This window comes from Pseudomonas sp. 910_23, from assembly GCF_052850795.1.
This window is the reverse complement of the sequence record NZ_VXCZ01000023.1, coordinates 57,672-115,342: the sequence shown is the minus strand read 5'-3', so window position 1 is coordinate 115,342 and position 57,671 is coordinate 57,672. Positions and strand designations below refer to the sequence as shown.

47 protein-coding genes, 1 other RNA gene and 1 pseudogene (2 of these 49 cut by a window edge) are annotated in these 57,671 nt (G+C 57.5%); 21 read left to right on the top strand and 28 right to left on the bottom strand.

Annotated elements, in window-relative coordinates; translation table 11 throughout:
- Nucleotides 1–115 carry the start of a DUF3015 domain-containing protein gene (locus FW800_RS24065; RefSeq protein ID WP_003194274.1) on the bottom strand. It extends 374 nt beyond the left edge of the window, so the window shows 115 of its 489 coding nt (coding positions 1–115); its start codon is at nt 113–115; its stop codon lies off the left edge, out of view.
- Between the two features lie 265 nt (nt 116–380).
- Between FW800_RS24065 and FW800_RS24060 the strand changes: the two genes are divergently transcribed.
- A complete protein-coding gene (locus tag FW800_RS24060) occupies nt 381–2,819 on the top strand; it encodes a Lon protease family protein (protein WP_446438604.1) in 2,439 nt (812 codons plus the stop codon).
- Nucleotides 2,820–3,118: 299 nt separating this feature from the next.
- Nucleotides 3,119–3,436: a PA4575 family protein gene (locus tag FW800_RS24055; protein WP_005791586.1), complete on the top strand. Its 318-nt coding sequence runs from the start codon at nt 3,119–3,121 to the stop codon at nt 3,434–3,436.
- A 6-nt stretch (nt 3,437–3,442) separates the two neighbouring features.
- On the opposite strand, the gene FW800_RS24050 is transcribed toward FW800_RS24055, so the two are convergent.
- The gene (locus FW800_RS24050) at nt 3,443–5,266 is read right to left on the bottom strand and encodes a hypothetical protein (RefSeq protein WP_446438603.1); all 1,824 of its coding nucleotides are present in this window, start codon (nt 5,264–5,266) and stop codon (nt 3,443–3,445) included.
- 162 nt (nt 5,267–5,428) lie between these two features.
- Between FW800_RS24050 and FW800_RS24045 the strand changes: the two genes are divergently transcribed.
- Complete coding sequence (locus FW800_RS24045) at nt 5,429–5,917, top strand: TIGR00645 family protein (protein WP_005791582.1); 489 nt, start codon at nt 5,429–5,431, stop codon at nt 5,915–5,917.
- A 15-nt stretch (nt 5,918–5,932) separates the two neighbouring features.
- Here the strand turns inward: FW800_RS24045 and FW800_RS24040 are convergent, their stop codons facing one another.
- The 4 genes from FW800_RS24040 to FW800_RS24025 all read right to left on the bottom strand — a co-directional run bounded on the left by FW800_RS24040 (nt 5,933) and on the right by FW800_RS24025 (nt 9,737).
- Complete coding sequence (locus tag FW800_RS24040; RefSeq protein WP_446438602.1) at nt 5,933–7,366, bottom strand: ArnT family glycosyltransferase; 1,434 nt, start codon at nt 7,364–7,366, stop codon at nt 5,933–5,935.
- Between the two features lie 116 nt (nt 7,367–7,482).
- A complete protein-coding gene (locus FW800_RS24035; RefSeq protein WP_446438601.1) occupies nt 7,483–8,508 on the bottom strand; it encodes a hypothetical protein in 1,026 nt (341 codons plus the stop codon).
- 106 nt (nt 8,509–8,614) lie between these two features.
- Entirely contained in the window at nt 8,615–8,869 is a 255-nt protein-coding gene (locus FW800_RS24030) for a DUF6124 family protein (protein ID WP_446438600.1), read from the bottom strand.
- 346 nt (nt 8,870–9,215) lie between these two features.
- Nucleotides 9,216–9,737 (bottom strand): isochorismatase family protein, encoded by a 522-nt coding sequence (locus tag FW800_RS24025; RefSeq protein WP_446438599.1) that lies wholly within the window; start codon nt 9,735–9,737, stop codon nt 9,216–9,218.
- Nucleotides 9,738–10,114: 377 nt separating this feature from the next.
- Between FW800_RS24025 and FW800_RS24020 the strand changes: the two genes are divergently transcribed.
- The gene (locus tag FW800_RS24020) at nt 10,115–10,918 is read left to right on the top strand and encodes an HNH endonuclease (protein ID WP_446438598.1); all 804 of its coding nucleotides are present in this window, start codon (nt 10,115–10,117) and stop codon (nt 10,916–10,918) included.
- A gap of 469 nt (nt 10,919–11,387) precedes the next feature.
- Here the strand turns inward: FW800_RS24020 and FW800_RS24015 are convergent, their stop codons facing one another.
- The 10 genes and pseudogenes from FW800_RS24015 to FW800_RS23970 form a co-directional block, all read right to left on the bottom strand.
- The gene (locus tag FW800_RS24015; RefSeq protein WP_446438597.1) at nt 11,388–14,405 is read right to left on the bottom strand and encodes a type I restriction endonuclease subunit R; all 3,018 of its coding nucleotides are present in this window, start codon (nt 14,403–14,405) and stop codon (nt 11,388–11,390) included.
- Between the two features lie 327 nt (nt 14,406–14,732).
- On the bottom strand, nt 14,733–16,067 hold the full coding sequence (locus FW800_RS24010; protein ID WP_446438596.1) for a restriction endonuclease subunit S: 1,335 nt from the start codon (nt 16,065–16,067) through the stop codon (nt 14,733–14,735).
- Nucleotides 16,068–16,071: 4 nt separating this feature from the next.
- Nucleotides 16,072–18,462 carry a type I restriction-modification system subunit M gene (locus FW800_RS24005; RefSeq protein WP_446438595.1) on the bottom strand — a complete coding sequence of 797 codons (2,391 nt, stop codon included), beginning with the start codon at nt 18,460–18,462 and terminating at the stop codon, nt 16,072–16,074.
- 265 nt (nt 18,463–18,727) lie between these two features.
- Nucleotides 18,728–18,859: pseudogene (locus tag FW800_RS24000) on the bottom strand (transposase domain-containing protein); the annotation flags it as partial.
- Nucleotides 18,860–18,878: 19 nt separating this feature from the next.
- On the bottom strand, nt 18,879–19,154 hold the full coding sequence (locus tag FW800_RS23995) for a hypothetical protein (RefSeq protein WP_440973976.1): 276 nt from the start codon (nt 19,152–19,154) through the stop codon (nt 18,879–18,881).
- A complete protein-coding gene (locus FW800_RS23990; RefSeq protein ID WP_446438594.1) occupies nt 19,151–20,131 on the bottom strand; it encodes an integrase domain-containing protein in 981 nt (326 codons plus the stop codon). The genes FW800_RS23995 and FW800_RS23990 overlap by 4 nt, the downstream gene beginning before the upstream one ends.
- 954 nt (nt 20,132–21,085) lie before the next feature.
- Nucleotides 21,086–22,342 (bottom strand): integrase domain-containing protein, encoded by a 1,257-nt coding sequence (locus FW800_RS23985; RefSeq protein WP_446438593.1) that lies wholly within the window; start codon nt 22,340–22,342, stop codon nt 21,086–21,088.
- Nucleotides 22,343–22,608: 266 nt separating this feature from the next.
- Nucleotides 22,609–23,667, bottom strand: a complete 1,059-nt coding sequence (locus tag FW800_RS23980; RefSeq protein ID WP_446438592.1) for a ParA family protein — start codon at nt 23,665–23,667, stop codon at nt 22,609–22,611.
- Between the two features lie 77 nt (nt 23,668–23,744).
- The gene (locus FW800_RS23975; protein ID WP_446438591.1) at nt 23,745–24,944 is read right to left on the bottom strand and encodes an Arm DNA-binding domain-containing protein; all 1,200 of its coding nucleotides are present in this window, start codon (nt 24,942–24,944) and stop codon (nt 23,745–23,747) included.
- Nucleotides 24,945–25,426: 482 nt separating this feature from the next.
- Nucleotides 25,427–25,792, bottom strand: a complete 366-nt coding sequence (locus tag FW800_RS23970) for a hypothetical protein (protein ID WP_446438590.1) — start codon at nt 25,790–25,792, stop codon at nt 25,427–25,429.
- A gap of 142 nt (nt 25,793–25,934) precedes the next feature.
- On the opposite strand from FW800_RS23970, the gene FW800_RS23965 reads away from it, so the two are divergent.
- Nucleotides 25,935–26,771 (top strand): hypothetical protein, encoded by an 837-nt coding sequence (locus FW800_RS23965; RefSeq protein ID WP_446438589.1) that lies wholly within the window; start codon nt 25,935–25,937, stop codon nt 26,769–26,771.
- Nucleotides 26,772–26,939: 168 nt separating this feature from the next.
- The gene (locus tag FW800_RS23960; protein WP_446438588.1) at nt 26,940–27,557 is read left to right on the top strand and encodes a recombinase family protein; all 618 of its coding nucleotides are present in this window, start codon (nt 26,940–26,942) and stop codon (nt 27,555–27,557) included.
- A gap of 9 nt (nt 27,558–27,566) precedes the next feature.
- Here the strand turns inward: FW800_RS23960 and FW800_RS23955 are convergent, their stop codons facing one another.
- The 3 genes from FW800_RS23955 to FW800_RS23945 form a co-directional block, all read right to left on the bottom strand.
- Nucleotides 27,567–28,256 carry a hypothetical protein gene (locus FW800_RS23955; RefSeq protein WP_446438587.1) on the bottom strand — a complete coding sequence of 230 codons (690 nt, stop codon included), beginning with the start codon at nt 28,254–28,256 and terminating at the stop codon, nt 27,567–27,569.
- A 469-nt stretch (nt 28,257–28,725) separates the two neighbouring features.
- The gene (locus tag FW800_RS23950; protein WP_446438586.1) at nt 28,726–29,070 is read right to left on the bottom strand and encodes a hypothetical protein; all 345 of its coding nucleotides are present in this window, start codon (nt 29,068–29,070) and stop codon (nt 28,726–28,728) included.
- A gap of 203 nt (nt 29,071–29,273) precedes the next feature.
- Nucleotides 29,274–29,429, bottom strand: a complete 156-nt coding sequence (locus tag FW800_RS23945; protein ID WP_446438585.1) for a hypothetical protein — start codon at nt 29,427–29,429, stop codon at nt 29,274–29,276.
- 818 nt (nt 29,430–30,247) lie between these two features.
- Here FW800_RS23945 and FW800_RS23940 point away from each other — a divergent pair.
- Genes FW800_RS23940 through FW800_RS23920 form a run of 5 tightly spaced genes read left to right on the top strand, consistent with a single transcriptional unit; the run spans nt 30,248 to nt 37,920 of the window.
- A complete protein-coding gene (locus tag FW800_RS23940) occupies nt 30,248–32,224 on the top strand; it encodes a type I restriction-modification system subunit M (protein ID WP_446438584.1) in 1,977 nt (658 codons plus the stop codon).
- Nucleotides 32,221–32,367, top strand: a complete 147-nt coding sequence (locus tag FW800_RS23935; protein ID WP_446438606.1) for a hypothetical protein — start codon at nt 32,221–32,223, stop codon at nt 32,365–32,367. The genes FW800_RS23940 and FW800_RS23935 overlap by 4 nt, the downstream gene beginning before the upstream one ends.
- Nucleotides 32,364–33,755 carry a restriction endonuclease subunit S gene (locus FW800_RS23930; protein ID WP_446438583.1) on the top strand — a complete coding sequence of 464 codons (1,392 nt, stop codon included), beginning with the start codon at nt 32,364–32,366 and terminating at the stop codon, nt 33,753–33,755. The genes FW800_RS23935 and FW800_RS23930 overlap by 4 nt, the downstream gene beginning before the upstream one ends.
- A complete protein-coding gene (locus FW800_RS23925; protein WP_446438582.1) occupies nt 33,755–36,964 on the top strand; it encodes a type I restriction endonuclease subunit R in 3,210 nt (1,069 codons plus the stop codon). The genes FW800_RS23930 and FW800_RS23925 overlap by 1 nt, the downstream gene beginning before the upstream one ends.
- Before the next feature lie 44 nt (nt 36,965–37,008).
- Nucleotides 37,009–37,920, top strand: a complete 912-nt coding sequence (locus tag FW800_RS23920) for a restriction endonuclease (RefSeq protein WP_446438581.1) — start codon at nt 37,009–37,011, stop codon at nt 37,918–37,920.
- A 175-nt stretch (nt 37,921–38,095) separates the two neighbouring features.
- Here the strand turns inward: FW800_RS23920 and FW800_RS23915 are convergent, their stop codons facing one another.
- The 6 genes from FW800_RS23915 to FW800_RS23890 form a co-directional block, all read right to left on the bottom strand.
- Complete coding sequence (locus FW800_RS23915) at nt 38,096–39,601, bottom strand: YfjI family protein (RefSeq protein ID WP_446438580.1); 1,506 nt, start codon at nt 39,599–39,601, stop codon at nt 38,096–38,098.
- A complete protein-coding gene (locus FW800_RS23910; RefSeq protein WP_169898838.1) occupies nt 39,598–39,846 on the bottom strand; it encodes a helix-turn-helix transcriptional regulator in 249 nt (82 codons plus the stop codon). The genes FW800_RS23915 and FW800_RS23910 overlap by 4 nt, the downstream gene beginning before the upstream one ends.
- A 246-nt stretch (nt 39,847–40,092) precedes the next feature.
- Nucleotides 40,093–40,489, bottom strand: a transfer-messenger RNA (tmRNA) gene (gene ssrA, locus FW800_RS23905).
- A gap of 94 nt (nt 40,490–40,583) precedes the next feature.
- Entirely contained in the window at nt 40,584–40,862 is a 279-nt protein-coding gene (locus FW800_RS23900; RefSeq protein WP_005791519.1) for a hypothetical protein, read from the bottom strand.
- 136 nt (nt 40,863–40,998) lie between these two features.
- Nucleotides 40,999–43,809 carry an FAD-binding and (Fe-S)-binding domain-containing protein gene (locus FW800_RS23895; protein WP_446438579.1) on the bottom strand — a complete coding sequence of 937 codons (2,811 nt, stop codon included), beginning with the start codon at nt 43,807–43,809 and terminating at the stop codon, nt 40,999–41,001.
- A 70-nt stretch (nt 43,810–43,879) separates the two neighbouring features.
- Entirely contained in the window at nt 43,880–45,574 is a 1,695-nt protein-coding gene (locus FW800_RS23890; RefSeq protein WP_032879436.1) for a lactate permease LctP family transporter, read from the bottom strand.
- Nucleotides 45,575–45,824: 250 nt separating this feature from the next.
- Between FW800_RS23890 and FW800_RS23885 the strand changes: the two genes are divergently transcribed.
- Complete coding sequence (locus FW800_RS23885; RefSeq protein ID WP_005791515.1) at nt 45,825–46,592, top strand: GntR family transcriptional regulator; 768 nt, start codon at nt 45,825–45,827, stop codon at nt 46,590–46,592.
- A 36-nt stretch (nt 46,593–46,628) separates the two neighbouring features.
- Here FW800_RS23885 and smpB read toward each other — a convergent pair whose 3' ends face one another.
- Entirely contained in the window at nt 46,629–47,111 is a 483-nt protein-coding gene (gene smpB, locus FW800_RS23880) for an SsrA-binding protein SmpB (RefSeq protein WP_005791513.1), read from the bottom strand.
- 167 nt (nt 47,112–47,278) lie between these two features.
- Between smpB and FW800_RS23875 the strand changes: the two genes are divergently transcribed.
- Nucleotides 47,279–47,713: a type II toxin-antitoxin system RatA family toxin gene (locus tag FW800_RS23875; RefSeq protein WP_005791512.1), complete on the top strand. Its 435-nt coding sequence runs from the start codon at nt 47,279–47,281 to the stop codon at nt 47,711–47,713.
- A complete protein-coding gene (locus FW800_RS23870) occupies nt 47,706–48,008 on the top strand; it encodes an RnfH family protein (RefSeq protein ID WP_446438578.1) in 303 nt (100 codons plus the stop codon). Before FW800_RS23875 ends, FW800_RS23870 begins: the two co-directional genes overlap by 8 nt.
- Before the next feature lie 63 nt (nt 48,009–48,071).
- Here the strand turns inward: FW800_RS23870 and FW800_RS23865 are convergent, their stop codons facing one another.
- Complete coding sequence (locus FW800_RS23865; protein WP_005791510.1) at nt 48,072–48,599, bottom strand: outer membrane protein assembly factor BamE; 528 nt, start codon at nt 48,597–48,599, stop codon at nt 48,072–48,074.
- A gap of 98 nt (nt 48,600–48,697) precedes the next feature.
- On the opposite strand from FW800_RS23865, the gene fur reads away from it, so the two are divergent.
- On the top strand, nt 48,698–49,102 hold the full coding sequence (gene fur, locus FW800_RS23860) for a ferric iron uptake transcriptional regulator (RefSeq protein WP_003194220.1): 405 nt from the start codon (nt 48,698–48,700) through the stop codon (nt 49,100–49,102).
- An 86-nt stretch (nt 49,103–49,188) separates the two neighbouring features.
- Here the strand turns inward: fur and recN are convergent, their stop codons facing one another.
- Complete coding sequence (recN, locus tag FW800_RS23855; RefSeq protein ID WP_446438577.1) at nt 49,189–50,862, bottom strand: DNA repair protein RecN; 1,674 nt, start codon at nt 50,860–50,862, stop codon at nt 49,189–49,191.
- A gap of 254 nt (nt 50,863–51,116) precedes the next feature.
- Between recN and grpE the strand changes: the two genes are divergently transcribed.
- The 6 genes from grpE to carB form a co-directional block, all read left to right on the top strand.
- The gene (gene grpE / locus FW800_RS23850; RefSeq protein ID WP_446438576.1) at nt 51,117–51,677 is read left to right on the top strand and encodes a nucleotide exchange factor GrpE; all 561 of its coding nucleotides are present in this window, start codon (nt 51,117–51,119) and stop codon (nt 51,675–51,677) included.
- A 102-nt stretch (nt 51,678–51,779) separates the two neighbouring features.
- On the top strand, nt 51,780–53,702 hold the full coding sequence (gene dnaK / locus FW800_RS23845) for a molecular chaperone DnaK (RefSeq protein WP_446438575.1): 1,923 nt from the start codon (nt 51,780–51,782) through the stop codon (nt 53,700–53,702).
- A gap of 317 nt (nt 53,703–54,019) precedes the next feature.
- Nucleotides 54,020–55,144, top strand: coding sequence for a molecular chaperone DnaJ (gene dnaJ, locus FW800_RS23840; RefSeq protein WP_005791501.1), 1,125 nt, complete (start codon nt 54,020–54,022; stop codon nt 55,142–55,144).
- Between the two features lie 10 nt (nt 55,145–55,154).
- Nucleotides 55,155–55,961 carry a 4-hydroxy-tetrahydrodipicolinate reductase gene (gene dapB / locus FW800_RS23835; RefSeq protein WP_446438574.1) on the top strand — a complete coding sequence of 269 codons (807 nt, stop codon included), beginning with the start codon at nt 55,155–55,157 and terminating at the stop codon, nt 55,959–55,961.
- A 259-nt stretch (nt 55,962–56,220) separates the two neighbouring features.
- Nucleotides 56,221–57,357: a glutamine-hydrolyzing carbamoyl-phosphate synthase small subunit gene (gene carA / locus FW800_RS23830; protein ID WP_446438573.1), complete on the top strand. Its 1,137-nt coding sequence runs from the start codon at nt 56,221–56,223 to the stop codon at nt 57,355–57,357.
- 105 nt (nt 57,358–57,462) lie between these two features.
- Nucleotides 57,463–57,671 carry the 5' portion of a carbamoyl-phosphate synthase large subunit gene (gene carB / locus FW800_RS23825; protein WP_446438572.1) on the top strand. The gene runs 3,013 nt beyond the window's last position, so 209 of the gene's 3,222 nt are visible here — the first part of the coding sequence; its start codon is at nt 57,463–57,465; the stop codon falls past the right edge of the window.

Below are 57,671 nucleotides of genomic sequence, written 5' to 3'. Positions count from 1 at the left end.
CGCGCTGGCCTTCGAACAACATGTTGCCCCAACCGCAGTTCGGGCCACCTGGTGCTTCTGCCATTGCATTGAGGGAGACGACGGTGAAGAGAGTACCAAGAAGGATCCGTTTCATAGCTTTGTTCTCTTTGTGTGCAAACCAATGGACAAGGGTTCAGGTGCTTCTCAGCACCCTAGGGGCCAGTTATTAGTCCAACCCGCGCAGTTTGGAGTTTAGGCACGTTCCTAGGGTTCCGTGTTTTTTTATAAACATTAAGTCTCAGGCGATTTTTTTGTAGGACGCGTGCGGTGGCTATGCTTTCCCGAAAGCGCGCCTTGCCAGAGCGCTCAACCCGGAGCCAGAATGCCCCCATCTGCCCCGCCTGATGTAAGGAAGCCCGATGCCTGATCCTGTTGCTGCCAGCTTGCGTCTAGCGCCCGAAGCGCTGACTCGCCCTTTCTCCGCTGAACAGTTCAGCTTCTCGACCACCAATGATTTGGAGCCCTTTCGCGGTGTGCTTGGCCAGGAGCGTGCGGTTGAAGCCTTGCAGTTCGGCGTGGCCATGCCACGCCCCGGTTACAACGTGTTTGTGATGGGCGAGCCCGGCACCGGCCGCTTTTCGTTCGTCAAACGCTACCTCAAAGCCGAAGGCAAACGCCTGCAGACCCCGGCGGACTGGGTCTATGTGAATAATTTCGATGAGCCACGCGAGCCCCGCGCCCTGGAATTGCCAGGGGGCGGCGCCGCGGCGTTTATCGCCGATATCAACGGGTTGGTCGACAACCTGGTGGCCACCTTTCCGGCAGTGTTTGAACACCCCACTTATCAACAGCGCAAAAGCGCCATCGACCGGGCCTTCAATCAGCGCTACGACAAGGCGCTGGATGTGATCGAACGCCTGGCGCTGGAAAAAGACGTGGCGTTGTACCGCGACAGCTCCAACATCGCCTTCACGCCGATGCTCGACGGCAAGGCGCTGGACGAAGCCGAGTTTTCGCAGCTGCCGGAAGCCGATCGCGAGCGTTTCCATAACGATATTTCCGAGCTGGAAGAGCGCCTCAACGAAGAGTTGGCCAGCCTGCCGCAGTGGAAGCGCGAGTCCAACAACCAGCTGCGCCAGTTCAACGAAGAAACCATCACCCTGGCCCTGCAGCCGTTGCTGGCACCGTTGTCGGAAAAGTATGCAGAAAACGCCGGCGTTTGCGGCTACCTGCAAGCGATGCAGGTGTACCTGCTTAAAACCGTGGTCGAGCAACTGGTGGACGACGCCAAGACCGACGCCCAGGCGCGCAAGCTGCTTGAAGAGCAGTACTGCCCGAGCCTGGTGGTGGGTCACCCGGTCAACGGTGGTGCGCCAGTGGTGTTTGAACCGCACCCGACCTACGACAACCTGTTCGGCCGTATCGAATACAGCACCGACCAGGGCGCGCTTTACACCACCTATCGCCAGTTGCGTCCGGGCGCCTTGCACCGCGCCAATGGCGGCTTCCTGATTCTGGAAGCCGAAAAAATGCTCAGCGAGCCGTTTGTATGGGATGCCCTCAAGCGTTCCCTGCAATCGCGCAAGCTGAAGATGGAGTCGCCCCTGGGCGAACTGGGCCGCCTGGCCACCGTGACCCTCAACCCGCAAATGATCCCCTTGCAGGTGAAGGTGATCATCATCGGCTCGCGCCAGTTGTATTACGCGCTGCAAGACGCCGACCCGGACTTCCAGGAGATGTTCCGCGTACTGGTGGACTTCGACGAAGACATCCCGATGGTCGACGAGAGCCTGGAGCAGTTCGCCCAGTTGCTCAAAACTCGTACTTCGGAAGAAGGTATGGCGCCGCTGACCTCGGATGCGGTCGCGCGCCTGGCGACTTACAGCGCACGCCTGGCCGAACATCAGGGCCGCTTGTCGGCGCGTATTGGCGACCTGTTCCAGTTGGTCAGCGAGGCGGACTTCATTCGCCACCTGGCCGGCGACGAAATGACCGATGCCGGGCATATCGAGCGCGCCCTCAAGGCCAAGGCCACGCGTACCGGCCGCGTGTCGGCGCGGATTCTCGACGACATGCTCGCCGGCGTCATCCTGATCGACACCGCCGGCGCCGCTGTGGGCAAGTGCAACGGCCTGACGGTGCTGGAAGTGGGCGACTCGGCATTCGGCGTGCCGGCGCGGATTTCCGCCACGGTGTACCCGGGTGGCAGCGGCATTGTCGACATCGAGCGCGAAGTTAACCTCGGCCAGCCGATTCACTCCAAGGGCGTGATGATCCTCACCGGTTACCTGGGCAGCCGCTATGCCCAGGAATTCCCGCTGGCGATCTCTGCGAGTATCGCCCTGGAGCAGTCCTACGGCTATGTGGACGGCGACAGTGCGTCCCTGGGTGAGGCGTGCACCTTGATCTCGGCCTTGTCGAAGACGCCGCTCAAGCAATGCTTTGCGATCACCGGCTCGATCAACCAGTTTGGTGAAGTGCAGGCGGTGGGCGGGGTCAACGAGAAGATCGAAGGCTTCTTCCGCCTGTGCGAAGCACGCGGGCTGACCGGTGAGCAGGGGGCGATCATCCCTCAAGCCAACGTGGCCACGCTGATGCTCGAAGAGAAGGTATTGCAGGCCGTGCGTGCCGGGCAATTCCACATCTATGCGGTGCGCCAGGCGGATGAGGCCTTGAGCCTGCTGGTGGGCGAGGATGCCGGTGAGCCGGACGCCGAGGGGCAGTTCCCGGAAGGCACCGTGAATGCGCGGGTGGTGGAGCGCTTGCGGGCGATTGCCGAGATGATCAGTGAGGAAGATCTGAAGGAGGCGGAGAAGGAGCTGGCGCAGCAGGCGTTGGCAGAAGCCAAGCCAAGCTGATCCCTGAAGCTCAATGGGAATTAAATGTGGGAGGGGGCTTGCTCCCGATAGCAGTGGGTCAGTCAAAATTACTTAGACTGGCACACCGCAATCGGGAGCAAGCCCCCTCCCACATCTAGAATTGTTTATGCCACAAAATTGACTCTATCCTCAGGGACCGACGCCCGTTGGTCCCTACAACCTTGGTTTGTGGTGTTTTTCTTCTATTCTCAGAGTCAGGGATATCCACAGGAGTCGCAGGATAGAAACAGCCTCGCCTTGCGCTGGGGCTGAACACCGATCTACCGAGGGGCGCCGCCATGTCGCGCAACCTTTGCCTTACCCGCCAGTGCTTGGGCCTGGTCACCCGTATCGAATGCTCCATTCGCCCCCTCGCCGGGGATAACGGCATGTGGACGCTATTGTTTGCCGCCGGGATGTCGGGCGAGCAGCCTTCCACCATCAAATCCCAGGGCCCGTTCCATGGGCCCTTCGTGGCCGAAAGAATGCTGGGCACCATCGTTGATAGCCTGACCTTGCATGGCTACGAGCAAATGGACGAGCCGCAGATCTGGTGCCTGCACCTGCAAGCCCATCTGCGCCAACTCAATGGCGGCCAGGAGCAGTTGGCCCTTTAGCGCCGGCTATTTGCTTTCTGGTTTGTCCAGCTTGACCTCGAAGCCGTACTGCACGGTGCTCAGGTCGGTGCGCTGGTAACTCTCCAGCGTAGTCGGCTGGCCGTAGAAGTAATGCACGTCGAACAGCGCGGTGCCGTACTCCTCGGCGCGGTGGCTGACATTGAGGATTTCCTTGAGGTAATTGCCGCTGGCGTCCTTGGCGTAGAAGCGCCAGCTGTCGGAGGGGAAGTCCTTTTGATCGACGATCAGCGCGTTGTCCTTCAGCGACAGGCCCTTGGGCAGCTTGGCGACATCAATCACGGCTTTCTCGATAGTTGCCAGGAACAGCGGCACCGAGCCCACCACAAACGCCGGGGTCTCCGGGAACAGATTAAGGTCGTAAGTCAGTGTGCCGTTTACTGCGTTCAGCTCGAAAGCCTCGGTCGGCAGCTCGATGGGCTCGCCGCGCTCGCCCTTGTCGTCGGCGGTGAAGAAGGTGATAGGCGCATCACTGTTGTTACGCTCGGCGCCGACCAGGTCGTCGTTGAAGGTGAAAGGGTGGTCAAAGATGATTTTCGCGGCGCTGGCGTCTTCGGTCGATTGGCTGATGGTCACGCTGCTTTTAAGTTGGTCCTCGGTCATCGAGGCATCTTTGAGCCAGCTGGCGGCGTCGTCGTCATACACCGTGACCGGCATCGGCAGGGCCTGCACCGTGGTTTGCAGGCTGTTCCTGTCGAAGCGTAATACCGGCAGATCCAGGTCTTTGTGGGTAACCGTGGCCTGGGAGAAATCCAGGACATTGACCTGCAGGTTGTCGATCAGCCCGTTGAAATACACCTTGGCGTAATGGCTGGTTTGCTTGTGTTCGAAGGCTTTTTGCTCATCGGTGAGCTGTTTCTCGAAGGCGTCGGACCAGGCTTTTTGCTTGTGCATTTCAGCCAGTTGCTTCTCATAGAACGCCACTTGCGCGGCACTTTCGTTGATCGAGCCCGAACGGGTCAGAAATTGCCCGGTAATGTCCCGCGCCTGCACCAGCAAAGGGTTCGGTGATTCGTCGCCTACGTCTGCGGCCAGGGGGGCGCTGTTGGTCAGCTCGATCTCGGCGTAGTTCTTTTCCAGCGTCAGCAGGTTGAGGGTGATGTTGCCGTCGGTGCGTTTATGGCCCACGTCTTGTTTGGTCAGGTTGAACGTCAGCACCTTGCCCGGTGTGATCACTTCAACCGCGCCCTTGAGGCTGACGGGCTGCGGCTGGCTTTTGTTTTCCGTCTCGATACCTTCGATAAACGGGTAGGTCACCGTCAGGTCATCGGGGTTGGTGAGGTTGGAGCTGCTGGGGCTCAATTGGATGCCCGGGTCGGTTTCCGACCATTCCGGCTGAAAGGGAATGACTTTGTTGTTGCTCAGTGTCACCGACTGCCATTCCAGGCCATGGGGGAAGGGGAACTGGTCAGGGGCGTTGAAATTGAACGGGAAGACCGGCTGCAAATCCGTCAGATAGTCCGAATGAGAGCTTTTGCGCAGCACGAACAGGCCGTTGATATAGGTGTCCACCAAAGCCTGGGGCGTGGGGTAGTGCTTGAGCAAGGCCAGGGTGTCTTCGCCGTACTCGGCCTCGATGGGCTTGGTGGCGAGCTTGAGGCGCGCACGTTCCAGCAACAGCAGCGAGCCGCCCAGATCCGCGATGGCATCGCGCAGCTTGGGGTCCTGGATGGTGTCCAGGGACTGTTCGAACTTCGCGGTTTTCTCTTCGAGGGTCGCCTGCTTCTGCTCTTCTTTGGGGGAGCAGCCGCTGGCCATCAGCAACGCCGCACACAGGCCGAGAGTGGCCAAAGGGGATCGCACATCCATCATCTGAGTTTTCCTGTCCGACATCATCGAGCCGAGTTAATGGCCTCGACACTAGCAGAAAAATTCTCTTACAGATGCCACTTGGGTCAGTTTTCTCGCGGTGACAGGGGCCGGGTGGCGGCTGGTATACTCGGCGCCATTTTTAGCCAAGCTGTGTGAGATTCAATGGAACGCTTTATCGAAAATACGATGTACGCCTCGCGTTGGCTGCTGGCGCCGATCTACCTGGGGCTGTCCCTGGGCTTGCTGATCCTGGCGCTGAAATTCTTCCAGGAAATCATTCACGTGATTCCCAACATCTTCACCATGTTGGAAGCGGAAGTGATCCTGTTGCTGCTGTCGTTGATCGACATGGCCCTGGTTGGCGGCTTGCTGGTGATGGTGATGATTTCCGGCTACGAGAACTTCGTCTCGCAGCTGGATATCGATGAAAACAAGGAAAAGCTCAACTGGCTGGGCACCATGGACTCCTCGTCGCTGAAGATGAAAGTGGCGGCCTCCATCGTGGCGATTTCCTCCATCCACCTGCTGCGCATCTTCATGGACGCCAAGAACGTCGATCCGCAACACCTGATGTGGTACGTGATCATCCACATGACGTTCGTGGTCTCGGCGTTCGCCATGGGCTACCTGGACAAGCTCACCAAGCACTGATGCCCCGCGCCGGCCTTACTGCTCGACGAAGTAGTAAGGCTGGCGGTTGATCGCCATTTGCTTGATCACCGTGACCGGCTCTTTCAGTCGGTCGGTGTGGTCCGTCAGCGCAACGTTACCGGGCTTGGCGGTGAGGAAGGCGCGCAACTCGGGTTCGGTCTTGAGGATCGGCAGGTAGGCTTGCAGGTAGAACACGCTGGCGCCGGCGATCCGCTCGTTGGGCTGAAACATCGCCACCGTTCGGCCTTCGTCTTGCAGGGTCTGGACCTGGCTGATCACCGGCACGAAGGAGTGGCGCACATCGGCTTTTGGTGCAAACCAGAACGCTGCGCTCAGGTAGCAGGCGATGGCCAGGGTGAAAACCCCGCCGATGATCTGCCGGTGGTAGCGGTACAGCGCCGGCCTGTGGTCTTTGGCCCACTCCAGCAGCACCCGCGCATATTCGGCGGCCAACACCGCCGCGGCTGGCGTCAGCGCCATCAAATACACCGTGCGTTTGCTGGAAGCCAGGGTCAGCAGGGTGAACTGCGCCACCAGCCACACGCTGAAAAACAGGCGATAGCGGTTGCGCACCAGGCTTTTACGGAAATGCCACAAGCCCAGGTACACCAGGATATTCCAGGGCAGAAAGGCTTCGGGCAGTTTCGCGAGGTAATAGTAGAAAGGTTCGTAATGCCCGGCTTCCACAAACGAGCCGCTGAAGCGTCCGACACTATTGGTCCACAACACCTCGCCCACCGCCTGCATCCCGCCGCGCTGAAACAGAAACCCCAACCAGATCAGCAACGGCACCAAGGCCAGCAGCGTGAACAGCGCCGGCTTGAGCCAGTCACCGATGCGCAGGCGTTTATCCATCAGGCTGGTGCTGAGCAGGTACACAAAGATCACGATCCCCGGCAGCGCCAGGCCCAACACACCCTTGCTCAGCGTGGCGATGACCATGCCAGCGGTAAACAACGCCCACGCCCACACACTGGAGCCATCGCGCTCGGGCCGCACAGCCTGGTAAAACGCCAGTAAGGCCGTGGTTACGCCGAGGCTGAGCAACGAATCCTCACCCACCCCGCGCACATTGCCCCAGTAACTGGCCATGGTCGCCAGAATCAGTGCGGCACTGAACGCCAGCGTCTGCGGCCGCCCGAAGCGACGCAGCATCCCGTACAACAGCATCACGCTGAACAACCCGGCAAACGCCGACGCCAGGCGCACCGCCCCGGTGCTGGCGCCAAACAGGCGAATCGCACCGGCATCCAGCCACAGACTCAGGGGTGGTTTTTCCAGGAAGGGCTCGCGAAACAGGCGCGGCACCACCCAGTCATTGTCCAGATGCATCGCCATAGCGATCCCGGACACCCGAGCCTCGGTGGAGCCTTGCAGCTCGTGGTTGCCAAGGGCGAAGAAGAACAACAGACCAGCAAGCAGGAGCAGCAGGGGAGCGGGACGCGTCATGGAATCTGGCTACCGGGGCATGAGACCGATCGGGCGACCGGTCATGGGTAGTCAGAGAGTATACGAGCGCGATTCTTAACCTTTGGTGAACGGCTACGGGGTTTTTCTCGGGCACGTCAGGGCATTTTCAAGCTGGGCACTGCCGCTTTGCCTTGTGCGGTCAGCACCGGCTCCAACTGCTCCCAGGTGAAGACCAAGTCGTTGTCGCAGCCGTCACCATTGGCAGGTGTCGAGAGTTGCAGGCCCTGGGTGTTGAAGCTGAGGTGAAAGTTGGAGTAATCGGTGATCGCGGGGCAGCCCTCGTCGGTGGTGGTTTGCTTGGCCAGCCAAGTGCTGAAGGCGGCCGGCAGCTTCAAGTGGCCGGAATAGGCGTCATACCATTGCTGATGGCCGCCGAGCCAGGTCCATGGGTCAACCGATTCACCGGTTTGCAGGTTCCAGGAGTGCAGGCCCCAACTGATGCCCATGGCGCCTTGGCCTGCGGCCCAGCGGTAGAACCGCACGGTGAGAAATTGCGATGACCAATAGGCGGGCTCAACCTCGATCTCACTGGTATAGACCGAGCCGTTTCGACCCAGGTATTCACGCCGCTCATAAAAATAGTCGGTTAGATCTTCGTCATTGACGGCCAGAGCGGCGAGTTGCTGGTTGATCTTCTGCACCGCTAAGCTGTCTCCCTCCAGCTTGAGCGTGACGCGGGGGCCTTGGGTCTTGAGCAGGTAGGGATGGTTGTGGAAAGTCTTCTTCTCGGTCTTGATCGGCAGCGGCGCGGCTTCCATGGGCGCGTTATAGGCATCGCTGCCGCAGCCGTCCGTACCAATGCGGTGCAGGGCCAGTTGCAGCGGCGTACCGCCATCGGTTTTGCTCCAGGCACCCGAAAGGGTATCGGCCTGAGGTTTTTGCAGGGCCCAGAAACCGGTGTTTCCTTCCTCTACCCAAGGGGCGTTGTCGTTGGCCTGGCTCAGTTGAATCGGGGTACGGATGCGCTGGTAGTAATAACTGCCATGCTCCCCGTCGGCGCCGTTGAAACAGACGGTGATAGCGGACTTGCCCAAGGTGCCTTGCCAGACCCCGTCCAACTCGGTAGCGGTGGCGAGTAAGGGCATGACGGTGAGGGCGATGACGGCGAAGGGCTTGTACACGGGTATCTGACTTCCGGTTGTCTGATAAAGGCCGTCAGGGTAATGGGAAGTATGAGGGGATGCCAGCGGGCGAGATGCGCTGAGGCAACTCGCCCGTTTTCGTGTTTTAGGGTTGTGGCGGATGGGTAGTGAATGGATGGGTGTTCAAGACGCGTTCTACTAATAGCTCACCCAGAACGATCAACTGCTGAGCAGCCAGCAACTTGTGGCGGTGCGCGCCTTCAAGTTCGAAAGCCAGGTCGGTGGTCATGGCGTTGAGGGAGGCGAGGGTTTCGCTGGCTTGGATTAGCAGGGTTTCGGGGTGGATGTCGTCGGCGAGGATGAAGAGGGTGGTTGGGGGATTGGGGGTGATTTTTTTCATGGCTGAAACTCCTTGATTGATGGAGTCGCCAGACATCGCTGCTAAACGAAAAGGGTGGCGACCGTACGCGGGTTAGCAGACCAGGAATCAAGGAACCCGGCGCACCCGAAAGTGCCCCACGCACAGCCGCCATGACACGAACCAGCGGATGCAGAAAGCATCGCTCGAACGGATGGTGGCTTTGCAGGCCTTGATATTAACCGAGCTGCTAAACCCGGTCGCTGATTTTGCAGCGACAGGGGGAGGCTAGGCTTGTTGGTTGGAGTGCGCTAGTTCATCAACAGCGCGGTATCTTGCGGGAAAATTCCGAAGCCTGGCTCTGGTGGGCTCTCCCCAACATCGGGCTTTACTTAAAGCTCCAGTCCTCAGCCCGAACCAACTGGCAGAACGGCCCGTTGAGCGTGGCATTGTGATGAGCCACGATGGCCTCGGCTTTCATCAAGGGCGTGTCGGAACAGGTATGACCGTCGGTGATAAGCACCGCATCGAAGCCAAGGTCACGTGCGGCACGGCAGGTGCTGTCGATGCAGTATTGCGTTTTCATCCCGGTGACCACCACGCCGGTGGCGCCGCTAGAGCGCAGATTGTCAGCCAGGTCAGTCATTGCAAAAGCGTTTGGCCGGCGCTTTTCGAACACCACTTCCCCACCCAGCAACTTCAGTTCCTCTGCAACCAGCGTAAGCGGGCTGCCCGATTCGATTGGCGAGCCAACGGGGCCGATGTGACGTGCGAGAAAAATCGGCGCGCCTGCGCTGCGGGCCTTGTCCATCAGGGTATTGAGTGTTTCCAACAGTTCGTCGCAGCGCCAGGGTTTTTCCGGGCCGTGGATGAGTCCGACTTGGATATCCAGTATCAACAGGGCGTACATAGGTGCATCTCCTTGCGTGTGAACCAGCGACACAAGGGCATAAAAAAGGCCCTGTCCATCGCTGGCGGGCCTTTGAAATTCGTTTGCTAGTGGCTCACGAAACCTCGCACGCTCCGCTTGAAGCGGTCGTGGTGGTGGTTGTTGAGGTGAGGCAATAGGTAGTCATGGGGCGACACTAGCATCGTGGTTGATGGAATGCCAAGTACAAAAAAGACGTCCTTGGGCGTCTTTTTTATTGATGCCAGGGGAAGCTGAAAAGCTTTCTCATCTTATTAATTTATATAAAGAATAAGAATCTTAAAAAGTTGAGTAGGAATATTTTGTAAGAAGTTTCCTCATTTTTGGTAGGCTTTTGCCATCAGTCGAGAGGAAATGGAATGCCCGCAGTCATCGTTGAAAACGACACATCGCAATGGCAAGACGAGACCGGTGCTGTCTATCACTTCCCCAAGCGGTACCAAGCCTGGCTTGCTGAGGGAACCGAAGTGATCTATTACAAAGGACGCATCCAGGACAAAACCTTTGCTTCTGCCCGCCTCAGCGCCGATCCGCATTATTTTGGTATGGCACGCATCGGCAAGGTCTACGCAGACCAGAGGAGTGATAAGGGTGACCTTTTTGCTTTGATCGAAAACTTCACTCCGTTTGAAGGCGCTATCCCCTCGAAAATTAACGGAGCGTACCTGGAGACGATCCCCGCTACTCGCGTGAACAACTATTGGCGTGACGGGGTTCGGTCCATTTCCCAACTGGATTACGGTGCAATCCTAAGTCATGCGAAGCTCCTGTCTCCCCAGGCTGACCAGGTCGCGCCAAATTCCGAAGGTGATCCATTAACCTTTGAATCGGCCAATGAAGGCAGCAAATCAAGTTACTTTGGAACCCGTTACGAACGCCGGAAAGATCTGAGGGTGAAGGCCATTGCTATCCACGGGCTTGACTGCAAGGCATGTGGCTTTGATTTCGAAAAGGCGTACGGCGAGCACGCGAAGGGGTTCATTCACGTTCACCATATAGTGCCGATTTCGGACTTTGGTGGTGAGAAAGCTGTGAATCCTGAGACTGACCTCGTTACGTTGTGCGCCAACTGTCACGCCGTGGTCCATCGCAAGAGGGATATGACGCTGAGCGTTGATGAGCTGAAAGGCATGTTGCGCGGGCGATGGGTAATCGAACCTTAGTTTTCTACTGTGTTCAGCCTACGATTTTTTGTAAGGCTGAACCCTGGGTAGTGACATCCTACCGGCGGACCCATTAGCCGTTACGGTACCCGGCAAGTTGGCTCTCAAGGTATTGCGCGGAGTATAGGTAGCCGCCTTTTATCCCACTGGAAATGGGTCTGGAGGAAGGAGGCGGATTTATTTCCTCCCTTATTTGCTGGACTTCAGTCACAAAAAAAAGACGTCCATAGACGTCTTTGCCGGGGTAAGTTGAAAGGGCTCTGTAGCCTGCTGTTTTTATTGGCTAATAATTGATCTGATAAATTCCTTGGAATACCAGCTGGAATGCTGCGTGGTTTGGTTTTCGATGGACGGTCATTTTTGAGTTACGCTCCGCCAGAGCTTCGGGGTTAAAGCTCCAAGCGAATGGGCGTGACGGCGTTAGCTGTATGGACCGGACATACTGAGACACACCGAGCTTGCACATATCTCAGCCCAGCATGCCCCTGATGCTCTGCTGCAACGAAGACTTGAGCGCTTCATCACTGGCTACCAGCCGGTAAAGCTCTAGGTCCTGGCGGCGGCGTATCAGCATTACTTCCTCAAAAATCTTCTCGAACGCCAGTGCACGATGGTCTTCGTCCTGGCTCTTTTGGTACTTTGGCTCAAAGTCCGGATGTTCCTGAATGCCCTTTAGAATACTCAGGAACTTCACGCGCTTTTCTTCCGTGGTCACGCCCCAGCCCTGGAACCAACGCTCATTAAAGCTCTGGATGATTTGGTCAAGCAGGTCTTTTTCCTGCTCAACACCATGTACCCCACGCGGATTTGGGTTGGCTGGGTCCAGCTCGGTTTCCGTGTCATCCAGCGCAATGCTGTGGTTCAACTTGACCCGTTCCAGCCCATAGGACGCGAGGTCAACCGAGTTAAGCAGAGCGTCGATTTCGTCGGCGTCTTTGTCCTGCACTTTGAGTTTCGGGATCAGGAACTTGAGGAACCAGAACAGCTTTTCCCAGGCCACAATCTCGTACGGCATGATCGAGGCCATCTGGCCGTAGATCTTCACGAACTGCTTGGCCTTGATCTTGAAATCGACCTTGGCCTCATCCTCTAGCTCTAGTTCCACGTCGAAACGCTCAGCGGCGATATCGATCAGCACAGCCAGCTTTTCAGCATCGACATTGTCGAAATACTGCGTGGCAAATGCCTCTACTTCCGGCCACTCGTAGACGCCGACCTCGTCCAGCTGGTCCTTGAGTTCGTGCAGCACATTGATATCCGTTGCTCCGGACAGGCTGGTAGCCGTGTAGAACGGGTCGAAGGAGGCTTTGATGTCCTCCACCTGGTTGAAGAAATCCAGAACGAACAGGTCTTCGGTCTTCTTGCCCCACTTCGGCGCGGCACGATTAAGGCGCGACAGGGCTTGCACAGCGAGTACGTACTGCAGCTTCTTGTCCACGTACATGGCACACAGCTTAGGCTGATCGAAGCCTGTCAGGTACTTGTTGGCCACCACCAGCAATCGGTATTCGTCGGTGTCGTATTTGTCTCGCGTATCCGCTTCGGCGAAGCCGTTGATGCCGGCTTCGGTGTACTCGATACCATCAACCAATTTTTCGCCGGAGAAGGCAATTAGCGCCTTGAACGGGTTGCCGCGCGCTGCCAGCAAGCGGCTGATGGCCTTGTGATAACGGATGGCGGCTTCGATGTTTTGGGTTATGACCATGCCCTTGGCCTGGCCCTTAAGCTTTTTCGGCGTGACCACCTGCTCAATAAAATGCTCCAGCATCACCTCAGCCTTAACGTCGATGGTCTGCTGGTCGCGTTCGACATAGGCGCGTAGCTTCTTCTGTGCTTTCAGCGTGTCAAACAGCGGATTGTCCTCGATGGACTTCTGAATTTCGTAGTAGCTGCGGTACGTGGTGTAGTTGGCCAGCACATCGAGGATAAAGCCCTCTTCAATGGCCTGCTTCATCGAGTACAGGTGGAAGGGCGCGAAGCGGCCATCGGCCTGCTGCTCGCCGAACTTCTCCAGCGTGCTGTTCTTCGGCGTGGCGGTGAAGGCAAAGTACGAGGCATTGCCGCGCATCTTGCTGTTCTTGATGGCGCTGAGGATCTTCTCCTGAGTGTCGTCTTGCTCGTCGCCGCCCATCACCTTGTTCATCGTGCCGTGGCTGCTACCGTCCTGCGAGCTGTGTGCCTCGTCGATGATCACGGCAAAGCGTTTGCCGGCCATGTCGTCGATGCCATCCACGATCACCGGGAATTTCTGGATGGTGGTAATGATGATTTTTTTTCCCTGCTCCAGCGCCCGCTGGAGGTCAGAGGACTTCAGCGCCGGAGCGATGATGTTTTTCACCTCGGAGAACTCGCGTAGGTTCTCGCGCAATTGCTTGTCCAGCAGGCGGCGGTCAGTCACCACAATCACCGAGTCGAACAGCGGCACATCTAGAGCGCGCGCGCCGACAACCTCCAGCGAAGCCGGATAGGTTTCTATCAACTGATAGGCCGCCCAGGTGATGGAGTTCGATTTGCCCGAGCCGGCTGAGTGCTGGATCAGGTAGCGCTGACCCACACCATGCTGGCTGGCATGCGTCACTAGGCGGCGCACCACATCCAGTTGGTGGTAGCGCGGGAAGAACAGCGTACGCTTGGCCAGTGGCATCTTGCTGTTGCCGTCCAGGCGCACAAAGTGCTGGATGATATTGGCCACACTTTCGCGGCTGAAAATCTCCTGCCACAGGTAGGCGCTTTTGTGCCCGGCGGGGTTGGTTGGGTTGCCAGCCCCGTGGTTATGGCCCTTGTTGAATGGCAGGAAGAAGGTCGCGATACCCGCCAACTTGGTGGTCATGTAGACCTCGTCGGTGTCTACCGTCATGTGCACTAGGCAGCGGCCGAATTGCAGCAGCGGCTGGCCCGTGTCGCGGTCCTGCTTGTACTGCTTTTGCCCGTGATAACGGGCGTTTTGGCCCGTCCAGGGGTTCTTCAGCTCCAGCGTGGCGAAGGGCAAGCCATTGATGAACAGTACCAGGTCGATCTCTTCCAGCGGATTACTCAGGGAGTAACGCACCTGGCGGGTGCTGCTAAAGATATTCGCCGTAAACTGCTGTTTGACCCGCTCCGAACTGCTGGCAAGCGGCGCGGAGTACATCAGGTTGAAGTGCATATCGTCGATGGCCAGGCCGCGCTTGAGCAGGTGCAGCGCACCGTATTTCTTCGCCAGCCGGTCGAAGCGTTCGAGGATGCGCAAATCCCAATCATCGTAGCGCTGCTTGAGGCGTTCCAAATCATCGCCCTGGCTGGCCTCAAGAAATTGCCACAAGCAACGGCTATCCACGGCATAGCGGGCATTGAAATCCTGAGCGCGGCCCAGTTGATACCCGTGGTTGAGGCCCGCCGGCACGAGCACCGCGCTGTCACGGACCACCGTCTGCTCTTCTAGGCAAGTGCCGGTCAGGTATTTCTCGATGCTAGCTTCCAGCGCCTGTTCGTTGGTCTTGCTTACCATGCCGGCTTCCTTGTGCCTGTCCCTTCTTGTCGCTGCCAGGCGAGCCCGGCGCGCAGTGTGAATGTTTAAAAATATCCAGCCAATTGAGGTTAGAAATTCGTCGTCATACAGCTGAATTTTCACTAACTCATTATTTTTACTAGCATCATAGCCATGAATAGGGCGGTTGATAATCTGCTGAATGTCTAACGGCTCGGTTTATTCGCCCAGATCTATCTGTTTAGTCAAATGAGTTCACAGCCTGTCACTGGGCACGATTCATCTGCGATAACCAGCTCGCTTTTACCGCTGCCCTCAAAAAACGCTGCAGGTGCTGTTGGGCATTCATCAAGCCAACTCCATATTCTGCATTGGCGATTCCACTATTTCCGGCACTTTAATCTTACCTGTGACAGCGCTATTGATTAGGGTGGCTTTGTATTCTTTGAGAGTCCCAATTTGCTGAATTTGAATCTCAATCGCCATCTTAAACTTGGCAGTCTCGCGCTCTAAGAAATCATAAATTTCTCTTTGTTCTTCAGCTGGAGGAAATAGTACTGGCATGTTTTTTAAGAGCTGTTGACTTAGGGATGCCCTTGTTACAATACTCATTTCTTTGACGAAGTAGGCGCGCAGCATTGGTGCGTTGAAATAATATTTAGAATAGCCTTCAAATAAAATGTTTATCTTGGGGCGAAATCTAATCAAAAAGCCCGCAAAGGTTGCGTTAGTTATTGTTTTAAAGCAAGTAGAAGCAAAGCCGATTTCTTCGGCGGTTTCAGATGTTCTTGTAAATAGTACATCACCACGCTCAATCGAGTATTGGCTTCTATCGGCAGCTGAAGCGTTCGCTAGGCCGGAGACAAATTCTGGCAGCTCTTCGTTGTTATATACATCGCCGTAGCTAACAAATGGGTGTCCATGACCGAAGAACTCCGCTCCGGCGCTTATCCCATTTTGGGTGGTTCCAAGATAACGAATTTTTTTAATCACCCAATGCGCCGGGACATCGCCAATCCAGTCGACGCCGGAATAGCGCATGGGGGCACGCGGATCAAGACCTTGGGTTACGGCTTGTTGGATCAGTAACTGTTTGCGCTCTTTAAGAAGTTCGATCTGGCGCTCTTTGATCTGGATTGCTTGGTCAATTTGCGCGCATTTAATACCAAGGAATCGAGAAATAGCAGATTGCTCTTTAAGCGGCGGACACAGAAGAAGACTACTGGAAATGTGCCCGAAACTTATGGTTTGCCTAACTCCAGATCCAAGCAGTTTCATATAAGCTACATCGTAACAGTGCAGCAAATACTTAAAGTACTTCCTGTCAATAAGCGCTGAGGCCTGCAGAATAATATAGCCAGCGCTCACTACTACATCAATTTCAGAAAGGGCTATCCTAAGGCTAGCCAAGTCATAATTAAGATTAAGGGGGTTTACTAGGAACTCTCCTGACAGGACCTCCTGATAAGACTTCTTTGTTAGTTCGGGAATCATCTCATCGTTTTTATGAACAACCTCGCCAAAGCTTATTGCACCACAAGGAAGCGCCATATTGCTTCTATGCTTTTTCTCACGAAATAGAGATTTCAACCTTACAACATGCCAATGACTGGGAACTTCACCGAGCCAACCTTCACCGGAATTTTTATAAGCTCCGTAGCGAATCGAAAATAATGGGCTCATCAGGTTAGCGCTCCTGCATAACAGCTACGTCTACAGCCAACACTGCTGCAATCAATCCCTCAGCCTGCTGCTCCAGCGTCACAATTTCCCGCGCCACCTCGTCCATGCTGCGCAGTGGCTGGTACTTGTAGAAATATTTGTTGAAGCTGATCTCGTAGCCGATCTTTACCGACTCCAGATTGATCCAGGCTTCCGCCACATGGGGCTGCACTTCAGCCTTGAAGAAGCGGTGGATGGCGTCGGCCAGTGGGATGCTTTCGCTGTCGCGCATATCGCTGTTAGATTCGTAGGTAATCCATTCGCCGGTCTTGTCGCTGGGGTAGTAACCGAAGTCGGGCAGCTCGGCCTCGTTGCAGCCCAGGCGCTGCAGCAGGGTGGCCAACTCGGCGCGGTCGAGCTTCTCCACCTTGCGGATGACCTTGGCGGCGTTTTCGTCGTACCAACTCACTGCATTGAGCATCTGATTGCGCTCGCTGGCACCGAGCTTGATGCCGGCCTCGTTGCTCAGTTGTTTAAGCGCTTTGTCCACCTGTTTGGCGAATAGGTTGAAGTCGTCATACTCCTCGCTACCAATGGCTTGCATCAGGTAGTTGGCTACTGTGACCAGCAGGGACTGCTTGGCCCAGTTTTCCAGGCTTAGCAGCTTTTTGCGCTGCTTGGCGTTGAGCTCCAGGCCTTGTTCTTCACACCAGGTGAGGATTGCTTTTTCATGTGTGACCAAGGTGGCGTCCTGGTACACCGACTCGCCCCACATTTGGTAAATCCATTGCATGGGTTCGCGCAGAGCCTTGTCGAAACGCAGGGTTTCGATGCGCTCCGCGCTGAACTGCGCCTTGCGCCGGTCTGGCCGCTCGATGTTTACCTTGTGATAGCCGAAGTCGCGGTTATCAAACACCTGTGCGGCAATGCCGTCGCCACCGGCCGGGCGGTCGATGCTGGCCAGGTCGAGGTAGGTTTGGGAGATCCGCTCGATATGCTCGGGAGCGAATTCACAGTTTTTGTTGCCGAGGTTTTTGCGCAGTTTGCGATACAGCTGGCTGGCGTCGATCAGTTGCACCTTGCCTCGGCGCTGCGCCGGCTTGTTGCTGGAGAGCAGCCAAATATAGGTGGTGATGCCGGTGTTGTAGAACAGGTTGTTGGGCAACTGAATGATGGCATCGAGCCGGTCGTTTTCGATCAGGTAGCGGCGGATATTGCTCTCGCCACCGCCGGCGTCGCCGGTAAACAGGCTGGAACCGTTATGCACCGAGGCGATGCGCGAGCCGAGGCCGCTTTCGCCGGGGGCCTTCATTTTGTTGACCATTTCCATCAAAAACAGCAACTGGCCGTCGCTGGAGCGTGGGGTGGCGTCCTGCATCTCGACGTTGCCCCAGTAGTCCGCGAGGCTGACCTTGAAGCGCGGGTCGATCACGTCGCCGCCGTCTTTGATGAACTTCTGCTCGCTGGCCCAGCTTTTACCGTACGGTGGGTTGGACAGCATGAAGTCGAAGCGGTTGCCGGCGAATTCGTCCACTGAGAGGGTGGAGCCGGGGCGGATGTGGGCAGGGTTGTTGCCCTTGATCATCATGTCCGACTTGCAAATGGCATAGGTCTCGTCGTTGATCTCTTTGCCGTAGAGGTGAATGTCACGCTGGATGGTCGAGTCAGGGTATTTTTCTTCGATAAAATTCTGCGACTCGGTAAGCATGCCGCCACTGCCGCAGGCCGGGTCGTAGATGGTCATCACGGTGGGCAGGCGGTCCTTGATCGGGTCGAAGACCAGATGGGTCATCAGCTCGATCACTTCGCGCGGGGTGAAGTGCTCGCCGGCTTCCTCGTTGTTCTCCTCGTTGAACTTGCGGATCAGCTCTTCAAACACATAGCCCATGCCCAGGTTACTCAGGGCTGGCAGGCGGTTGCCTTGTGGGTCTTCGCTGTCGTGCGGGGTGAGGTTGATGGTGGGCGAGGTGAATTTTTCCAGTACGTCAAGCAGCACGTCTTTGCTGGCCATATGACGCATCTGCGACTTGAGATTGAAGCGCCGGATGATGTCTTTGACGTTGTCGCTAAAGCCGTCGAGGTATTCCTCAACGTTGCTCAGGAGGATTTGCTGATTGTTGGTGGCGGTCTTCTGCAGTTGGCTTAGCGTCCACTTGCTGGTGTTGTAGAACACATAACCAGAAGCGGCACGCAGGGCGCTGTCGTCCAGTTCGGTCTGGCTCATTTCTTTTTGCTGAAAGGCCAGCTCTTCCATTACCTTGACCTTGCTCGCCTCCAGCAGGGCATCGAGCCGGCGCAGCACCACCATAGGCAGGATGACGTCACGGTATTTTCCGCGCACATACACGTCGCGCAGGCAGTCGTCGGCAATCGACCAGATAAATGAAACCAGTTTGTTGTGGACCGCGTGGTTCAACTGCAAATACTCCAAATCAAAGCGCTGAATAGCAGCGCTGGTAGGGCGGCTGTACCGCACCCCTGTGCAAGCTAAGGAGCGCATCTTAACCAATGCAGCCGCGCTTTTGGCAGCGGAGATGCAAGCGGACTGGGCCCAGTCCGACAGGCTACAGTGACGACGTGACCAGATATTGGAGAGCGTACAGAGCGATATCGCGATCAACTACCCTGCACTTTCGTGCAGCTGCTGAGTGTAAGCGTCCGCTCAACTCGCCTTGCGTAAGTCAGACCGGCACCCATAGATGCGGTAGCAATTGCCCGATCACACTCCCCCGCTGCGTTGGCAGCCGTGTTAGCACATCCTTCAGATAGTTATACGGATCGCGCGCATTCATGTGCGCCGACTGGATCAATTTGGCCGTTTTCTTGCGTTGACTAACGGTGAAATATCCATGACTTCTCTAATCGACGAGCGAGCAGCTGCACTGTCAGCAAGTAGTAGTACCGCGTCGCCTCGCTGTGCTGGACAAGGCGATGCTTTAAAAACCAGGCCACATGCTTTCTCTGCCAAGCCCATGGCGTCTCTCGCTGCCAGCGCTCCGCGATCTCAGCCTGAATGATTTTCGCCTGCCGCAAATGGCGCTGTCGCGTCGCATGCGATCCTGTAAGCACGCCAGCCAAGAACAGCTCCATGTCGAATGGCTTACTCATGTCCGCCCTCCAATGTAGGCAGCGACCACATCGATCCGACCGTGCCCCAGCTCATAGCTGATTTGCCTGCGAGCCTCACGATCAAGGTTCCTATCTACTTGGCAACATTGGCCGCCATTGATAGGCGCGCGGTGTTGGGTGATTTGCTCATATCGCTCACATGCGTACGCCGCTCGTAGTTCATGGAAGCCTTTGAGGTTGTGGCCATGGAGGATGTCGCGCGCTGGGCGGATAATGTCCTGCAGAACATGCAGGTAGCTTTCGTGTGGTGCAATCAGGTTGCGGCTACCCTCTGGCGACACCTTCTCTGCATATCCAAGCGCTACTCGAATCACGTCGTTCACCGTAATCCAACGGGGTGCCGAGGCACCGCTGCGACCACCCTTGGTGCCGTCCTGGATGTTGATCTTGCCGATGTCTCTAGCCTCAAGATTTAGTCTTTGCAGGTCAGCCAAGATGGCCTCACGCACGCGCATGCCGGTGGCTCGCGCCAACAGAACGATCGCGGCGGCCCGCAGCTGATGTTGGCTGCAAAGCACATCGACGATCTGCTTCACCTGCTCGCGATCTTGGCCTTGCGGCACTGACTGTCGAACCCCGCTGCGCTGCATACCCAACGCCTTGCTAGGACTTGGCAACTTCACGTACTGATCACCGCGAAGCGCCGCCATGGTCCTGTTAACGCTGGATAGCCGGTTTTGTGCGGTACTGACGGCGAGGTCACCGCGCCCAACCGCATCGCGCAGGTAGGCCGCATAGTCGGCCAACACCTTCCGATCAATCTGTCGCGCATCATTGATACCGGGGCCTTGTTCGGAATGGCACCATCTCACGAATGCCAACCACCGATCACAGTGCGCCTTGACCGTGCCGTAATGACCGCCGCCGAACATTTCTTTTAGCGCTAAAGGCCCTGCGTAGCTCAATTGCCTGCCGTAGCCGAAATTGCGGCCATCGCGTCTACCAACCAATGCCATCTCAATCACCTCATCTCCCGTTCTCCGATCCTCGCCCCACGTCATCCCGCCAAGAATGCTGAGTGTTATCAGGGATCAAGGCCCCTGCGACCTGTGGGGATGTCCTCTAACGCGGGACTGGCGGCTCCTTACGACCAAGAGCAAGGGCATCTCATGATCTGGCCTCCTGAGCACCGTTACCGGTGGGCGGATGGAGGCTGCATTGGCTGACGAGACCAGTGCCGCGAGATCCTGAGCCAGGTTCAAGCAGCAATGCGATGACCGGGGCATGCCTGACTGTCAGTCAGGTGCAGTCCATTCCCTGGTCTGCGGCACCATCATCTGCAGCGCTGTTGCTGGTGACATCGGCGTTTGTCACGCCGATTGTCACGAGGGGAGTTGCCGCTAAGCCAAGTGCGATGAGGGCTGCAGCAGTGTTAGAAGCGCCCGTCTCTTTCCAGTAGAAAGAGACGGGCGCAGGTTGGCGCAAGATTTGGCCAAGCGGATAGGTTGCTGCAGGGCAGCGAAGTAGGAAGTGTTGTCTGGCGCACGAGGGCCATGATCTGAAGTAGGCATCCATCACCGGGGAGGTGACCGGGCGAGCTGCCGGACGCGAATCGCCATTTGGGGGGAGAACCACCGCGAGAGCGGCGTGACCTTCAAGGTTCGGGCCACCTGGGTTGCTGTCATCGACAGCGTTTGCACGGCCAGTTCTACGCCTGTGGATAAACCCGGTCAAGGTTTGAAATTCAGCGCTATTGTGGGCTTGAAGAACGGTTATCCACCGGTGGAATTCCGTGGTAAATCCTGGACGACGTGGTCGCTTTTAGTTCTTCAAAGTAAGGTCCATCCAAACAGGGCGGCTTTGCAGCCCTGTTTGGATGGACCCGCGCTTAGAAGCGGATAAGCGAGGCTGCTTGCCCCGAATCTTGAACGTTCAGTTGTTGTTGCTGCAGTTCTTGCGCCTGCAAAGCGCTAGCGAATCGGCACCACGTTCTTGTCTCTGACTTGGCCGTACGCTGAGGCGAGCAGGCTGCCGGTGGCGGCTTTCTGGATGTACTCACTCCACCAGGCCATCATCGGGCGCCGGCGCTCGATGTAGTCGGCTCGGTTGTAGGCGCTACGTACCTCATCCTTATCGACGTGCGCCAGTGCGACCTCAATGAGTTCCGGGTCCCACCCATGTTCATTCAAGATGGTGCTGGCCATCGAGCGCATGCCGTGGCTGACCAACCGATCCTGGAACCCCATGCGTTTCAACGCCATGTTGGCGGTCTGGCTATTGGCGTGGGTGCGCGGATTTCTGTCTGCCGGGAAGACGTATTCGCGATGGCCGCTGTGAGTCTTCAGTGACTCCAGCAGTGCGACAGCGTGATCACTCAACGGAATGCTGTGTGGGCGGCGCTTCTTCATCCGCTCCGTTGGGATAGTCCAGACACGCCTTTCAAAGTCGATGTCTGCCCAGCGAGTGGTCGCCGCTTCTGCCGGGCGAGTCATGGTATGCAACTGCCATTCGATCAGGCAGCGGGTGGTGCGTTTGATACTGGCGTTCGCGATCTCCAGCATAAGCTCGGGGAGTTCTTCGGGCGGAAGCGCAGCCATGTTCTCTTTCTTGGGCTTCTTGAATACTGCCTTGATGCCGGTGAGCGGGTTGGCAAAGATCAGGCCGGAGTTTACGCCGTAGGTCATGATCTCGTTTAGCCGCTGGCTAAGACGTTTGACCGTCTCCAGGCTGCCTTTCGCTTCGATTGGGCGAAGCAATCCGATCACCATCGGCGCAGTGATTTTCGCGAGTGGGGTCGTCTTCAAATCTGGGAACACGTGCAGCGTGAGCGACCGCCAGATGTCCTCGGCGTAGGCCGGAGTGACCGAGTCTTTCTTGAGCTCGAACCAGGCGGTGGCCACATTCTCAAAGGTGTGTTCCGTTTCTGCGCGCTTAGCTTCATTCAACGTATTGCGTTGCACCTTCGGATCGATGCCCTGGGCGAGCAGCTCGCGCGCATCGACTGCCATCTTTCGTGCATTCGCCAGTGACAGTTCGGGGTAGGTCCCGAAGCCGATGTTGATGCGCTTCTTGGTCACCGGTTCGCGGTAGTTGAAATTCCACAGCAACGAGCCGTTGCTGCGTACTCGGAGCTGCAAACCGTCACCGTCCGTGAGGACGTAATCCTTGGACGCGGGTTTGACTCCTTTGAGCTGTCGATCGGAGAGGCGGAGGTTTTGAGCAGGCATGAGATTGTCCTCAGGCTCTGATTTGGTATTCCAAAGATTAGCACCGGATGGCCTGGAATACCGTTTGGAATACCCGAATGGCTGGAACTCAAAAAATCTCAGAAGACCGCAAAAGCGCTGGAAACCGCGTGTTTAATGGATTTCAGGCACAAAAAAAGACGTCCGTGGACGTCTTTAGTTGATCAAATGGTGGAGCCGGGGGGATTTGAACCCCCGTCCGCTGTCCGTATTGTAAGGCTTACAGCGATGAGGTCGCCATAATGCTGTCATTCAATGGCAGTCACTAGATCCACAAGGTTCGGAACCTGCTTGTCGAGTTGGCTTTGATTTACCGTGACATTCTTGCCTAAAACATTGGCCTGACCTGCGCGTAATGTTGAGATAGGAGTTCCTATCGCGCCCGATACCACGGAAGCTGAATTAGCGTCATTGACCTCGTACTGAAACATCGCTTTGAAAAGCTTTTTATTGTTCGGAATTGCTGTTCCATTTGGATGAATGCAGAAAAGATTTGGGTTAGCTCTCCAGACGTCGTAAATTTCATCCCCAATTTCATTGACCACGGTCTTGAAGGCAGCGGCTGATGACTGGTTCATCTGAGTAAGTCTGTTTCCGATATACATATATATATCAGGGAAGCTCATCCTGTATCTACCGGTGTTGAGGAAGAACTCGGATTGTTGCTGTCCAGGTTGGCGAGCTATACCATAGACGAGAGAGAGAACTGCACGAACAGCCCTTTTGCTTGAGCCGTCAGCTGAAAACGGAATTAAAAGTCTATCGGCTGCTGACATCGCGAGTTCTGTATAAACCGAAAAGCTTGGATTGCAATCAATGAATACGGTGTAATCAATCTGATTCCAGCTATTAGCGATATCGTTGATTAGGTCGCTTAGCCAAGTATGGACAATTCTCCAAGCATCCTGTGGCCCCGGGAATGTGGCAGACATAACTCTCGAAGCTTGAATTTCTAGTTGTTCGTCACCAACAACTAGATAAAGATTGTTCGGGACTTCATTATTTATGGTGCACGCTTGTGTTACGAAATTTGCGCCCGTATTCGGATTGACATAAGGGCTTAAAATTCGATCCTCGATGTAACCTGAGATCGTTCTGCGTGGGGCGGTCGAGTGAATTGCATTGAGCGCATTCTCCCCATCCTCAATCCCGCCAAGGATCATCGAAGATGAGTTCGCTTGCGGGCATACGTCGATGACAAGCACGCGTTTATCGGGATTCTGAATCGCGTACTCGGAGGCGATTTGGAACGTGAGATAGCTCTTCCCCACTCCTCCTTTGTTGTTCCAAAGTGCGTAAATTGCCATTGCTGCCTCCTACCTTGTCTGATGCGGTGCATGCTAAACCATGCGCGGCTATTACTGGTAAATGATTGGAAAATTTGTTATCCCGGGGTCAAAGGGTCTTGGTCAGCGACCGGGGCTTTGAAATCGTGGGGTGTAACGAACCAGAGCTGTTCAGCCTTGCACCCAGCTTGGCTATCGGCCGCAGGCATCCATCGTCCGTAGACTCGCGCGATCATGGTCCAGTCTGTGTGGCCCATCTGCTTGGCCACCCACATTGGATGCTCGCCGGCTGACAGCATCATGGAGGCATAGGTATGCCGCGTTTGGTATGGCCGCCGATACCGAACACCTGCCTTCTTCATCGCCGGCACCCACATGGTTTTTCGGATCGGCCCGTCACCGGCCCAGCGGTCAAGAGTGCGCGGATTTTGGATAACCTCGGCGTCCGCCAAGAATGTGTGTGCCTTTTGCGCCGTCAATGCCTCCAACGCCGGTTTTAGGAGTTTTACGCTTCGGCGTCCGGCGGCAGTCTTAGTGGTTTCAGCCTTCCCTTTGCCTGCTTGAGTTATGGCTCTGCTCACCATCACCTCCTCACGCAGCCAGTCGATATCGCCCCAGTCCAACGCCACCAGTTCACTTGTGCGAAGGCCTGTCCATAGCGCGAACTGCATCATGTTTCGTGCCTGGCCGGAGAGCGCACCCAGCACGGCCTGTTGCTCTTCCGGACTGAAGGGGTCGACGTCATCCTCTTTTGATGGTGCCGCTTTGCGGGAGTAAGTCCAGCCCGCGAGCGGGTTCAGCTCAATCAGCTCTTCCTCGGCGGCATCATTGAGCGCAGATCGCAGACAACTTTGGATATTGCTGAGCGTCTTGTTGCTTACGTCAAGGGTGTCTAACCAGTCGCGCACGATCTTGCGCTTTAAGTCGACCACTAGAACGGTACCTAGTGCTGGCAACAGACGCAGTTCGACAATCTTCCGATAACCATCGTAGGTGCTGCTGGAAACGTGCTTCTTCTTTCCGGTGAGCCAGCGAGTGAGGAAACCAGTCACGTTTTCCCGGCAGACCTCTGGAGCGAACCGCGCCGCACGCGGGGAGTTCGGGAAAGTAGCTAAGTAATCAAAGACGCCTGTAGCAATGTCGTGCTCAATAACATTTTTGTACCGCTCTGCGAGCTTTAAATTAGTGGCGGTAGGCTTGAGCGAGAAGCGCTCCCGGCACCTAACCCCGCGGTACATGAACGTGATTTCGATACTCGAGTCCGAGACCGCCCGAACTCCCCGCCCATCTCTACCCATGTCTCATATCCTTCCACATCAATTAAAACCCGGCCATCTGGGGCCTTGATCCATATTTCTCCGAGTAGCCAAATCCCGTCGCGAAGCTTCGAGCGGATAGCGTCTTCGGAGTAGCCAGACTCGCTGGCGAATTTCCTGACGGTCACGTAGCGCATATGTCGTTAGTCCTGACTCGTCAGGGTTTGCGACTGCGCGCAGGATGACGTATCTGTTAGTTGACTCCGGCTTGTTGGAAAAGCGTTGTCTTCCGACTTGCCGTTGACTTCGAGCATGTAAACGCAGCGGTTAACCTTGTATTGATTCATTTTCCGAGTTCCTTTGAGCTACCCGGATAGGCTACGGGCGGCTGCCCGGCGTGTGTTTCGCTTTCAGGCAACAAAAGCGACGGAATTTGAAATCAGGATTTCCCAGCCAGGGAAAGTGGGTGAGCCTGTGCGGAGTGACGTGACGCGAGTCAGGTTGCAGGTTGTCCTGTAAAACCCTCAGGTCTGCTGCAGCCTTTTCTGCTCGTATGCAATGCGGTTCATTACGCAAACTGGAATTGCGAACCCTTGGATATTTGTTTTGAGGGTTTCGCAACCGTCTTCGACGATTCCGCAGGGCACACCCCGACGGAAACGCATTCCCCTCCCGATGTAATTCCGCAGGATGATTTCCCAGGATTCGTCGTCGTAATAGAAGCCCGAGATCTCGACCCAGTTCGCCGTAACGCCGCTTCCAACAATGCCTGCAGCTGTCAGACAGAAAATTTCTACTTGGTTTTCCTGTGTCACAGGTACGGCGTAAATGCGGCCGTTCGGTGCTACTGGAGGGAAAGTCTGTCCATTGCCTAAGTGGCGAAATTCCATGGTGATGCTCCGCATGCATGAGGTTGCATGACACGCTATGCCAAGGTCTGGAAATCCCAAGCCTGCGGAGCTCATAGGCTTATGCCATTGGGTTTCCTGGAAGCCTTCGTAAGCTGTGGCAATCAAAACAGGGAGTGACGCCATGGGTAACAAATCAACAACGATCCGAATCGGCGTGCTGGCCGCGACAGTAGCTCTTCTGGTTGGGTGCTCTGGCACCCAGGGGGCTAAGACTGTGCAGCTTCCTGAGCCGAAGGATGTACCGAGGGAAAAATGGTCGGATGCTATGCATGTTCTGAACGCCATGGGGATTTCCGGGCAGCGTGACGTTCCAATCGAGCTTGTAGGGGCAGTTGATGGGGTGAGCCCAGCCGGCGGCTCTGGAACAGTACTCGGGGATGCTGGATTAAGTGCGGTTAGCTTCGCGTCGCCACCTACAGGGCTGAGTGGTGGCGCAGCAGCGGGAATTGGCTTGGGTCTAATGCTATTGGGCGGATCAAGCGATCCGGCGCGCGCAACTCAGATTGTTGCGTGGGTGCCTTACGATCAGGTCAGTTCCCCAGAAGAGGCATCTGCTCTGGCCCTACAGAAGGTTGAGGAGGCTCGCAGAAAGAGTTTTTCAGGTGCGCTGTCAAAGTTGGGCATGCAGACAGGTCGATACCCTGATGGCCATTCGCGCGCTTATGCGTCTCCAGCAGATATTTATGCGGAGCGCCCGATCCCGTTCGGCGATGCGGCCGCTGTATCACCAAGTTTTTTGCAGTCGCCGGTTAGCTACGGGCCGATCTTTATCCGGCACAACCAGTTCACGCTAGATGCCTACAAGAACGACATGACAACGTCGGAAGCCATGCTGCTTGCATCGCAACATCTGCCTGAGTGGATCTACATCTACCACCCTGGCCAGCGGCTGAGGAAAAACTCGATCCCTGCGGCAATCTTCAATCAGGGCAGAGCGTTCTACTTCGTAGGGAAATAATTCTGCTGGGCTGTATCGCCGTGGGTTTTCGCAAATCTGTGGCGATCCTTTTGGGTATGCCTATCCAGATACAGGCTTATTTTGCCTTTTCCTGGCTTTCCGCTTGATAAGTAACACCCAAAGTGCAACAGTATTAGTAGAACGCCCTAACTGATACAGGCACCCATCATGTTCATCCGCGCATACCTCCGAGCCTCCACCGAAGAGCAAGACGCCGGCCGCGCCCGCGCCTCGCTCGAGCAGTTCGCCAGCGACCAAAACAAGGTCATCGCCAGCGTGTACTTGGAGAACGCCAGCGGCGCCACCGCCGACCGGCCGGAGCTGCTGCGCCTGCTGAAAGATGCGCGCAAGGGTGACGTGTTGTTGGTGGAGTCGATAGACCGTCTCTCCCGCCTGCCGGTGGAAGACTGGCAAAAGCTCAAGGCTGCGATCGACTCCAAGGGCCTGCGCATCGTCGCGCTCGACCTTCCGACCAGCCACCAGGGAATGCAGGACACCAAGGGCGACGAGTTCACCGGGCGGATGCTGGGGGCTATCAACTCAATGCTGGTGGAAATGATGGCCGCGATCGCGCGCAAGGATTACGAGCAGCGCCGCGACCGCCAGGCCCAGGGCATCGAGAAGGCCAAGGCCGCCGGCAAGTACCAGGGGCGCCCGGTGGATGCCGATCTGCACAAGCGCGTGACCGAGTTGCTCGGTGCCGGCCTGGGCATTCGCGCGACGGCCAGGCACGCCAATTGCTCCACCACCACGGTGCTGAGGATTAGAGGACTAGCCACGGCTTGACACGGAACCTTATAGGTCCTGGAAGGTGTAGGCCCCTCCTGGCTCGACTTCTCTTGCAATTGCTCGCACTCCATTGAAGGTCATGATCCCAACGTCAAAAACCCGCGAAACGCTAGGGATTACCTGTGCGACTTGGTCGACTAGCCAGCCGAAATGAGAGATCGCTTGATCAAGGACGCTCTTAGTCCCGGCGGAATGATCAAGAGAGGCCATTCGGGCCCGAATTGCTTCGTTCCACTCAATTGCCTGAGATTCGGACGTTCCCCCAGGATAGATCGGAAAAGTCTGCTCAATAATCGAGAAAAGTGATTCGTTGAGATAGGGGTGATATAGGGCAAGCCTTACGATCGGCTCATCATTTTCATCCACCGTGCCGTAGCTGAGTAACCACGACGTGGTTGACAGCGCATAACTGGCCCAAGGGGTACCCGCCTCTGCGGTTTTAAACCGCTGCCGCTCCGAGGTAATGACCTCAAGAATCTCATCGCTGTTTGAAACGTCCATTCCAGCCAGCCTGGACTTCACCGGCGACAATAGGTCCACAGCTCCGCTGGCAGTGATGATTCCAGCTTTGGTCGATACGATCTTGTCGGCATCGTCTGACGAGTAGACGATCTCGCCGTCGACGCAGGCGATTTCCCTCTTGTCAGAAGCAATCAGAGCAAAAGCGCCCAAATTAACGCCAATTAACAACGTCATGTTTCACCACCGAGATTCAATCCGTGAAGTTCGAATTTAGCAGTTATCGGCGTTCCGGAGGTTTTTTCGCAAGGCTGTACGAGGTCGCTTGCTGTCACCCTGCTGTCACGGGTTATAGCGTTGCGAGAGGGATAAGGCTGAAAGCCGCATAGAATATGGTGTCCCAGGGCCGGTTCGAACGGCCAACCTTCCCCTTAGGAGGGACAAAACTTCGGTGCTTACAAAAGGGCGGCCTGAGAAGGGGGCTGCATTAGCGCGTTGTTGAGCTACTCGGCGCTGGCCTGTGGATTCGGGCTGCCGCTCGCCACAGGGAGCATTAACACCACAGTACTTAGAATCCGCGATCAAATGATCAAGTAGCGACGCAGTTTTACGTGCTGTAGAGCAGTAGTGACATCCGTGCGAAATCTACCCCCAGCTTTATTCTCCGCTTGTGTAGCATTCCGGTGCCATGGGGGAACTGGCTCGTTTAAGGGCTCAGGCGACGGCGCAGGGCTCGAATCGTCCTGGCGCGCATGAACACGGTTGCGACTGACACCGCAAGCGCTATACCGCCCGCCAATTCGCCGAAACGCGCGAACGCAACGATGTTCAACATGACGAGAACCATAAGGCCGTAGAACTCGGCATTGGCCTTGCCGGCAGCCAGAGCCTGATGTTCGGTGAGCATCCACTTCGGCGACAGACAGAAGGGGCATACGGACGACTCCGGGTCACGGCCGCCCACGGGTACTCCGCTGATGTAGAACGGTGCGCTTGTGATCACTTTTGGAACCATCATCTTCTTGCAGCACTGGCACTCAACTTTGCTCATGACGTGAACCTGCTGGACTTGGCACATGCCTGAACATTACCCGAGCACTGGCGAATCCCAAGTCAGGGGCTTGCGGGCATGCCGGTGTGCTGACATATCAGTCGGTGTGATGTTTCTTGTCGAGATGATCAGCAACCTTATAGCCAATCACCGCAGCCACTCCCAGCGTGCCAACTACGGCAAGGACCGCGTAAACCAATAGCTCAATCGAGTCCATGTCTTGCTCCTTCTGGGTTGAAAATTTGCACCGAATTCAGCTTCTCATCTTCTGTGCCAATCCCAAGGATTTCATCCTCCTGAAATCCCTTTCCGCCGGTACCTGGCTGATTGAATTCCAGGGCGACCAGCGCAGCGCTCATATCCGCTGTGCGACACCGGTTTCAAAAAAAACATGTTCACACCACCTCTCTTGCCTATGGGAGTCTGACGGTTCACCTCACATAGAGGGAGTCTGCCGGCTTAGGCCGAAGGGGTGTCGTGAAGGAGTGTTGCCCCTGTAACCCGCATGGTTGCTGGTTTTCAGGATTTTCAGGGCGGCTTGTACAGGTTAAGGGGCGTTGTAAAGGGGTGTTGTCGCCCAGGTAAGGGGTGTCGTGAAGGGGTGTCGTCGCTGCAGCCAGCGTGGTTGCTGGGTTTCTGGTTGTTTATGGTGTGTTGTACAGGTTAAGGGGTGTTGTAAAGGGGTGTTGCTGTCCAGGTAAGGGGTGTCGTGAAGAGGTGTCGTTGCCGCGACATGGCTACAGGTATTGGTTCTTCACTGTGTGCCATAACTGCAGCGGCAGATCGATGACAGATGACGACTGAGCATCAGAAGGCATTCGTCAGGCGCGCGCTGTGACAACAAATGGTCGATAAATGACGACGCTGCGGGCCCAGCGAAATGGCGCGTGCAATGAATATGCACCAGATGACGACGGTGAGCTGCGTGACGGATTCCGCTACTCAAATGGTAGATCTGGCTGATCCATTACCTGCCGGATAATCACTGCATAGGTTGCTATAGCCTGATTTCAAGAGCACGTGCAGCAGACATGTCGTTGCTGGCGACACGTTCGGGGGCGGCCTGAGCATCTTTGAGTATTGGGAACGGAGCGCAAATGAGCCGTCGGGTCTGTGACATGCAGCCTGCTCAACAGGTTAAACTCGCATTTTTGCCCGTATTCCAAGGAGTTGCTGCGTGAACACGGAGAATCATTCCCAAACGGCCGCTTTCCTCTGGTCGATTGCCGATCTGCTGCGCGGTGACTTCAAGCAATCCCAGTACGGCCGCATCATCCTGCCGTTCACCCTGCTGCGGCGCATGGAGTGCGTGCTGGAGCCGACCAAAGATGCCGTGATCAGTCAGTCCTGCGCCCAGGAAGGGCGGCCTGACCTGGTGCGCGAGAAGCTGCTGCTGCGCGCTGCCGGTCAGCCGTTCTTCAACGCCTCGCCGCTGTCGCTGGGCACCTTGTCGGATACCCAGACCAGCGAAGACTTGATGAGCTATGTGCAAGCCTTCAGCACCGACGGCCGCGAGATCTTCGAACACTTTCACTTTGAAGACTTCGTCCAGCAGTTGGCCAGCGCCGACTTGCTGTATCAGCTGGTACAGCGCTTCGCGGCGGTCGACCTGAGCCCCAAGCGCATCAGCAACTTCGGCATGGGCATTATCTTCGAAGAGCTGATCCGCAAATTTGCGGAAAGCTCCAACGAAACCGCCGGGGAGCACTTTACTCCGCGTGACATCGTACACCTGACCACCTCGTTGGTGATCACCGGCCAGGACGACAAGCTCAAGCCCAACAGTATCGTCACCATTTACGACCCGACGGCGGGCACGGGCGGCTTCCTGTCCGAGGGCGACGAGTACATCCAGTCGATCAGCGACAAGGTCACCGTGTCCCTGCATGGTCAGGAGCTCAACCCCGAGTCCTACGCCATCTGCAAGGCGGACATGTTGATCAAGGGCCAAAAGGTCGAGAGCATCAAGCTGGGCAACACCCTCTCGGATGACCAACTGGCCGGCGGCAAATTCGACTTCATGCTCAGCAATCCGCCGTTCGGCGTCGAGTGGAAGAAGGTGCAGAAGCGGATCACCGACGAGCACAAGGAAAAGGGTTTCGCTGGCCGCTTTGGCCCCGGCCTGCCGCGTGTGTCCGACGGCTCGCTGCTGTTCCTGCTGCACCTGACCAGCAAGATGCGTGACCCGCGTGAAGGCGGTTCACGGATCGGCATCATTCTCAACGGCTCGCCGCTGTTCACCGGCGGTGCCGGCAGTGGCGAGTCGGAGATTCGCCGCTACCTGCTGCAGAACGACCTGGTCGAGGCGATCATCGCCCTGCCCACCGACATGTTCTACAACACCGGCATCGCCACCTATGTGTGGGTGCTGTGCAACCACAAGACCGCCGCGCGCAAGGGCAAGGTGCAACTGGTCGACGGCACCCAGCACTACAGCAAGATGCGCAAATCCCTGGGCAGCAAGCGTCAGTTCATCACTGACGAGCAGATCGACGACCTGGTACGCCTCTACGGCTGCTTTGAGCAAACTGAGCAGAGCAAGATCTTCCCCATCGAAGCCTTCGGCTACCGTCGCATCACCGTCGAGCGCCCGTTGCGCCTGAGCTTCCGGACCACCCCGCAACGCATCGAGCGCGTCCTCGAAGAAAAAGCCATGCAGAAGCTGGACGACGACGCCCGCCAGCGTCTGCTGGCTGCGTTGCAGTCAATGGATGCCGGAATCGTCTATCGCAACCGCGAGCAGTTCACCAAGGTGCTAAAAAGGGCCCTGGCCGGACATGGCATCAGCCTCAGTACCGGCGAGCAGAAAGCCGTGATGAACGCATTGGGCGAACGCGACCCCGAGGCCGGTATCTGCATGACCAAGGGCCAGCCCGAAGCCGATAGCGGCCTGCGCGACAACGAAAACGTACCGCTGGGCGAGTCGATCTATGATTACTTCGAGCGCGAAGTTAAGCCCCATGTGCCGGACGCCTGGGTCGACGAGAGCAAACGTGACGCCCAGGACGGCGAAGTCGGTATCGTCGGTTTCGAAATTCCGTTCAACCGGCACTTCTACGTATTCCAGCCGCCGCGCCCGCTTGAAGCCATCGACCGCGACCTCAAGGCCTGCACCGATCGCATCAAGCAGATGATCGAGGCGCTGTCGGCATGAGCGAGCCAAACACACCGCGCAGCGCAACGGACAACCGCTTCGGCGAAGTGCTCACGCTGACCCGTCTACCGGACAAGCAGTTGCTGCAGGCCAAATTGCATGAGTTCTATGCGCTGAATGCGGCGCAAGGAGAGGCGCAATGAGCCAGTTCAAGCCGTATCCGGTGTACAAGGATTCCGGGGTGCAGTGGTTGGGGAAGGTGCCGGAGAGTTGGACCGCCGGAATGCTACGTTGGTACTCAACCATCCAAGGCGGGATCGCCAAGGGTAAGGATTATGAGGGCCGCGATACTATTTCCTTGCCGTATTTGCGCGTTGCTAATGTGCAGGATGGTTTTGTTGATTTAACCGAGATTAAACAAATTTCGGTTCTTGAATCTGAACTAGAACGCTACAGCCTCCGGGCTGGCGATGTGTTAATGAATGAGGGGGGTGATAACGACAAATTGGGCCGCGGGGCTGTATGGCAAGGTCAAATAGAGCCCTGTCTACATCAGAACCATGTTTTTGCAATTCGGCCGAATGATTTGCTTCGGTCAGAATGGCTGGCAGCTTTCACAGGGAGTCAGCCGGCGCGTACATACTTTTTCCTGAGTTCAAAACAAAGCACAAACTTGGCATCAATATCCGCAAGCAACATTATGAGTCTTGTGGTGCCAATACCGCCTGTTGCAGAGCAAACACAAGTCCTTCGCTTTCTCGACCACGAAACCGCCCGCATCGACGCCCTGATCGAAGAGCAACTGCGCCTGATCAAACTGCTCAAGGAAAAGCGTAAGGCCGTAATCTCCCACGCCGTCACCAAAGGCCTCGACCCGGCGGTGCCGATGAAAGACTCCGGGGTGGAGTGGCTGGGAGCGGTGCCGGTACATTGGGATGTGGCCAGAGTAAAAAATGTAGCCAAGCTTGAAAGCGGGCACACACCAAGTAAGGAATTTTCAGAGTACTGGGAGGGCGGCGATATACCTTGGGTCTCGCTCAATGACAGTAAACAGTTGAAAGTTGTCGATTACATCGATGAAACGCAATTTATGATTACTGCGCTGGGCATAAGCAACTCGTCCACGAGGCTTTTGCCGGCGCGAGCTGTAGTGTTTACCCGGGATGCAACAATTGGCTTGGCAGCTATTACCACGCGAAAAATGTGCGTATCGCAGCATCTCATTGCTTGGATATGCAACGAAAGCATTGTGCTACCCGAATACCTATTGTTTGTGTTCTACGCAATGGAAGAGGAGCTTAACCGATTTACATTTGGCGCCACCTTAAAAACGATAGGGATGCCTGATGTCAGGAAGCTTGTAACAACAGTTCCTCCGTTGGCCGAGCAGGTGGAAATTGTTGCTGAAGTAAATGCCAAGCGCGAACTCATTGAACGCCTGATTCGAGAGGCGAACACCGCGCTGGAGCTTCACTCAGAACGCCGCTCCGCCCTGGTCTCTGCCGCCGTCACCGGCAAAATAGATGTGCGCGGCTGGCGGCCCCCGGCCAACGTGTCATCCTCCGCTTTATTAGAAGAAGAGTCCGTGTAATGGCTGACAGCAAGGAAGCGGTATTCCAGCAGGACATTATCGCCGCCATGGTCGCCCAGGGCTGGTTGACCGGCCCGGCCAGCGGCTATGACCGGCGTTCGGCGTTGTATACCGAAGACCTGCTGGCGTACTTCAAGGATGCCTGGCCGGAGCGCTGGGACAAGTTCAGCAAGGCCAACCCGAACGACCCGCAAGGCGTGCTGGTACAGAAGGTGGTGCGCGAGCTGGAGCAGAGCAGCACCCTGGATGTGCTGCGCCACGGCTTCAAGCTGCCGGGGGTGAAGGTCGATCTGTGCAGCTTCCGTCCCGACCATGGGATGAACCCGGATACCCTCAAGCGCTACCAGTGCAATCGCCTGCGCGTAGTACCAGAAGTGTCTTACTCGCCCCATGCGCGTGAAGCCGCGAACGGCGGACAAAGCTACAACCCGCGCCTGGACCTGGTGCTGTTCGTCAACGGCATCCCCACCGCCACCCTGGAACTGAAAAGCGAGTTCAAGCAGTCGGTGGAAAACGCCAAGCGTCAGTACTGCAAGGATCGCCCGGTCAAAGACCCAATGACGCGCAAGCCCGAGCCGCTGCTGACCTTCAAACGCGGTGCCCTGGTGCATTTCGCCGTCGGACAGAATGAGGTGGCGATGACCACCAAGCTGGCCGGCAAGGACACCTTCTTCCTGCCGTTCAACCTCGGCAGCGAAGACGGCGGTGCCGGTAACCCGCAGCCGCAAGACGACAGCCAGTACGCCACCGGCTACCTGTGGCAGCGCCTGTTCCAGCCGGATGCCTGGCTCAAGGTGCTGGGCCGCTTCCTGCACCTGGACAAGAAAACCTCGGAAGACTTCGAGGGCAAGCTGGCCACCAAGGAGACGATGATCTTCCCGCGCTATCACCAGTGGGAAGTGGTTAACACGCTGATTGACACCACCCGCGCCGAGGGGCCGGGGCGGCGCTACCTGATCCAGCACAGCGCCGGCTCGGGCAAATCCAACTCGATTGCCTGGACCGCCCACCAACTCGCCTCGCTGTACGACGAGGCCGGGCAGCGGCTGTTCAACTCGGTGATCGTGGTCACCGACCGCACTGTGCTCGACAGCCAGCTGCAGAACACCATCTACCAGTTCGAACATGCCCAGGGCGTGGTCAAGCCGATCACCCGCGACGTCGGCACTACGAGCAAGTCCGAGCAGTTGGCCGAAGCATTGGCCGAGCAGACACGCATCATCATCGTCACCATCCAAACCTTCCCGGCGTTGTTCGATGCCCTGGACAAGTACCCCAAGCTGGCGTCCGGGCGCTATGCGGTGATCGCCGACGAGGCCCACTCCTCGCAGACCGGCTCATCGGCCAGCAAGCTGAAACAGATTCTCGGCAGCGATGCGCCGGATAAAGGAGACGAGGACGAATCGTTCAGCGCCGAAGAGCTGCTGGACGCCGCCGTGGCCGCACGCAGCCCCAACGAGCGCATCAGCTACTACGCCTTCACCGCCACGCCCAAGGCCAAGACCCTGGAGCTGTTTGGCCGCCCGGCCAATTCTGAGCTGCCGCCGAGTGCCGGCAACAAGCCCGAGGCGTTTCACCTGTATTCGATGCGCCAGGCCATCGAGGAGGGTTTTATCCTCGACGTGCTGCAGAACTACACCACCTACAGCACCGCCTGGAAGATCGCCCACCCGGATGCCGAGGACGAGGAAGTCGACTCGAAGAAGGCACGCAGCAAACTGGCGCGCTGGGTACGCCTGCATCCATACAACATCGGCCAGAAGGTCGAGGTGATCGTCGAGCACTTCCGGCAGAACATTCGCTACCTGCTGGGTGGCCAGGCCAAGGCCATGGTGGTGACCAGCAGCCGCCAGGAGGCGGTGCGTTACCAGTTGGCCATGCACGAGTACATCAAGCAGCAGGGCTACAGCGATGTGCATCCGCTGGTGGCCTTCTCCGGCAGCGTGTTGCCCGATGGGGTGATTCCCGAGGAAGTCACCGAGAACAGCAGCGTGCTCAACCCAGGCCTGAATGGCCGCGACCTGGCCAAGGCGTTCGACACCCAGGACTTCAACGTGATGATCGCCGCCAACAAGTACCAGACCGGCTTCGATCAGCCCAAGCTGTGCGCCATGTACGTGGACAAGAAGCTGCAAGGCGTGGACTGCGTGCAGACGTTGTCGCGGTTGAACCGCACCTTCCCGGACAAGCGCACCTTCATCCTCGATTTTTTCAATGATCCCAAGGACATCCTGGAGTCGTTCCTGCCTTACTACACCAAGGCCGAACTGACCGACGTGACCGATCCACAACTCATCTACGACCTGCAGAAGAAGCTGGATGCCGAGGGCATCTACCACTGGCAGGAGGTCGAGGCGTTCGCCAGCGCCTTCTTCGACCCCAAGGCCGCCGCCAGCAAGCTCAGTTACTACTGCCAGCCGGCCAAGGAGCGTTTCGCCAAGCGCTACAAGCTCGCCGCCGAGGCGCGCGCCCAGGCGCTGGACTTCAAGCGCACCGCCGCAGCCAATGGCGACAGTGCCGGCCTGAAAAAGGCCGAGCACGCGGTCAAGGAGGCCGGCGAGCAAGTCGATCAGATGGACCTGTTCCGCAAGAACCTGCAGAGCTTCGTGCGCCTGTACGAATTCCTCTCGCAGATCGTGCCCTACGAGGATCGCGAGTTGGAGCAGCTCTGTGTGTTCGCCAAGCACCTGTACCCGCTGCTACGCATCGACCGCCTGGACGAAGACGATGTGGATGTGGGCGAGCTGCAACTGACCCATTACCGCCTGACCAAGCGTGCCGAACACCAGTTGCGTCTGAGCGAGGAGGAGGACGAATACGGCTTGGAGCCCGCCACCGACATCGGCAGCGGCAAGGCCCACGATCCCGAGAAAAAACACCTGTCGGAAATCATCGCGGCGCTCAACGACATCTTCGGTGCCGAAGTCAGCGACGACGACCAGCTGCATTTCCTCACCGGCATCGCCCAGCGCATCAGCCGCCAGGAAGACGTGATGGCTCAGGTCAACAGTCAACCGGCCAACCAGGTGATGCATGGCCTGTTCCCCAAGCGGGTGGAAGACATCGTTTTAGATGCCATGACCGACCACGAAAAGCTGTCGCTGGAAGTGCTGGATAACGTGGCCAAGAGCCGGGCGTTTGCGCTGGTGATCTACAAAATGCTGAAGGCGATGAACAGCGTTGATGAGCACGCAATGCGCGGGCTCTGATGGTTTTCAGCGGGCTGAGTTGCGATTATGGAGAAGGAACCAGGATGTCGATTCCGGATTTTCAAAGTGTCATGCGCCCGGTGCTGGAGGCGGTTCGAGACGGTGTAGCGATACCGCTCAGCGTGTTGCGCGAAAGCATCGCCGATATATTCCAGTTAACCGAGGAAGAGCGCAAAGAGCGGCTGCCGTCGGGGCATCAAACGGTGATCAACAACCGGGTGGGCTGGGCCAGGACCTACCTGAACAAGGCCGGTCTGCTGACTATTCCGAGCAAGGGCATGGTGCAGATCACTGCTCGTGGTCGGGAAGCGCTGGCCAACGGCCCAGAGCGCATTACCGTGGCTTGGCTGAAGCAGTTTCCGGAGTTCGCCGACTTCCATACCGCTAAACCGCAGAGCGTTGATGTGCTTGGAGTGGTTGAAGTCGAAGTTGCCGAGACCACACCGGACGAGCAATTGGCCGAGGCCCATCAGGCACTGGTGCAGTCACTAGCCGATGAGCTGTTGGCGCAGGTCAGGGCGGCCACGCCAGGGTTTTTCGAGCAACTGGTGGTCGATCTGATGTTGGCCATGGGCTATGGCGGTTCGCGCAAGGAGGCCGGCAAAGCGACCCAGGCCACCAACGATGACGGCATCGACGGCATCATCAAGGAGGACAAGCTCGGCCTGGACGTGATCTACCTGCAAGCCAAGCGCTGGACCAATACGGTGCATCGTCCCGAGATCGACAAGTTCATCGGCGCGTTGACCCGGCAGCGGGCACGCAAGGGCGTATTCATCACCACCTCGGAGTTTTCCGCAGGCGCACGCGAGGCGGCACTTGGCCTGGATATCAAAGTGGTACTGATCGACGGCGTCGAGCTCGCGCGGCTGATGGTCGAGAACAACCTGGGCGTGAGCGTTAAACAGGTGTACGAGGTGAAGCAGCTCGACAGCGATTACTTTGCTGAAGAGTGACTCACAACCCTGGTGGCTGGTTCAGTCCAGCAGGTATGAGGTCGGATATCACTGTTTGACTGGCAGTTAGTATCCCAACCAGGGGATAGAGCTACCTACAAAACCTACAGAACTAGGTTTCGTAGGTTTTGTAGGTAGCCCTGCCGGCCTTTTGAGTAAACAGGCTTGGTCGAGGCTACATTTTTCGCCAGACATAGCGTGTCGATGGGCGGCCACCTTTCTCACCGGCAACCTCGTAGCCAACGATGAAGTCGTATTCAACCAGAATTGCGAGCGCATTATTCACGGCGTCCTGCGAGCCCAATCCCGTCCAGTCCTTCTGGCGCACCTCTCGCGCGGTAAACGGCTCGGGTAATTTCTGCTGACGTTCCAGGAGCAACCGGGCCCCCAGTAGTGGGGCGTTAATTGCTGCGCCGTACAACCGCTGGGCATGGCTCATCAGGTAGGCCGACCAGCCAATTGCTCGGGTAGCAGCCTCTGCACTGACCACTTGCTGTCCTCCGCCGATAAGCTCGAATAGAAGTGCTAATCCGGCAATGGTCTGCGGCATTTTTAGGAAGTGGGATTGCAATGCTGGATGTAATTCTTCCCTCCGGCTTTCCTGCATGTGGCGGGTATACCAAGCGTTAAATATCTCCTGTGCCTCCGGGCTGAACCTGAGTGCAGAACGAGGCTCATCGGGTATTTGGTCGAGTTGCTCGATAACCCAATCCACGCGCTCAGTGGCGGCTTTGTTCGGCCAGCGATCCACCAGACGCCATTCACGGACATCGTCGGGATAAACGGCGAGTTGCAGGCGCTGAATCAGGCCGTCATCCAATTCACCGCTGATCGCGGCGCGCACCAGCGATGCAATTCGTGACGGTTGAATGCCGCCGATCAAGGATAAACAGCATGACTCGATGAAAATGGTGCCGCGCCCAATGCGGTCGTAGGTGAATGAGCCGTTGCCATCGAAACATTCCAGGTAGAACGCTCGCGCAACAGAACCGTCCTCGCTCTGTATCGTCGCCAGCCAGCCTCCCAGCTCATCACGCACAAGCAGTAGGCCGTTGGGGTTTTCGTTGAGCAGCTCGGCGAGTTTCTCGACAGTTGAGTCGTTGACGATGTACCGGCGCAGGACTGGAGCCTGCATGTCGCTGGAAAGTCTGTTGAGTTCCGCCAAAGCTGCGTTCTTGTCGCCGCTACCGAGTAGTTTTTTGGCCTTGACCTTGGCGGCGTTGCGCTCCATTTCGAGCAGCTCGCTGCTGGCCTTGTGCTCGGCCTCAGCCAGGCCGTACTGTTTTCGCTCCCTGGACTCCAGGGCATGCAGTGGGCGCAGTGCCTGTTTGAGTGCTGGCGATTTCATCGCTGATGGCCGACCGATGATGACGCCCCATTGATTGGGGACGACCAACCAGTCGTCGTGCTGTTTCGGGTGGATGGTAAATTTGCGACCCACCACGGAGCTGGCAGCAACCACGAGTGCGACCCCAATAAAATCTGGTGGGCATTGGGTGCGTTCAGCGACATCACGTACATATTCCCGCAGATCGGATGGCAACAGCTCGTCACGCCAGGGCATGACCCTAGACAGCCCGCTCGGGAGCGGCTTTGGCGCAATTTCCGGACTCAGATATGAGGCAAGTGCCGGTTCGGGCATCTCTGCCAAGAACGGCGGGATCTGCTCGTGTGTGGTCATTGCTCATCTCTCTTGGAGAGATCCGGGGTGACTCCATCACGCTCGCTGATTTTGCTCTCCAGCCAGGCCTCCACCTCCGCGACGACGAAGTAAACTCCAGCCTGTTTGCTCGGGCCAAATTTGATGGGGCGAGGGAAGCAGGGATCGGTTTCGCGCAGCTTTTCGAGGCCGGAGCGGCTCTTGTCAAAGCAGTGCTGCAGAGAGGTGTGACTGATCAGGTATTTCTTGGGGGCATGTGTCGGCATGTGTGGGTCTCTGTGTGTAAGCCGACACAGATTTAATACCCCCGACAGCGCTTTGGGGCGCGATTTCAAACCAAAAAAGCGACGGAAAACGTTTTGTCGATTGTTGAGGTAAAGGCGACAGCCGCGGATGGGCTTCGCGGGCAGGGAGGCTGTCATAAAGCTGGCATAACCCAGCCAAAACAGCCCTAAAAGACACAAAAAAGGCACTGTAGCTATGCGCTAAGTGCCTGATTTATAAAGCTAAATTGGTGGAGCCGGGGGGATTTGAACCCCCGTCCGCCAGTACTCCGCTGTCGGTACTACATGCGTAGCCGTTTCTATTAAGTTAACCCTCAGCGACCCGAAGGGCAGGGTGCTTTGGGCGAGTTGTGTAAGTTTTAGCCGCTTCGTCCACAACGTACTGCACGGCGATTCTGTTCTATATGACAATCACTTTGGGTTTACAGACATCCCCTGGTGATTGCTGGACCCGAAGGTACCAGAAGCTCAGGGCTAAGGCTGCTTACGCAGCGAGAGCGAATTCCTGGCCGTAGTTTTCGTCATTGGCAACTATAAGAAGTTGCAACAGTGGATTTACGAGTTCTGTTACCAACTCGGCATGCACCTAAAGTTTCGCGACCGGCGTCGAATCCTAAACGGCCCCGTGCTTGTAACTCGTTGTTTCTTAGTGAGTGACAAGCCTGTGCAGTGTACGCCAAAAGCTCAGCGAAGGCCAACCCGAAGGTTGGCCCTATCGCTTACTGACCGCCTTTCTCGCTGTTCTGCAGGTCTTGCAGGGCCTTGGAGGTGATTTCGATGCACTTCTTGTCATCACCTGCGGCGTGGGCGGCCTTGGCTTGGGAGACGGCGGTGTCTATTTCGCCACTTTTGCCGCTGGTGTCGGTGGCCAGCAGGGCTTTGCCGTTGTTGATTTTGTCCAGGTTGATCTGGCACAGGTCTTTGTCACCGGCAGCGAAGGCGGGGGAGGCGAGCATCGCAGCGGTCATGAACAAGCCAGCAAGAGCGGAACGCTTCATAGGGTGTCTCCTTGCGCAAAAGGGCTCGACGCTGCTGGCGTGCAACCGCTGCCAGCGACATCACTGATGGGCCTCGTTTGTCGAGGCCTATGCAGATGACTGCGCTGGTGCGCCAGGGTTCGGTTTTTTTGCGGGGTCAGTGGGCGCGGGCGCGGGTGACGCGGTCTACCAGGTAGACCAGGCCGTGATAGTCGATGCCGCCATGCTGGCTCAGGCCGATCTCGCAGGTGCGGCTGGTGGAGATGCCTTCGCTGCAATGTTGCACGGCGTCCTTGAGCGAGCGCAGGGCGTGGGCGTTGAGTTGCGGGGTGGTGAAGCCTTTGTCGCCGGCAAAGCCACAGCAGTGAATGCCTTCGGGGATGACGACGGTTTTTGCACAGCGCCGGGCCAGTTCGATCAGGGCCTGGCTTTCGCCCAGGTGCTGGGTGCTGCACGTGACGTGTACGGCGATGGGGGCTTCCTGCGGCGTGAAGTCGAGGCGGTCCATTAGGTGGGTGCGGATAAAACGTACCGGGTCGTAGAGGTCCAGGCGGGTTTCGCCGAGGTCTTGTACCAGGCGCAGGGTGCAGGGGCTGGTGTCGCAATAGATCGGGTCGAGGCCGCCTCGGCTGGCGTGGAGCAGGGCGCCGATCAGTTCCTGGCGCTTGTGTTCGGCCTGCTCGGCATAGCCTTTGGAGGCGAAGGGCTGGCCGCAGCACAGGTTGTCTTGATTGTCGGGGAATACGACCTGGTAACCGGCTTTTTCCAGGAGGTTGCGGGTTTTGTCATACAGCGACATCTGTTCTTTATCACCGGCTGCCGGGCCCATGGCGCGTGAGACGCAGGCGGCCAGGTAGACCACCCGCGGGCGCTCATCTGTAACTGGCGGGCTGAAGCGAATGGCTTTTTCCGGTTGTGGCATGGCATTGGTCCACTGCGGGATTTGCCCTTTGGACAGTCTGTTCACGGTGGCCGACCACTTTGCCAGGCGCGGGGCACCCAATAACATGCGTGCACCATTGGCGACGTGCAGGGTGAAGCGCGCACCTTGCAGTGCGGTGGCGAAATGGCTGGCGAGCCATTCGGCGGTTTTCGTACGGTCTGCTTCGCGGCTGCGCAGCTTTTTCACCAGGTCGCCGGTATTGATGCCTACAGGGCAGCGTTGGGCGCATAGCCCGGTGGCGGCGCAGGTGTCGATGCCTTGATAGTGGTAGGCCGCTTCCAGTTCGGTGGTGTCTACGCCTGCGCGGTGTTTGGCCTGGATGTCGCGCCAGATCACAATGCGCTGGCGTGGGCTCAGGGTCAGGCCTTTCGAGGGACACACGGGTTCGCAGAAGCCACACTCGATGCACTTGTCCACAAGCTCATCGGCGGCGGGCAGGGGCTTGAGGTGTTTGACGTGGATTTGTGGGTCTTCGCTGAGCACCACATCCGGGTTGAGGATGCCGTTGGGGTCGAGCAGGCGCTTGAGTTGCCACATCAATTGATAGGCGTCGCTGCCCCATTCCAGTTCAACGAACGGCGCCATATTGCGACCGGTGCCGTGTTCGGCCTTCAGCGAGCCACCGAACTCCACCGCCACCAGTTGTGCGACGTCGTCCATGAACGCTTGATAGCGTGTGACTTCTTCGCTGCTGTTGAAGCCTTGGGTGAATACAAAGTGCAGATTGCCTTCCAGGGCGTGTCCGAAAAGGATGGCTTCGTCGTAGTGATGTTTGTCGAACAGTTCGATCAGGCGGTTTACGCCGATCGCCAGTTGTTCGACGGGGAAGGTGACGTCTTCGATGATCACGGTGGTGCCGGTTTTGCGCACGGCGCCTACGGCGGGGAAGGTGTCTTTGCGGATCGCCCACAGGCGGGCGTTTTCCACGGGGTCTTCGGTAAAGTCGACCTGTTTTTCTACGGGGAACGCCGCCAGAGAGGCCATGATCAGCGTCAGTTGTTCGTGCAGCAATGACGGCGAGGCCGCGCGGGATTCGATCAGCAGTGCGCAGGCATTTTCCGATAAGTGTTGTACGAATGCGGGCATACCCGGTTTGTCTTGCACCGAGCGCATGCTGCGTCGGTCCAGCAGTTCAACGGCTGAAACCGGTTGGGTTTTCAGCACTGTTACTGCGTTGCAGCATGTTTCGACATCCGGGAACACGATCAGCGCCGAGGCTTTGTTCGGGTGATCGATTACCGTGTCGTAGGTGACCGCACTGATAAACCCGAGGGTGCCCTCGGAGCCGACAAGCAGGTGGCTGAGGATATCCAGCGGGTCGTCGAAATCCACCAAGGCGTTGAGTGACAGGCCGGTGGTGTTTTTCAGACGGTATTTGTGGCGAATCTTCGCAGCCAGTTCAGCGTTTGCGCGTGTCTCGCGGCCCAACGTGGCCAGGCGCTCAAGCAGTGCACTGTGTGTTTGGCGGAAGGCTTGCACGCTGGCGGCATCTTCGGTGTCCAGGCGGCTGCCATCGGCCAGTACCAGACGAATGCCCGCCAGGGTGTGATAGGTGTTTTGTGCCGTACCGCAGCACATGCCGCTGGCATTGTTGGCAACGATGCCGCCAATTTTGCAGGCGTTGATCGACGCCGGGTCCGGGCCGATCTTGCGCCCGAACGGCGCGAGCCAGGCGTTGGCCTGGGCGCCGATGACGCCGGGTTGCAGGCGGATCTGTGTGCCTTGCCCGCGAATTTCGCGGTGGTTCCAATTGTCGCCGAGCACGATCAGCACCGAGTCGCTGATCGCCTGGCCGGACAGGCTGGTGCCCGCGGCCCGGAAGGTCACCGGCACGTGATCGCGCTGGGCCAGTTGCAGCAGTGCGACGACTTCGTCTTCTGACTCCACGCGGATCACCAGTTGTGGGATCAATCGGTAGAAGCTGGCGTCGGTGCCGAAGGCGAGGGTGGAAAGTGGATCGTCGAAGCGGCGATCTTGCGGGATCAGTTGTGCGACGTCGCTGAGAAAAGCAGCAGGCAGGCTCATCGGTCCTCCAGAAATAGCAGACGCCGGCATCGTTGTCCGGCGTCGATTCTTACCCTATTACGTGCAGGTCTCAGTGCACCAGCATACCGGTGAACCAGTACGCCTGCGCCAGGGTGATCAGCCCGACGATGGTGGCAAAGAACAGGCTGTGCTTGAGGGTAAAGCGGAACAGATCGGACTCCTTGCCCACCAGGCCCGTGGCTGCGCAGGCCACGGCGATCGATTGCGGCGAGATCATTTTGCCGGTCACGCCGCCGCTGGTGTTCGCCGCTACCAGCAGGGTGTCGTTAACACCAATCTGGTGGGCGGTGGTGGCTTGCAGCGAGCTGAACAGGGCGTTGGATGAGGTGTCCGAGCCGGTCAGGAAAACCCCCAGCCAGCCGAGGAAGGGCGAGAAGAACGGGAAGGCGGCGCCGGTGCCAGCCAGTACCAGGGCCATTGTCGAGGACATGCCGGAGTAGTTGGTGACGAAGGCGAACGCCAGCACCATGCCGATGGACAGGATCGGCCAGCGCAGCTCAAAGAAAGTCTCTTTTAAAGTGGTAAGACCAGTCTTGATATCAATTTTCAGCACTAGCATCGAGACCAGCGCGGAGAAGAAGATCGCGGTGCCGGTGGCCGAAATCGGGTCCAGCTTGAAGACGGCGGGGATGGCGGTGGGGTTGGTGACGATGGGTGCGACTTTGATCACCAGTTGGTCCAGGTGGGGGATCGCGAAGTTGAACACCCAGCTGTACATCGAACCACCGGCCGCGAACATGGCCTTGAAGGGTTTGAGGGTCCAGATGGTGACCAGCACGGTCAGGATCAGAAACGGCGACCAGGCCTTGAAAATTTGCCCCAGGCTGTAGGGTGAAACCACTGTGCTGCGTGGCAAACCAAAGCCGCCGGCGCTGGAGGTGACCGCTACGCTGGAGGTTGCACCGGCAATCTGCGCGCCTGCGGTGCGCTTGGGCTGCCAGATTTTCAGGAACAGTGTCAGGGAGATCAGGCTGGCGAGTGCCGAGGTAATGTCCGGCAGTTCCGGGCCAATGAAGTTGGAGGTGAAGTACTGGGTAACGGCAAAGCTCAAGCCGGCCACCAAGGCTGCCGGCCAGGTTTCACGCACGCCGCGCAGGCCGTCCATCATGAACACCAGCCAGAAGGGCACAAACAGTGACAGCAGCGGCAGTTGGCGACCGGTCATGGCGCCGATCTTGAACGCATCGATGCCGGTGACCTGGCCTGCGACGATGATCGGAATGCCCAGTGCGCCGAACGCCACCGGCGCGGTATTGGCAATCAGGCACAGGCCCGCGGCGTACAGGGGGTTGAAGCCCAAGCCCACCAGCAACGCGGCGGTGATTGCCACGGGTGCGCCGAACCCGGCCGCGCCTTCCAGGAAGGCGCCAAAGCAGAAGCCGATCAGCAGCACCTGCAGGCGTTGGTCATCGGTGATCGACAAGACGGAGCTGCGGATGATCTCGAACTGCCCGCTCTTGACCGTCAGCTTGTAGAGGAACACCGCCGCCACGATGATCCAGGCGATCGGCCACAAGCCATAGGCAAATCCGTAACCGGCCGCTGCCAGGGCCATGTCGACCGGCATCTGGAAGGCGAAGATGGCGACCAGGATCGACAATGCCAGGGTGATGCTGCCGGCCACATGGCCTTTGAGGCGGAATACGGCCAGGGCCAGGAAGAAGAACACGATTGGAATAACGGCGGCCAGTGCGGACAGGCCGAGGCTGCCGAGAGGGCTGTAGAGCTGTTGCCAGGTTTGCATATGGGGTGGCCCCTGATTGTTGTTGTTTGGTCAGCTTGGATAATTGGTAATACCAATTTACAGTCGCTGTGGGCTAGATTAAGAGCCTTGGCGGGGGTGTGTCAATTTGCCGCTCGTCAAACTTTGGTCTGAGAGTGAGTGTCGAGTGTTCTGATCGGGTAAATCGAAGGTGTTCTGATAGGTGCTGCAAGCGCGGCGATAGGCCAGAATAGGGGCCCCGGCGAGTGGTCGGGATGGTGGAGAGTGAGTTATGGGGTTTGATCAGGTGCGTCAGCGCCGTTTGTCTGACGATATTGTCGAGCAGCTTGAGGGCATGATCCTTGAGGGCACGTTGAAGTCGGGCGAGCGCTTGCCGGCCGAACGCGCTTTGGCTGAACAATTTGGTGTGTCGCGCCCTTCATTGCGTGAGGCGATCCAGAAATTGGCGGCCAAGGGGTTGCTGGTCAGTCGACAGGGCGGCGGCAACTATGTGGTGGATTCCCTGGGTTCGACCTTCAGTGATCCGCTGCTGCATCTGCTGGAAAACAATCCCGAGGCGCAGCGCGACCTTCTGGAGTTTCGCCAGACTCTGGAGGCTTCGTGTGCTTATTACGCGGCATTGCGTGCTACCGAGGTCGACCGTGAGCGACTGACGGCGGCGTTCGAAGCGCTGCAGGACTGCTATGCGCGAGCCGACGAGGTGAGCCGAGTGGAGGAGGGCGCTGCGGATGCGAGGTTTCACTTGGCGATCGCCGAGGCCAGTCATAACGCGGTGCTGCTGCACACCATTCGCGGGTTGTTCGACCTGCTCAAGCGCAACGTGGTGACCAATATTGGCGGTATGTATCAGCAGCGCACCGAGACTCGCGACATGCTGATCAGTCAGCACCGGGACTTGTACCTGGCGATTATCGAGGGGCGGGCCGAGCAGGCGCGCGACGTTTCAACACGTCACCTGTTGTACGTGCAGGAAGTGTTGGAGGAAGTGCGGCAGGAGGTTCAGCGGGTAGCGCGGGCGGAGCGACGTAAGGGCATGTAGCCACGGGGGTTGCCCGCGGCTACATCATTACAAGGGTTAGTCTTCCTTGCCCTTGTTGCGCACGGCGCGATGCAGTTCGCGATTGGAGTCGCGCTCGCGTTCGGTGTCGCGCTTGTCGTATTCCTTCTTGCCCTTGCCCAGTGCGATTTCGCACTTGACCAGGTGCTTGCTCCAGTACCACGACAGGCAGACGCACGCGTAGCCTTTTTGCTGCACGGCCGCGGCGAGCTTTTCGAGTTCGCGGGCATTGAGCAACAGCTTGCGCGTGCGCACCGGGTCGGCAATCACGTGGGTGCTCGCGGTGGTCAGCGGGGTAATGTGACTGCCGAGCAGCCACGCCTCGCCATCCTTGAGCAGCACATAGCTGTCGACCAGCTGCAGTTTGCTGGCACGCAGACTTTTTACTTCCCAGCCGGCCAGGACCAGACCAGCCTCGAACCGATGTTCGATGAAGTAATCGTGTCGCGCCTTTTTATTTTGCGCGATGGTCCCTGTGGGGTGTTTCTTTTGTTTAGCCATAGGGGCGGCATTATAGGGAGTTGCGAGCGTGTCGGCTACGGTCAACCTGCGTGCTTGAGCGTGTTGGACGAATCCCGGACAATACGGGCAGTTCTTTGGTTTTTTTCTCTCGCGGATCGGGCTGTACTTTCGCGACGTTTGCCTTAAGCAGTGGAAGTAACGCTCACATGACGACGCATATTCAACGTTCGGCCCTGCTGCCCTATCCGGCACAGGCGCTCTATGACCTGGTCAACGACGTGGCGCGTTACCCGGAATTCCTGCCTTGGTGTTCGACTGCCGAGGTGTTGGAGAGCAGTGATGAGCACATGGTCGCCAGTGTTGGTGTGGCCAAGGGTGGCCTCAGCCAGCATTTTGTTACGCGCAATGTGCTGGTGCCGGGCAAATCCATTGAAATGAATTTGCAGGAAGGGCCGTTCACCCAGCTGCACGGCGTGTGGGTGTTCAAGGCGCTGACGGATAAGGCCTGCAAGATCAGCCTGGATCTTTCATTTGATTACGCTGGCCCCATTGTGCGGGCGACTTTGGGGCCACTGTTCAATCAGGCCGCAAATACCTTGGTGGACGCTTTCTGTCAGCGAGCCAAGCAATTGCATGGTTGATATTGAAGTGGTGTATGCCGACGTGGATCGCCAGGTTCTGCTGGCGGTGGCGATACCGGTGGGCACAAGCCTGAGGGCGGCAGTGCTGGCGTCGGGCATTGCAGAGCATTTTCCGCAGTTGGCGTTGGCGGACTGCCCGTTGGGTATCTTCGGTAAGGTGGTGGCAGACGCTGATGTGCGTGCCGTGCAGGCGGGAGATCGGATCGAGATCTACCGGCCATTGCTGGCAGGCCCCAAGGAAATACGCAGGCTGCGTGCGGCCAAGGCGGCGATGCTAAAGCGACAGAACACCTGAGCTTGCCAACCTGCAGGCAACAAAAAGCCCGGCATGCCGGGCTTTTTATCGAGCGTCGCAAAATTATTGCGGGCTGGTGTCCAGAGGCTGTGGCGTCGGGACGGGTACAGTTTCGACGCCGTCGACGTCTTTCTGGATCTGGTCCAGCAAGGAGCCTGGCTTGGCCGGCACCTCGGATTTCGGCTTTTCGGCTTCCTGCGCAGGCGCGGTCACGTTGGTGCCGCTGTCCTTGCCCAGCAAGGCTTCATCGCGGCTTACGCCGGGCATGAAGTCACCGGACAGGCTCACGAGCTGGTCATTGCCATTGAAGATGACACTGACGCGCTCCTGTTGGCGTTCACCGCCACCTGGCTGCAGGCTGTAGAGATAATCCCAGCGATCGGCATGGAATGTGTCGGTCAGCAGGGGGTTGCCCATGATAAACCGTACTTGCCGTCGGGTCATTCCCGGGCGTAACTGGTCTATCATGTCCTGCGTGACGACATTGCCCTGCTGGATGTCGATTTTGTAAACCCCGGGGAATGAACAACCGGCGAGTGCGAGCAGTCCCACAAAGGTGAAACTGGTTAGCAAGAGCTTGGTGTTTTGCATCGGTGGGCGACTTCCACTATCTTGGCTGGGACAACGTAAACGCCGATCATACCCGTATTAAGAGAAGCTGCGAAGCAGCATCCGCGAGAAAGCTAACCATGGTTGAAAATAGCGAACTACGCAAAGCCGGTCTCAAAGTGACTCTGCCACGAGTCAAGATTCTACAAATGCTCGATTCTGCTGAGCAACGCCACATGAGTGCCGAGGATGTTTACAAGGCGCTGATGGAGTCTAACGAGGACGTCGGCCTGGCCACGGTTTACCGTGTACTGACCCAGTTTGAAGCCGCAGGGCTGGTGGTTCGCCATAATTTCGACGGCGGTCATGCAGTATTCGAACTGGCTGACGGTGGTCACCATGACCACATGGTTGATCTGGATACCAATGAGGTTATCGAGTTCACCAGCCCTGAAATCGAAGCGCTGCAGCATAAGATTGCTGAGGAGCATGGTTTCGATTTGGTCGACCATAATCTGGTGCTGTACATCCGTAAGAAAAAGTAAAAATCGACGCAGTTTTGCTCTGCGAAACGATTGAAGGCGACCCTAGGGTCGCCTTCGTGCTTTCTATAAAGAGGAAAAGTACCCGTTCAAGCCTTCGCGGCCACGACCATTTTTTTCGCGTGAGCCAACGACTCCTTGGTCAGGTCGATACCGCCGAGCATCCGCGCAACTTCTTCTACCCGTTCCGACTTGTTCAGCTTGGAGACGGCCGTGTGTGTCGCATCGCTGCCGCGCACCTTGTGCACAAATAGATGTTGATGCCCTTGAGCCGCCACTTGCGGCAAGTGAGTCACCGTAAGTACCTGGCCGCGATCCCCCAGGCGACGCAACAATTGGCCAACAATTTCTGCGGTTGGCCCGCCGATGCCAACGTCTACTTCATCGAATACCAGCGTTGGTACCCGTGAGGTCTGCGCGGTGATCACCTGGATCGCCAGGCTGATCCGCGACAACTCGCCGCCTGAGGCCACTTTGGCCAGGGCCTTGAGTGGCTGACCGGGGTTGGCGCTGACCAGCAGTTCTACCTGCTCCAGCCCATGGGGCTGCAGTTCGTGGCTGGCGTTGGCGCGCAGTTCGATGGTGAAGCGCCCGCCCGGCATACCCAGGCGCTGTATTTCCTGCTCGACGGCGCTGGCCAGGCTGGTGGCGGCCTGTTGGCGCAGGTCGCTCAGCTCCTGGGCCTTCTCCTGATAATGGCGGGCAAACGAAGCGAGTTCCTCGCCCAGTCGCTCGATGGACTCGTCGTTGGCGTTCAGTGTGTCGATTTCATCCAGCAGCTTCTGTTGCATGGCAGCCAGTTCAGTGGGCTGGATTCGATGCTTGCGCGCCAGGGTATAGATGGTGTCCAGGCGCTCTTCTATTTCCTGCAGGCGTGCCGGATCGGCATCGAAGTGGTCCAGGAAGCGGTTGAGTTCACCGACGGCTTCTTCAACCTGGATCTGTGCGCTGGTGAGCAGGGTAGTGGCCTCATTCAACGAGCCGGAAGCATTGTTCACGCTGGACAGGCGATTGAGGCTGGCTGTCAGTGCGTTGAGCACATTGCCCGAGTCGCTCTCGCTGCATTGCTCGACGACCTGGCGGCAGATACCCAGCAAGGTCTCTGCATTGGTCAGGTTCTTGTGTTCCTGCTCAAGCTGCTCCAGTTCGGTCTCGCCCAGGCCCAGGCTTTCAAGCTCTTCGAGTTGATAGCTGAGCAGTTGGTGGCGGGCGCGTTGTTCATCGCCGGAGTTGGAGAGGCGTTCCAGTTCCTGGCGTGTCTGGCGCCAGCGTTGGGCGGCCAGTTGAACCTGGCGGGCAAGGTCGGTGGCGCCGGCGTATTCGTCGAGCAGTCGGCGGTGAGTATCGGTTTTGAGCAGGGACTGGTGTTCATGCTGGCTGTGGATATCGATCAGCAGCTCACCCAGGGCTTTCAAGTCGCCAAGTGGGCACGGCGTGCCGTTGATATAGCCGCGGGAGCGACCTTCGGCAGTGATCACCCGGCGCAGAATGCACGGGCTTTCATTGTTCAGGTCGCGCTCGACCAGCCATGCTTCGGCCTCGGGAATGTCGGCCAGGTCAAAGGTGGCCAGGATATCGGCTTTGTCGGAGCCTGGGCGTACCACGCCACTGTCGGCGCGGTCGCCGAGGGTCAGGCCGAGGGCGTCGAGCATGATCGACTTGCCGGCGCCGGTTTCGCCTGTGATTACGCTCATCCCGCGATCCAGTTCGAGATCCAGATGTTCAACGATTGCGTAGTTATGTACAGACAGGTGCACGAGCATGACGGCCGCTCCCAGGCTTGAGGTCTGGTTATTTATACAGTGTTTTGTTTGTGGCTGACAATCCTGGCGCTTAGCTCGATTTGCTTGATCAACAGCTTTTTTTAGCGCGATGAGGAATGTAGGAGCAGGAAATGATCCGAGTCATGCGAAAGACTTTTGGTAACGCCCGCGCCCTTGAACCTGGAAATTGTGGCCCCATATACCGGAACAGAAGCGCGAGTCGAGATCGCGCATGATTTTGAAAGGAGAAATCTATGGCTGACGAACAGACGCAGGATACGCAAACTCCAGACGCCAATGCGGCTGCCGGTGATGAGCTGGTCACCCGCGTGCAAGTGCTCGAAGAGCAATTGTCCGCTGCGCAGGATCAATCGTTGCGTGTTGCCGCCGATCTGCAGAACGTCCGCCGCCGTGCCGAGCAGGACGTAGAAAAGGCTCACAAATTCGCGCTGGAAAAATTCGCTGGCGATCTGCTGCCGATCATCGACAGTCTTGAACGTGGTCTTGAGTTGTCTGACCCGGCCGACGAAAACATCCGCCCAATGCGTGAAGGCATCGAGCTGACGCTGAAAATGTTCCAGGACACCCTGAAGCGTTATCAGCTGGAAGCGATCGATCCGCAAGGCGGCGAGCCGTTCAATGCTGAGCATCACCAGGCCATGGCCATGCAGGAAAGCCACGATCTGGAGCCTAACAGCGTGATGAAGGTGTTCCAGAAGGGTTACCAGCTCAATGGTCGCTTGATGCGCCCGGCAATGGTGGTGGTGAGCAAGGCTCCTGCACCCGCTGCACCTTCTATTGATGAGCAGGCTTGAAATCCGCCGCAAGGCCCCCATCTATAAGTCAAGCGTTTAAGTGCTACCGCAGTTAGCCACAACTGCTGCGGCAACCAAATTCAAAGTTCGGGAGAGTAAATCATGGGCAAAATTATCGGTATTGACCTGGGGACCACCAACTCCTGCGTCTCCGTGCTGGAAAACGGCGTTGCAAAAGTTATCGAAAACGCCGAAGGCGCACGTACCACTCCGTCGATCATCGCTTACGCCAACGACGGTGAAATCCTCGTCGGTCAGTCGGCCAAGCGTCAGGCTGTGACCAACCCGCATAACACCCTGTATGCGGTAAAGCGTTTGATCGGTCGTAAGTTCGACGAAGAAGTCGTACAGAAAGACATCAAGATGGTCCCTTACAAAATCGCCAAGGCCGACAACGGTGACGCCTGGGTTGAAGTAAACGGCCAGAAAATGTCGCCGCCGCAAATTTCGGCTGAAATCTTGAAAAAGATGAAGAAAACCGCCGAAGACTACCTCGGTGAAGCAGTGACTGAAGCGGTGATCACCGTTCCGGCCTACTTCAACGACAGCCAGCGCCAGGCAACCAAAGACGCCGGCCGCATCGCGGGTCTGGACGTAAAACGTATCATCAACGAGCCAACCGCAGCCGCTCTGGCTTACGGCATGGACAAGGCCAAGGGCGACCACACTGTGATCGTCTACGACCTGGGTGGCGGTACTTTTGACGTCTCCGTGATCGAGATCGCAGAAGTTGACGGCGAGCACCAGTTCGAAGTGTTGGCCACCAACGGCGACACCTTCCTGGGTGGTGAAGACTTTGACATCCGTCTGATCGACTACCTGGTAGACGAATTCAAGAAAGAAAGCGGCATGAACCTCAAGGGTGACCCGCTGGCCATGCAGCGCCTGAAAGAAGCCGCTGAAAAGGCCAAGATCGAGCTGTCTTCCGCTCAGTCGACCGACGTCAACCTGCCGTACATCACTGCAGACGCTACCGGTCCTAAGCACTTGAACGTGAAGATCTCGCGCTCCAAGCTCGAAGCTCTGGTTGAAGACCTGGTTCAGCGCACCATCGAGCCTTGCCGTATCGCACTGAAAGACTCCGGTATCGACGTTGGCTCGATCAACGACGTGATCCTGGTCGGCGGTCAGACCCGTATGCCGCTGGTGCAGAAGCTGGTAACCGAGTTCTTCGGCAAAGAAGCACGTAAAGACGTGAACCCGGACGAAGCTGTTGCCATGGGTGCTGCCATCCAGGGTGCGGTATTGGCCGGTGACGTAAAAGACGTATTGCTGCTGGACGTGAGCCCGCTGACCCTGGGTATCGAAACCATGGGTGGCGTGATGACTGCGCTGATCGAGAAAAACACCACGATTCCTACCAAGAAATCCCAGGTGTTCTCGACTGCCGATGACAACCAGGGCGCCGTGACCATTCACGTGCTGCAAGGTGAGCGCAAGCAAGCTTCGCAGAACAAGTCCCTGGGCAAGTTCGACCTGGCTGAGATTCCACCAGCACCACGTGGCGTGCCACAAATCGAAGTGACCTTCGACATCGACGCCAACGGCATCCTGCACGTCGGCGCGAAAGACAAGGCAACCGGCAAAGAGCAGAAGATCACCATCAAGGCCAACTCGGGTCTGTCTGATGAAGAAATTCAACAGATGATTCGTGATGCTGAGGCCAACGCTGATGCGGATGCCAAGTTTGCTGAGCTGGCTGGCGCCCGTAACCAGGGTGATGCGCTGGTTCACTCGACTCGCAAGATGATCGCTGATGCTGGCGACAAAGTGACCGAAGAAGAGAAAACCGCAATCGAAGCGGCCTTGGTTGCACTGGAAGCCGCCATCAAAGGCGACGACAAGGCTGCCATCGAAGCCAAGATCGAGGAGCTGTCGAAAGTCTCCGCACCGATCGCTCAGAAAATGTACGCCGAACAAGGCCAGCCGGCTGACGGTGCTGCGCAGCAGGCAGAGCCAGAAGCCAAGCACGACGATGTTGTCGATGCCGAGTTCGAAGAAGTCAAAGAAGACCAGAAGAAGTAACTTGGTCGCCCGGTTGACCGCTCACAAGCGGTGACTGGTAGGATGTCGCCGCGCGGGAGCTTGCTCCCGCGTTGGCGTGTCTGGGGTATGCGAATTTTTACAGCATGCGACAACGCTCGGATGCTGGCGGTGTGATCGGGAATGCTCCTGCTTTCCGAATGGCATTCACCGCGTTTTTGGCCGGGTCCCTGGCTAAAAGCAGTAATGACCAGGATCGTTGAATTGACGTGAGTTGGGTCCGGGCCTGTATTGGGGCTCAACGAGTTTGGCAGGGTTCAGGAGGGCCAGGCCGAACGTCCTTAAGAGTGCAAAGACTTATGGCAAAGCGTGACTATTACGAAGTATTGGGTGTGGAGCGCGGGGCCAGCGAGGCGGACCTGAAGAAGGCCTACCGTCGCTTGGCGATGAAGCACCACCCCGACCGTAATCCGGATAACAAAGAATCCGAAGAGATGTTCAAAGAGGCCAATGAGGCCTACGAATGCCTGTGTGATCCCAATAAGCGTGCGGCCTATGACCAGTACGGTCATGCCGGCGTCGACCCGAGCATGGGTGGCGGCGGCGCCGGTTTCGGCGGTCAGAACTTCTCCGATATTTTCGGCGACGTGTTCAGCGATTTCTTCGGCGGTGGCCGTGGCGGTCAACGTGGCGGCGCGCAGCGTGGCAGTGACTTGCGCTACACGCTGGAGTTGAATCTGGAAGAAGCCGTGCGCGGTACCAGCGTCAATATTCGCGTGCCGACGCTGGTTAACTGCAAGCCGTGCGACGGTTCGGGTGCCAAGAAAGGCTCCTCGCCGATCACGTGCCCGACCTGTGGTGGTATTGGTCAGGTGCGCATGCAGCAGGGCTTCTTCTCGGTGCAGCAAACCTGCCCGCGTTGCCATGGCCAGGGCAAGATCATTTCCGATCCGTGCGATTCCTGCCACGGTGAAGGTCGTGTTGAAGAGTACAAGACCCTCTCGGTGAAAGTGCCGGCGGGTGTGGATACCGGCGATCGTATTCGCCTGTCGGGCGAAGGCGAGGCGGGTACCCAGGGCGGTCCGACTGGCGACCTGTACGTGGTGATCAATGTGCGTGAGCACTCGATCTTCCAGCGCGATGGCAAACACCTGTTCTGCGAAGTGCCGATCAGCTTTGTCGATGCGGCCTTGGGCGGTGAGTTGGAGATTCCGACCCTTGATGGTCGAGTCAAGCTCAAGATTCCCGAGGGGACACAGACTGGCAAGCAGTTCCGCATCCGTGGCAAAGGCGTTGCGCCAGTGCGCGGTGGCGGTGCGGGCGACCTGATGTGTCGTGTGGCGGTGGAAACCCCGGTCAACCTGGGCCGTCGTCAGCGCGAACTGCTCGAAGAGTTCCGCAGCTCGCTGGAAGGCGATGACTCCCATTCGCCGAAAACCACTGGCTTCTTCGATGGCGTGAAACGCTTCTTCGGCGACCTGTAAGGACGTGAATATGCGACGTATAGCCGTAATGGGCGCTGCCGGGCGCATGGGCAAGACGCTGGTCGAGGCGGTGCAGCAACGCTCGCCGGCCTCCGGGCTGACGGCGGCGATTGTTCGCCCGGGCAGCACGTTGATCGGTGCGGATGCCGGTGAGTTGGCGTCGTTGGGCCGCATCGGTGTCTCGTTGACGGGCAGCCTTGAGCAGGTGGCTGACGAGTTTGACGTGCTCATCGATTTCACCTTGCCTGACGTGATGCTGAAAAACCTGGCCTTCTGCCGCAAGGCAGGCAAGGCCATGGTGATCGGCACGACTGGCTTGAGTGTTGAGCAGAAGCAGTTGCTGGTGGAGGCGGGCAAGGATATTCCGATCGTCTTTGCTGCCAACTTCAGCGTTGGCGTGAACCTGTCGCTGAAATTGTTGGACCTGGCAGCGCGTGTGCTGGGTGACGAAGCCGATATCGAGATTATCGAGACTCATCACCGCCACAAGATCGATGCGCCGTCGGGCACTGCGTTGCGCATGGGTGAAGCTATCGCTGATGCGCTGGGCCGTGATCTATCGAAAGTGGCGGTATACGGGCGTGAAGGCCATACCGGTGAGCGCGCGCGCGACACCATCGGCTTTGCAACCGTGCGCGGTGGTGATGTGGTTGGCGATCACACGGTGCTGTTCGCCACCGAAGGCGAGCGCCTGGAGATCACGCACAAGGCTTCAAGCCGCATGACGTTCGCCAAGGGTGCAGTGCGAGCTGCGCTCTGGTTGGAAGGCCGCGAGCCGGGCCTGTATGACATGCGCGACGTGTTGGATCTGCACTAATCAGTAGCTTAAATGGGGCCTCGGGATTATCCTGAGGCCCCGTTTTTACCCGCTAAGCGACGTCCTGTCGCATTCTCCTGCCTTTAAGGCTCATTAGCGGTGGACCCAAAAAGCCTTTTTCTGTAAGCTACAGCTTTAGTGTGTCCACTAAAAGCGCGCAGAATAATTCGATGAAGAAGCGGGGTGACGTGTCCATACGTCACTCCGCTTTTTTACAACCTGCGATCGCCCTTTCAGGCTTTATTTACGGGAGGTCTTCTTGACTAAGCCAGCCATACTCGCCCTTGCTGATGGCAGCATTTTTCGCGGCGAAGCCATTGGAGCCGACGGTCAAACCGTTGGAGAGGTGGTGTTCAACACCGCCATGACCGGCTATCAGGAAATCCTTACCGATCCTTCCTACGCCCAACAGATCGTCACCCTGACCTATCCGCACATCGGCAACACCGGTACTACACCGGAAGATGTCGAGTCTGATCGTGTCTGGTCGGCCGGTCTGGTGATTCGTGACCTGCCACTGGTTGCGAGCAACTGGCGTAACACGATGTCGCTGTCCGATTACCTGAAAGCCAACAATGTTGTGGCGATCGCCGGTATCGATACGCGCCGCCTCACGCGCATCCTGCGTGAAAAAGGCTCGCAGAATGGCTGCATCATGGTCGGTGACAATATTTCCGACGAGGCGGCGATTGCCGCAGCACAAGGCTTCCCTGGCCTGAAAGGCATGGACCTGGCGAAAGTCGTCAGCGTCAAAGAGAAGTACGAGTGGCGTTCCACTGTGTGGGATCTGAAGACCGACAGCCACGCGACTATCGGGGCTGCCGATCTGCCTTACCACGTGGTCGCCTATGACTACGGCGTCAAGTACAACATCCTGCGCATGTTGGTCGAGCGTGGCTGCCGCGTGACCGTGGTGCCCGCGCAAACGCCTGCCAGCGATGTGCTCGCGATGCAGCCGGACGGCGTGTTCCTGTCCAACGGCCCGGGTGACCCCGAGCCATGCGACTACGCTATCCAGGCCATCAAGGACGTGCTGGAAACCGACATTCCGGTGTTCGGTATCTGCCTTGGCCACCAGCTGCTGGCTTTGGCCTCCGGCGCCAAGACCCTGAAAATGGGCCACGGCCACCACGGTGCCAACCACCCGGTACAAGACCTGGACACCGGCGTTGTGATGATCACCAGCCAGAACCACGGTTTTGCGGTGGATGAAGCCAGCTTGCCGAGTAATGTGCGCGCCATTCACAAGTCGCTGTTCGACGGTTCCCTGCAGGGCATCGAACGCACCGACAAGAGCGCGTTCAGCTTCCAGGGCCACCCTGAAGCCAGCCCGGGCCCGAACGACGTAGCGCCGCTGTTCGACCGTTTCATCAATGAGATGGCCAAGCGACGCTGACTGAATGCTCTGCGGGCGGCCCCGAACCACGGTGGCCCCCGCAGGCTCTTCAAGGATTGTTCTAGACGGCTTGCCGACTGACCTGCGGATTTGAGTGACAAACCCATGCCAAAACGTACAGACATAAAAAGCATCCTGATTCTCGGCGCTGGCCCGATCGTGATCGGCCAGGCCTGCGAATTCGACTACTCCGGCGCCCAGGCCTGTAAGGCCCTGCGTGAGGAGGGCTACCGCGTCATCCTGGTGAACTCCAACCCGGCCACCATCATGACCGACCCGGCCATGGCCGACGCGACGTACATCGAGCCGATCAA

What these genes read in the sequence shown, in the direction of transcription:
- FW800_RS23935 (WP_446438606.1), top strand. Translation starts at nt 32,221, where the DNA reads ATGAGCGAGCCAAACACACCGCGCAGCGCAACGGACAACCGCTTCGGC.
- recN (WP_446438577.1), bottom strand. Translation starts at nt 50,862, where the DNA reads ATGCTCGTGCACCTGTCTGTACATAACTACGCAATCGTTGAACATCTG.
- FW800_RS23925 (WP_446438582.1), top strand. Translation starts at nt 33,755, where the DNA reads ATGGCTGACAGCAAGGAAGCGGTATTCCAGCAGGACATTATCGCCGCC.
- FW800_RS24025 (WP_446438599.1), bottom strand. Translation starts at nt 9,737, where the DNA reads ATGTACGCCCTGTTGATACTGGATATCCAAGTCGGACTCATCCACGGC.
- fur (WP_003194220.1), top strand. Translation starts at nt 48,698, where the DNA reads ATGGTTGAAAATAGCGAACTACGCAAAGCCGGTCTCAAAGTGACTCTG.
- FW800_RS23980 (WP_446438592.1), bottom strand. Translation starts at nt 23,667, where the DNA reads ATGGCAATTTACGCACTTTGGAACAACAAAGGAGGAGTGGGGAAGAGC.
- FW800_RS23995 (WP_440973976.1), bottom strand. Translation starts at nt 19,154, where the DNA reads ATGAGTAAGCCATTCGACATGGAGCTGTTCTTGGCTGGCGTGCTTACA.
- FW800_RS23885 (WP_005791515.1), top strand. Translation starts at nt 45,825, where the DNA reads ATGGGGTTTGATCAGGTGCGTCAGCGCCGTTTGTCTGACGATATTGTC.
- FW800_RS23990 (WP_446438594.1), bottom strand. Translation starts at nt 20,131, where the DNA reads ATGGCATTGGTTGGTAGACGCGATGGCCGCAATTTCGGCTACGGCAGG.
- FW800_RS23970 (WP_446438590.1), bottom strand. Translation starts at nt 25,792, where the DNA reads ATGGAATTTCGCCACTTAGGCAATGGACAGACTTTCCCTCCAGTAGCA.
- dnaK (WP_446438575.1), top strand. Translation starts at nt 51,780, where the DNA reads ATGGGCAAAATTATCGGTATTGACCTGGGGACCACCAACTCCTGCGTC.
- FW800_RS23945 (WP_446438585.1), bottom strand. Translation starts at nt 29,429, where the DNA reads ATGAGCGCTGCGCTGGTCGCCCTGGAATTCAATCAGCCAGGTACCGGC.
- FW800_RS24040 (WP_446438602.1), bottom strand. Translation starts at nt 7,366, where the DNA reads ATGACGCGTCCCGCTCCCCTGCTGCTCCTGCTTGCTGGTCTGTTGTTC.
- FW800_RS23965 (WP_446438589.1), top strand. Translation starts at nt 25,935, where the DNA reads ATGGGTAACAAATCAACAACGATCCGAATCGGCGTGCTGGCCGCGACA.
- FW800_RS24030 (WP_446438600.1), bottom strand. Translation starts at nt 8,869, where the DNA reads ATGAAAAAAATCACCCCCAATCCCCCAACCACCCTCTTCATCCTCGCC.
- FW800_RS23865 (WP_005791510.1), bottom strand. Translation starts at nt 48,599, where the DNA reads ATGCAAAACACCAAGCTCTTGCTAACCAGTTTCACCTTTGTGGGACTG.
- dapB (WP_446438574.1), top strand. Translation starts at nt 55,155, where the DNA reads ATGCGACGTATAGCCGTAATGGGCGCTGCCGGGCGCATGGGCAAGACG.
- FW800_RS24060 (WP_446438604.1), top strand. Translation starts at nt 381, where the DNA reads ATGCCTGATCCTGTTGCTGCCAGCTTGCGTCTAGCGCCCGAAGCGCTG.
- FW800_RS23910 (WP_169898838.1), bottom strand. Translation starts at nt 39,846, where the DNA reads ATGCCGACACATGCCCCCAAGAAATACCTGATCAGTCACACCTCTCTG.
- FW800_RS24020 (WP_446438598.1), top strand. Translation starts at nt 10,115, where the DNA reads ATGCCCGCAGTCATCGTTGAAAACGACACATCGCAATGGCAAGACGAG.
- FW800_RS23985 (WP_446438593.1), bottom strand. Translation starts at nt 22,342, where the DNA reads ATGCCTGCTCAAAACCTCCGCCTCTCCGATCGACAGCTCAAAGGAGTC.
- FW800_RS23890 (WP_032879436.1), bottom strand. Translation starts at nt 45,574, where the DNA reads ATGCAAACCTGGCAACAGCTCTACAGCCCTCTCGGCAGCCTCGGCCTG.
- dnaJ (WP_005791501.1), top strand. Translation starts at nt 54,020, where the DNA reads ATGGCAAAGCGTGACTATTACGAAGTATTGGGTGTGGAGCGCGGGGCC.
- FW800_RS23930 (WP_446438583.1), top strand. Translation starts at nt 32,364, where the DNA reads ATGAGCCAGTTCAAGCCGTATCCGGTGTACAAGGATTCCGGGGTGCAG.
- FW800_RS23900 (WP_005791519.1), bottom strand. Translation starts at nt 40,862, where the DNA reads ATGAAGCGTTCCGCTCTTGCTGGCTTGTTCATGACCGCTGCGATGCTC.
- FW800_RS24050 (WP_446438603.1), bottom strand. Translation starts at nt 5,266, where the DNA reads ATGATGGATGTGCGATCCCCTTTGGCCACTCTCGGCCTGTGTGCGGCG.
- FW800_RS24010 (WP_446438596.1), bottom strand. Translation starts at nt 16,067, where the DNA reads ATGAGCCCATTATTTTCGATTCGCTACGGAGCTTATAAAAATTCCGGT.
- FW800_RS23960 (WP_446438588.1), top strand. Translation starts at nt 26,940, where the DNA reads ATGTTCATCCGCGCATACCTCCGAGCCTCCACCGAAGAGCAAGACGCC.
- FW800_RS23875 (WP_005791512.1), top strand. Translation starts at nt 47,279, where the DNA reads ATGACGACGCATATTCAACGTTCGGCCCTGCTGCCCTATCCGGCACAG.
- grpE (WP_446438576.1), top strand. Translation starts at nt 51,117, where the DNA reads ATGGCTGACGAACAGACGCAGGATACGCAAACTCCAGACGCCAATGCG.
- FW800_RS24015 (WP_446438597.1), bottom strand. Translation starts at nt 14,405, where the DNA reads ATGGTAAGCAAGACCAACGAACAGGCGCTGGAAGCTAGCATCGAGAAA.
- FW800_RS24055 (WP_005791586.1), top strand. Translation starts at nt 3,119, where the DNA reads ATGTCGCGCAACCTTTGCCTTACCCGCCAGTGCTTGGGCCTGGTCACC.
- FW800_RS24045 (WP_005791582.1), top strand. Translation starts at nt 5,429, where the DNA reads ATGGAACGCTTTATCGAAAATACGATGTACGCCTCGCGTTGGCTGCTG.
- FW800_RS23915 (WP_446438580.1), bottom strand. Translation starts at nt 39,601, where the DNA reads ATGACCACACACGAGCAGATCCCGCCGTTCTTGGCAGAGATGCCCGAA.
- FW800_RS23975 (WP_446438591.1), bottom strand. Translation starts at nt 24,944, where the DNA reads ATGGGTAGAGATGGGCGGGGAGTTCGGGCGGTCTCGGACTCGAGTATC.
- FW800_RS23955 (WP_446438587.1), bottom strand. Translation starts at nt 28,256, where the DNA reads ATGACGTTGTTAATTGGCGTTAATTTGGGCGCTTTTGCTCTGATTGCT.
- FW800_RS23870 (WP_446438578.1), top strand. Translation starts at nt 47,706, where the DNA reads ATGGTTGATATTGAAGTGGTGTATGCCGACGTGGATCGCCAGGTTCTG.
- FW800_RS23895 (WP_446438579.1), bottom strand. Translation starts at nt 43,809, where the DNA reads ATGAGCCTGCCTGCTGCTTTTCTCAGCGACGTCGCACAACTGATCCCG.
- smpB (WP_005791513.1), bottom strand. Translation starts at nt 47,111, where the DNA reads ATGGCTAAACAAAAGAAACACCCCACAGGGACCATCGCGCAAAATAAA.
- FW800_RS23950 (WP_446438586.1), bottom strand. Translation starts at nt 29,070, where the DNA reads ATGAGCAAAGTTGAGTGCCAGTGCTGCAAGAAGATGATGGTTCCAAAA.
- FW800_RS23920 (WP_446438581.1), top strand. Translation starts at nt 37,009, where the DNA reads ATGTCGATTCCGGATTTTCAAAGTGTCATGCGCCCGGTGCTGGAGGCG.